The following is a 57,671-nucleotide window of genomic DNA, read 5'->3' as shown; positions in this document are numbered from 1 at the left end:
ACAGAATATTGATGCCGATTTATTAGCACTGCATAGCTTTATTGAAGCATTAATTCTTACTTTAATTTTCTTTTGGATTATCGCAATTTTGATTGCTTATTATTTATCTAAGTCTAGTATGAAACCTGTGATGAAAGCTTGGCATAAACAAAAAGAATTTAGTGCGAATGCTGCGCACGAATTAAGAACACCATTAACGGTGATTCAGAATCAAATGGAATTTTTATTAACGAAGCCCAATGCTAAAATCATTGATCAAATTCACCCTATTTCAACCACTTTAGAGGAATCTAAACATCTTAAAACGTTGACGCAAAGATTGTTAACATTAGCACGTTCGGATTCCAACATCATTCAATCTAATAAACAAAATGTGGAGCTAAAACCATTTTTTGAACAGATAGTGCAACCATTTTTTGAAATTACTAATAGTCAACAAAAAGTGTTATTAAGTGATATTAATGTTAGTGGGCATGGTAATTTAGATGGTGATTTAATTAAACAATTAATGGTAATTTTAATGGATAATGCGATTAAATATACTCCCACTGGTGGTAGCGTAAATGTAAAAATTTCTAATAATCATAACAACTTAAAACTTTTAATTTCAGATACAGGAAATGGTATTTCAGATGCAGATAAAGAGCATATTTTTGAAAGATTTTATCGGACTGATAAATCAAGAAACTCCAAAACTGGTGGTAATGGACTAGGATTATCCATCGCCCAATGGATTGTTAACCAACATCATGGAAAAATTTCGGTACGTGATAATCATCCGACTGGTACAGTATTTGTTGTAAATATTAGTATCTAATCTAACTGTTATATTTGTAAAGAAAACTTAAACTCTATTTAACCTATTTTCATACTGCTCTTTGTTACAATTAAAATATTATCAATAGAAGGAAGGTGTAAAAGATATAGGGTATTATGTTGAATAATATTCACTATCAGTGTATGAAAATAAAAAATGTCTTATTAACCATTGTAGCAATGGCATTATTATTGGTTAGTTTCGGTTCAATTAAGAGTAATGTTCATGCTGCAACTGCTAGCGATGCTAATGCTAGCAATACTGTTTATGATTTATCTGAATGGCAACATAATTTTACTGATGCACAAGTGCAACAATTAAAAAATGAAGTGCCATTTGTTATTTTGCGAGTTCAATATGGTAGTCAATATTATGATAAGACCTTTAACCATAATCGTGATTTGTTAGAAAAGTATGGCGTTCCATATGGTGTATATTCATTTAGTCAATATGAAAGTCCATCGGATGCTGCGGATGAAGCTAAAACTTTATATCGCCGTGCGCCTAATGCAAAATTCTATGTAAATGATTATGAATCACAAACAGTTAGATCTGGTGGAACTAATAATGCTACTAAAGCTTGGGTTGATGCATTGCGTCCACTAGTTGGGCAACGTAAGATTCTATTTTATTCTTATGTTAGCTTTATGCAGGCCCATGCTGCTTCAGCTGTTAGCAATTATGATGGTTATTGGTTGGCTGCTTATCAAAACCAAGAACCAAGTAGAGAACATGTTTTATGGCAATTCTCTAGTAATTTTTATTCAAATTCTTTAGGTCAAAGAATTGATGCTAATTTATTAACTTCGAAAGATGCTAATTGGTTTATTGGTAATAGTTCCGATAATAGTTCGCAACTTCAACCAGCTGATGACAATCAAAATAATGATGATCAATCACAAGCTAATGATAATTCATCAAACCAAGATCAAAACAACAATTCAGATCAACCACAACAACAAACAAGAAATACACAATATGTTCAACAAAATAAAACTATGACTGTTAAGGATGGTTATAATTATAAATTTTATAATCATGTTCCTGGTGATAATAAATTTATCGGTAAAACTTATGCGCTTTCCAGTGTAAGTGAGAATACTCGTAAACGTATGTATATCAATTCCATCGCAACTATTAATGGAAGAACGTACTACCGTATGTATTCTAATGGTCATGCTATGGGTTGGGTGAATACGAACGCATTAGTTCCTAACGTTAAGTATTCTAAATATTCAACTACTAAAGTAATGAAAAAGAATCCCAAAGTAGCTTTCCATAATCATGTTAACAATAGTGGTTTTGCTAGCACTATCACTACTGCTAATGGTTCTGATTATGCTAATAAGAAAATGACTATTACTCGTCGTGCTAACAAAGATGGCTGGCATAGTTATTATTATCAAGCTTATTATCAAGGCAAGCTAGTTGGTTGGATTTATCAAAGTGCATTTAAATAATATTTATTAAAGTAGTAATTTAATTACTACTTTTTTTACTATCATAAATGCTTTTATATCAACGTTTATACATGTTTTTTTAGCACTCTAATGAAAAGAGTGCTACTTTTCTCTTGACTATCTGACCATTACTGACTAATATAGAAACTGTTGATAAGGAAATAACAAATCAACAAATAATAAAGACTTTTGAAAGGGGTTTTTGATTATGGCTAACGAATTAAGAAATAGTGATTTAGGTGTATTCGAACCAACTGATGATTTCTTTGGTGACTTTGGTAAGAATTTCTTCAATTCAATTGCTAGTAATCAAATGAAAACTGACGTTACTGAAAATAAAGATAATTACGTAGTAACCTCTGAATTACCTGGATTTAAAAAAGATAATATTCATATTGATTACGAAAATGATAATTTAAATATTCGTGCAACCCATGATTTGAAGAAAGAAAATAATGACAAAACAGGACGTGTCATTAGAAAAGAACGTACAGCTCGTAATACTTCACGTTCATTCTACCTACCTGATGTTGAAAATGATCAAATTTCAGCATCATATGATGGCGGAATCTTGAAGATTACATTGCCAAAAGAAGCAAAAGATAATAATAAACACAAGATTAATATCGACTAATTTTAAATTAAATAATATAAAAATATAGGGGGATTGTATTATGGCTAATGAATTAAGAAATGGTGCTTTTGATATGTTAGATCCAATGGAAAGTTTCTTTGGTGACTTTGGTAAGAATTTTACTAATACTTCTAAGATGAAGACTGATGTTATTGAAAATGACAACAATTTTGAAGTAAATGCTGAATTACCTGGTTTCAAGAAGAATGACATTGACTTAGATTATCGTAATGATACTTTAAGTATTCATGCTGTTCATGATTTGAATAAAGAACAAAAGGATAAGGATGGACAATTAATTAGAAGTGAACGTTCATCTAGTAATGTTAGTCGTGCATTTTACCTACCTAATGTTGAAAGTGATAAAATTTCAGCATCATATGATGGTGGCATCTTAAAGATTACATTACCAAAAGAAGCAAAAGATAAAGCAAAACATGAAATTAACATTGATTAATTGCTAAATAAGAAAAGACCCGGGACTTTGTGCTCGGGTCTTTTTTTGTACTATAATTATTATGTATCATTATTTTTATAGGAGGGATATTAGATGAAAATAAATCAATTAATTTTTGCATCAAAATTGATGTTTCTTGTTATTTTTTGTTTATGTTTAGTCTATTTTCTTCCTTTAAATGCTAATGCTGATGGTAGTGATGCGGGTAATTATTATAATTTTAATGATGGCAAATTTACTAGTAAACTTCCTTATTTTTTTGGACCTTCACAATATTTAACTAATAAGTATAATTATTTTAATCCAAATAAATATAATGTTGGTCCTGAAATCAATAGCAATAGATTTTCTTACTATCCTTATACCATCTTATATAAGTATGATGGTTTTTATGCATTTAATCCTAATAGTATTTATCTAAAAAATGTTTCCAATAATTTAAATAACATGTCGTATGATGTTGATATGCCTTCAATTCATAGTAAGTATGCTTATATAGACACAAGAATAATGGCTACTGGATCGATCAATAATTATTTAAATAGTAATATTGATTATGGTATAAGTAAAAATCATCCAGAATTATTAATACCTCAATCATATAATTTTTCATATTCTTTAGGAAATAAAATAAATGAACGAAATTATTTTGAAAACAAAGAATTCTATATATCTAATTTTTATTTGGATAATAATCCATCTGGTAATTTTAATATAAAAATGAATTTAAATAATGATTATAGTAATGGTTTTATTAGTAAAGATTCAAAAATTTATACGTATTTAATTTTTAATACATTAGATGTAAAATTATCTGGGAATGTTCCTGTTTTTGAAGCTCTTAGAATACTAAGCTACCATGATCTTCATGGAGATCAGCATAATGCAGCTGTCTTAGAAAATAGAGAACAAAAAGTAAGCAAAGATTTAAATGAAGAATTATCTAATTTACAAAATCAAATCAATAATGATCCACAGTATGATTCTAATACGCAAAATTATTTAGATAATCAAGTAAGAAATATATATAATAAAAACGATGATTATATTGATCATTATGTACAACAAATTGTGCATCATAGTAGGGAATATAATAATGAAGTTTTATCAAATTTAGATTATCAAAAATATAATACGATTAAAGAAATGAAAGATGTTTTGAATAAGAAAGTATTATTAATAGATAGCGTTCCTAATCTTAATTTTGGGACACAAAGTTTGTCTTATACGAGTGATACGGTCGCTAACATACAAGGTAATCCTAAATTTAAACTTAGGAGCTTTAATAATAACAATTGGTATATGCATTTATCATTATCTGATATGACTAACGGAAAAGATTCAATAAGTGCTAAATATTTTCAAGGCAATAATTCTTCCTATAATAATAAAAATAAAATCTTTAATTTCTCTGGTAACGATGGAGTTAAAGATATTTCTTTAAATAAATTATCCATTAAGATTCCTAAAAATATAAGATTACATTCTGGAAATTACAAGGGGACTGCTACTTGGAATTTAGTTAATGGACCTAAGTAACTAATATGTACTTGTTATAACTTTATAATTGTTATAAACTGTATATATAAAGTTATAAGAAGGCGATTTAAATGTGTAATTCTAAAATTATCTCATTATTTTTTGTAATCTTTTATGTAGTTTTATTATATTTTGCATTTAATAATGATATGGGAGCACAAATGATGGCGATGAAAATGATGGCAGTGGGGATGTTGTTAGAAGCTATTATAAATTTAATCGTTAATTTCATGCATAAAAGACATTAAAAAAGTACCATTCAGATTTTATATCTTGAATGGTACTTTTTATATTATTAATTTTGTGTAGATTTTTGTCTGAATAATTGAAAAGATGAGATGATTAAGATAATCCACCCTATAATACCTACAAATATAGAAACGATACTACCGATAAGTCCCATAATTGAACCAGATGTAGAAATTCCAGCACTTTTACTTTTGATTAATGAAATAATATCTAAAATAATTAAAATAATTGCTGAGATGATTGTAATCATTGAGATTTCAGAAATTGAAATTGAATGTTTAACGTTCATAACACCTATGATAACTTGGGAAATGATAAATACAATGTTTAAGAAACCAGTCCATCTGTTAATTGATAATTTATTTTTCATTTTAAAACACCTCCTATATACTTAATAATACTAACACATATTTTTAATCTTTTATTAATCATTTGTTTGACATAATATGATTTGCTTTATTATGTGTTTTTAAATTAAATAAAGATTTTGGAAGGTATTTATTATGAATAAAGTTTTTATAATAGAAGATGATAAAGATATTTTAAATTTATTAAATATTAACTTATATAAATGGAAATATGAAATAAATATTGTAAAACATTGGGACAATTTATTAGAAGATATAATGGATTTTCATGCAGATATCATTTTGTGTGACATTAATTTACCTGTTAAAAATGGTTTTTATTGGATTAAAGAATTAAGAAAATATACTAAAATTCCAATTATTGTTATTTCTGTTGATAGCATTAATAATAATGTTATGCATGCTGTAGAATTAGGTGCTGATGACTACATAATGAAACCTTTTTCAATAAACGTTTTGGTTGCTAAGATTAAAGCTCTTTTAAAACGTGATAATGCTCTAAAAATGGAAAATAAATTTTCTTTTGGTAATAATGAGTATAATAAACTAACTAATGAGATATCTAATAATAATGGAATAGTTGTTCTTACACCTACAGAAAGTTCAATGATTCAAATATTATTGCAAAATATTAATCAAATTGTGCCTAAAAATGAATTATTAAATTTATTATGGCAAGGTGGCAATTACTTAAATGATAATACTTTAAATGTTAATTTAAGTAGACTTAGAAATAAACTATCACAGATAAATATAAAACATTTATTGAAAAATGAAAGAGGAATTGGTTATAAGTTGGTGGAATATGAATAAAAATTTTTTAATTTTTTATATTAAATCTCAAATACCATTAATAGTATTTTATGTATTAATGTTTTTATTATTAGTAATTATGAACTATGCATATAATTTACCATCATATTTTATTAATGATGTTTTTAGATATTCATCAGGTGGAATATTAACTTGGTTATTTATTAAAATGATAATAGATTTAAAGAAAGTGCATCAACTTAAATTTGATAATCACTTAGAAAAATATCAAATTGATACACCTGTTGAAAATCAAATGTCCTTAATAATTAAAAAAGATAGAAATAAATTAATAAATAAGTTGAAAAACAAAGACTTAAAACAAAAAAATAGAATTGATCAGATGGATTTATCATCTCACGAAATTAAGAATGATTTGACAACTTTAAAGATTAATTTGGAAAGTCAAAATTTAAATAAAAATTCAATGCTTGAAGCTGTAAATAATGCTGATTATCAGTTGGATATGCTATTAAACTATGAGAAATTGTTTTCAGACTCAAATGATTTTAAATTTGAATGGATATATTTGGATGATTTAGTTGAAGGTATTTTAAAAAATATGTCGATGCAATTTATTAATAAGCAATTGATTCCCAATCTGAATAATTTAAAAATTTATGTTTTAAGTGATAAAAAGTGGCTTTATTTTTGCATTGAGCAATTATTATCCAATGCAATTAAGTATTCGTATGATAGTACTAAAATTACAATTACATTTGAAAATAATCAATTAAAAGTATCTAACACAGGTAATACAATTGATTCATCTGATATACCTAGAATCTTTGAAAAAGGATTTACTGGTCATAATGGACACAATAATCGCTTATCTACAGGTCTAGGGTTATATTTAGTTAAAAATATATGTGGTAAGTTGAATATTAGAATAGTGGCTAAGTCTTATAACAATAACACTCAGTTTTCATTAATATTTAAAAAATCAATGTTAAACAATAACCTTACAATATTGTAAGTATAAATATCTCCATTTACTTTTTATAATTTAGTTAATAAGTATTCAAGGAGGTAGTTTTTTGAAACTATTAAGTTTAAATAAGTTAGCAAAAGTTTATGATGCTAATACTAAAAATGCAGTATCAGCATTAAAAAATATAACTTTTGATGTTAATCGTGGTGATTATGTATCAATAATGGGAGAATCAGGTGCTGGAAAAAGTACATTATTGGATATAATTGCAACTTTAGATAAACCAACTTCTGGTCAAGCTATTTTAAGCAATCAAGATTTAGGTAAATTAAATAAGAATGATGCTGCTAAGTATCGTAGAAAAAATTTAGGCTTTGTATTTCAAAACTTTAATTTGCTAGATAGCTTAAGCAATCGTGATAACATTTGTTTACCACTGGTATTAAATAAGACTTCTGTTTCCGAAATGGAACGTAGAATAAACCCCTTAATTAAAAGTTTAAATATTGAAAAAATAATTGATAGATATCCCAATGATATTTCAGGTGGTCAACAACAAAGAATAGCTATTGCTAGAGCTTTGATTACTCAACCTGATTTATTATTGGCTGATGAACCAACTGGATCACTAGATTCTAATACTAGTAAGCAAATTTTAAACTTATTTAATGATGAGAATGAAAAAGGTCAAACCATTATTATGGTGACTCATAGTTCAGCAACAGCTAGTCATTCTAAAAGAACGTTATTTATTAAAGATGGTAAAATTTATCATGATATTTATCGTGGAGATTTATCATTAAAAGATTATCAAGAAAAAATTAATAATACGATGATCACACTAACAAGAGGTGATTATTAATTATGATATTTAATAAATTAATTTTTTCTAGTTTTAAAAGACATGCAAAAGTTTATATTCCTTATTTAATTGCCAATATTGTCTTAGTAGCAATGGATTACATATTATTGGCTCTTGAAAATAGTGATGGAATTAAAAACTTATCTAGTGGTACGACATTATTATCACTATTAGGTTTAGGTTCAACTTTTGTTATGATGATTAGTTTTGTTTTTATGATGTATATTAATAATTTCATAAGAATTCAAAAGACTCGCGAAATGGGATTATATAGTATGCTTGGGATGACTGGTTCTAATTTAAGAAAACTAATTTTGTTAGAAAAAACTTTTCTATTTATATTTAGTATCATTTTAGGTTTGATTTTTGGTATTGTTTTTGAAAAGTTAGCACTAATGGTCACATTTAGACTAATTAGTGTATCTATATCTTATAATGCACTAATTGAACCTAAAGCAATTATTATTGATACGTGTTTATTTATTGTAATTTATCTATTTATAATAATTTTTGATTTCTTTAAACTTCATAAATTAAATCCAAATGAACTCTGGAAAGAACAAAGTAAAGGTGAAAAATCAAATAAAAGACATTATAAAATTGGCGGTGTAATAGGCTTAATTTTATTGATGATAGCTTATTATTTAACACTTACAACTAAACCAAGCATGACTTCTTATTCTAGATTTATGCTTGCAGTAATTTTAGTGATCATTGGAACTTACTTAACATTTATTTCTGGCAGTATCTTAATCTTAAATTTGCTAAAAGCTAGAAAAAAATTTTACTATAAATCGAATCATTTTATTGCTGTCTCAGGGATGCTTCAAAGAATGAAACAAAATGGGGCTGGTTTAGCCACTATTTGTCTGTTATGTAGTTCTGTTTTAGTAATTTTATTTGCCTCAATTTCTGTTTATTCTGGCATTAATAGAATTGTTAATGTATGGTCACCTACACAAATTTCAATTGTAAGTGATAATGGTTTATCTCATAAACAACAACATCAAATTAATCATATTATTAATGATAATGATGCCAAAATAAATGATAAAGTTAATTTAACAACAACAGCTCCTCAATATGGATATATCAAGAACAATAAGTATATTTCACAAGGTGGAATAAATAACATATCTAGTGATACTACAAGTGCAATTATGTTCGTTTCGGAAAAAGATTATAATCAAATTTATCATAAAAATATTCATTTAAATAATAATGATGCGTTTATGTATTCGCCATCTAAATTAACTCAAAATAATATGAATATTTTAAATAAAAATTATCATGTTAAACAGATGGGTGCCTTTAAATATTCATTTAATCCAAGTCATTCTATTTACAGTTCAGTATTTGTAGTTGTAAAACAATTACCTAAATCATTGTCAAAATTACATTTTAATGGTTTCAATTATCATGTTAGCAAAATTAATAATAATAAGTTTGAACAAAAAATTCAAAATTCAATTAATGCTACTAATCAGCAATTCACAGGTAAATCTATTCTTTATCAAATGTTAACACAACTATTTGGTGGACTTGTTATGGTAGGTATTTTGGTAAGCATAACGTTATTATTAACAACTGTTATGGTTATTTACTTTAAACAAATATCAGAAGGTTATTCTGATCGTAAAAGATTTATTACCATGCAACAAGTAGGATTGAGTCTTAACGAGACTACTAAAAGTATCCATAGTCAGGTCTTAATGGTATTTATGATCCCAATTATTGGTGCAGTCATTAATCTTTTGTTTGCTGCACCGGCAATAAAACAAATGTTAGTAGGATTTAGTCTATATGATGGCAGACTACTATTAATTGTTGGCGGTTCAGTATCTCTTTTAACAATAATCTTATATTTATGTGTTTATGGATTAACCACAAGAATGTATCATCATATTGTTGATTAAACATAAAATGAATTTAAACTAAAATAAATCCTAAATTATTCATTAAACTGATAATTTAGGATTTATTTTGTTTTGTAAGTTATTTAATGTAATAATTACTTTATTACTTTTTATTTAGGAGCAATCATTATGAATGAGGATTATAGTAGAGTAAAACATGTTAAAGAATCTAATGGAATTGGTATTGCTGGATTTGTATTATCTATTGTTTCAGTTGTTGTATCATTTACGTCTCTTTTTAGTGTCATTTTTTGGATACTAGGAATTATTTTTTCAATAATGGGTTTATTTCAAAAACCAAAAGGACTTGCTATCGCAGGAACAATTATTTCAGCTATAAGTGGTTTATTGTTTATATTAATGATTTTATTTGCCTTTTGGTTTGTGAATGCGATTAAATGATTTACATGCTGGAAGCAATAACCATTAAAAATAAACCGATAATTAATGAAAGTGTAGTTATTATTTTTGTGTTTTTATGAAACCGATTAGGAAATTTGTATATTCCCCAAAAATACATACCCAGTAATATTAGAGCAGATAAAATGCGCAGTACCATGCTCATATTGTTAATATTTATTATGTAAAGAAATAATAATATTGATTGAAAGCTTATATAAGCATTGTATGATTTTTCATCTTGAGTTTGCATATAATCACCATCCTTAAATCACATATTAACATATTATAATTTTTCATATATGATACAATAAATATTATACATATATGAATTAATGATTAACCAAACAAAACATCTCAACCATTATTTTGGTTAAGGTGTTTTTATTTTTGAAAGGAACAATATGACTAATTATAAAACTCAAGGTGAATTAGACTTTGAAAAACAAGTCGTTAAACAACTTTCCACTGATAGTAATCAATGGACAGAGAGAAAAGATTTGTATGAAGCTACTCCTGAACAATTATGGGCTAATTTTCGTAATAAATTAAATCATAATAATATGGCCGCTTTAAAACAAAAGCCATTAACTGATGAAGAATTTAAAAGAGTACAAAACAAAATCAGTAATGTTAAAAGTCCATATGAAGCTGCACAATTATTAGATTCTGAAAATGGAATTGGTAAGATTGAAATTGAACGTGATGATGTAAGCTTGGGCAAGCAAGTTACACTTAGTATTTTCTGGAAAGCTGATGTTGCGGGCGGTAATTCCAGCTATGAAATTGTTCGCCAAGCAATTCGACCAGGTAATTCATCCATGGGTGATACAAAAGATCGTCGCTTTGATGTTACTTTATTAATTAACGGACTGCCATTAATTCAATTAGAATTAAAGAAATCAACTGTCGAAATTAATCAGGCTTTTAACCAAATTAAAAAATATTCCAAAGAAAATAAATATAGTGACATTTATTCATTACTACAAATGTTTGTCATTATGAGTCCTGACAGTACCGCTTATTTTGCTAACTGTAAGCCTGATGAGTTTAATAAGTCATTTATTTTTAAGTGGCGTGATGCTAACAATAAATTAATTGAAAATGGGATGGACTTCACTAAACAAGCCTTGAACATTCCAATGGCACATAAAATTGTTAGTGAATATACAGTTTTAGATGAAGAACGTAAAAAATTATTATTACTAAGACCATATCAGATTTATGCGATTGAAGCTGTTATGAAAAGGATTAAAGAACATGAAAATGGTTATGTATGGCATACAACTGGGTCTGGTAAAACTTTAACTTCATATAAAACTGCTAAGTTAGCAGCTCAATTACCAGCAGTTGATCGAGTAGTATTCTTAGTTGATCGTAAAGCTTTAGATGACCAAACTACTAATAACTTTAATGCATATGCATATAATGATGATATGCAAATTAAAGATGCTAAGAATACTGGTAGCTTAAAACGTGAACTTTTGAAAAATGACAGTAAAATCTTAGTAACTTCAATTCACAAAATGGCCAACTTAGTTAGTGATGAGCAACAGGCACAAGCAGATGGACATAATACCAAAATCAGTAAAATTTTTAAGAAACGAGTATGTTTCTTTGTTGATGAAGCCCACCGTTCACAATTTGGTAAAATGCGGCAAAGTATTAAACAAGCTTTTACTAATAGTAATTGGTATGGATATACCGGAACGCCGATCTTCCCTGAAAATAAAAAGAAATTTAAGGGTGATATTGGTGTTACCACCGAAGAGTTATTCGGTAAACGTTGTCATACTTATAATTTACGGGATGCTTTAGAAGATCATGCCGTTTTACCATTTAATGTTGAACATGTTGATACGATTGCTAACTTAGATGACATTGTTATTCAGAAAAAAGAAGATAAGGAAGCTAAGAAAAAATCAAATTATGGCAAAATTGTAACTGAAGATGACAAAGCAAAAATCATATCTGATGTTCATTCAATGAAGCAAATTGAAAAAGAAACTTACCTAACTAGTAAGATGTATGAAAAAGACGATCATTTAGATCAAGTCGTTGATTATATCTTAAAACAAGGGCCACGTAAGACTAGTTTAGGTCATGGTAATTACAATGCTATTCTAGCGACGAGTTCTATTGAAATGGCAATGCGATATTATCAAAAGTTTAAAGAAAAGAAACAAGCAATTGTGAATAAAAAAGATAATGGCTGGCCTCGTGTTGCTATTACTTATTCATTAACTGAGAATAATGATGATAGTAAAAATAATCAAGATGAAATGACAACGATTCTTAAAGATTATAACGAACAATATGGGATAAAATTTCATAACAATAATGAAGGAATTAGTTCATATAATAAAGATGTAGCTAAGCGTGTCGCACGTCGTGAATCTAATTATGTAAATTTAGATAAGGATAAAGAAATTAATATTGTAATCGTGGTTCGTCGTTTATTGACCGGTTTTGATGCGCCTAAATTAAATACGTTATTTGTGGATCGAAATTTTGAATATGCAGATTTAATTCAAGCTTATTCCAGAACTAATCGTTTAGAGAATAATGACTATAAACGAGAAGGCCAAATTGTTACCTTTAGAAAACCAGCTACTACAGAAAAAAATGAAATTAATGCTTATCAATTATACGGTGAAGGCGGTTCATACAAAGAATTGATTCGTCCTAATTATCAAGATGCCGTTAAAGAATTTAGTGGTTTAGTGGCTGACTTAAAAGCAGTTGCTCCCAATGCTGATGCAGCTGATGACTTAAAAGGGACTAAGGATAAAGTTAGTTTTGTAAAAACGTTTAGAAAAGTAATTAATAAATTGAATTCACTATCAATGTATAATGATTTTTCTTGGGATAATAGTGAACAAGCATTTGGTTTAGCTGAAGATGAAGTTCAACATTATGTTGGTAAATATGAGAATATCAAACAAGAAGTTGAAGACCATAAAAGTAAAAATACTGATGAAGATGATGAATTAGATAATCTAGATTTCTCATTATCAGTTGGTTCAACAACATTAGTGGACTACGACTATATTACTAATTTAATTAAGGAATTAGTTGATTTAACCCCTCAATATAAAACGGATGAAGAATATCAAGAAAACATGCCTGAATATCTGCAAAAAGAAGCAGAAGTTCAAGCCAAAATTAATGAGTACGATCAATCTGGTCATGCTAAGCAAGCTACATTGTTACGCGAAATGTTAGAATATTTAAAACATAATTATGTTGCTCCAGATAAATTTGATGCTTTTGTTGCCCATTATGAAGAAAATAAAAAGCATCAATCTTATGAAAAGTTTGCCACAAAATGGGGATTACCAACCAATGAACTAAAACAGATAACTGAAGATTATGATGCCGCTAATGATGACTTTCCACATATCCAAGACTTAATGGATGCTGGAGACTATCAAGCAGCGGCCAAACAACAACCAGATAGTAGATTTAGTAAATTAGTAAATGTACTAATTCAGAACAAATTAAGCTATAATCAAGCTTTACAACCAGAACTAGAACGATTTATTCGTGAAATGAATGATTATTAATAAGGAGAATTGAAATGGCTAATCAACAATCAAGCAACTTAGAAAGTTCATTATGGAATGCAGCCGATGTTTTAAGAGGGAAAATGGATGCTTCTGAATACAAAAACTATTTATTAGGCTTAATTTTTTACCGCTTTCTATCAATTAAATCACTCCAAGCATTTGCTGAAAGTACTGGTATTCAAAATCAAGATATTCAAATGATTAAGGATGCTTATGAAAAATATTTATCAACCGATGATGATACTAGTGAATTTATATATAATTCATTGTTAAGTAAAGTTGGTTACTACATTAAGCCTAAATATCTATATAGTAATTTGATTGCTGAAATCAATTCCGGTAATTTTGAGTTAGAAGATTTAGAAAATGCCTTACATGAACTAGAAGTATCTACAAATGGACAAACTTCCCAACAAGATTTTGAAGGCTTATTTGATGATGTTGATTTACACAGTAATAAATTAGGTGGTAATTTACGTCAACGTAATCAAGTTATTAGTGATACCATGTTGGCCTTAAATGATATTGATCTATTAGGCCATAATGGAGATGTGCTAGGGGATGCTTATGAATATTTAATTGCCCAATTTGCTAGTGATTCCGGTAAAAAAGCTGGGGAATTTTACACTCCACGCCAAGTTTCTGACATTATCTCACAAATTGTAACTTATAAGCGTAATGCTGGAGATAATCAAATCAGAACTATCTATGATCCAGCCGTTGGTTCTGGTTCCTTACTATTGAATGTGGGACAACACGTACAAGATCCTAGTTTAATTCAATATCATGGACAAGAACTAAATACGACAACTTATAACTTAGCGCGAATGAACTTGATGTTGCATAATGTTTCATATGAAGATATGGATTTACGTAATGGTGATACCTTAGATAAAGACTGGCCAGTTGAAGAACCATATCAATTTGATGCCGTGGTGATGAATCCACCATATTCAGCACATTGGGATAATAGTAATGAACGTTTATCGGATCCTCGTTTCAGAGATTATGGAGTGTTACCTCCTAAGTCGAAAGCTGATTATGCATTCTTATTACATGGTTTATACCATCTAAAAGAAAATGGAACGATGGGGATTGTTTTACCTCATGGTGTCTTATTTAGAGGTGCCAAAGAAGGTAAAATCAGACAAAAATTATTCGAAGATAATCGTATTGATGCCATAATTGGGTTACCCGCTAATATTTTCCATTCTACAAGTATTCCAACCTTAATTATGGTATTGAAGAAAGATAAAGATAATTCAGACATTATGTTCATTGACGCTTCACGTGAATTTGAAAAAGGGAAGAATCAAAATAATATTACGCCTGATAATATTGCCAAAATCGTTAAAACATATAAAGAACATCAAGATGTCGATAAGTATGCGCATGTTGCATCATATGATGAAATTAAAGAAAATGACTTTAATTTAAATATTCCACGCTATGTTGATACTTTTGAACCCGAACCAGATATTGATATCGACGAAGTTAAAAATAATATTAAAGACTTAGATGCTCAAATTGCCCAAGTGCAAAAAGAATTCGATGCCATGGCAGCAGATTTAGTGGAAACGGATGTGAAATCTGATGACAAAAAATAGTACAAAAAAAATCCCTCGTTTAAGATTTAAGGGATTTGAAGGTGAATGGGAAGAAAAAAAGTTGGGTGATGTATCTTTAGTATTTGATGGTGTTCACCAAACACCAAAATATAAAAATAATGGTATTCCATTTATGAGCGTGGAAAATTTAAAAACATTATCAACTCAAAAATATATATCTAAAGATGCATTTGAAAATGATTTTAAGAACAACAAGCCCCAAAAAGGTGATATATTAATGTCTAGAATAGGTAGTATAGGTGAAGATAATATAATAAAAGATGATTCACCTGTTGCTTTTTATGTTAGCTTAGCAAGTATTCGTCCTCAAAAGAGAACTGTATCATCTTTTTATCTGCTATATTTAATTAGATCTCCTAAATTTCAAAATGAACTTTGGAGAAGAACATTGCATGTTGCTTTTCCAAAAAAAATTAATAAAAATGAAATTTCTAAAATAAAAGCTACATTTCCTAATCTAAATGAACAACAAAAAATAGGATCATTCTTTGCTAAGTTAGATCAATTAATTAATCTTCAATCTAAAAAAGTTGAACAACTTAAAAAGTTAAAACGTGGATATTTGCAAAAGATGTTTCCACAAAAAGGAGAAAGTATTCCTAGATTGAGATTTGACGGATTTAGTGGTGAATGGGAGAGACATATTTTGAAAGATGTCATTTCTAAAATAATTGATAATAGAGGAAAAACACCTAGTCATTCGTCTAGTGGAAAATACCCAATAATAGAAGTTAATTGTCTTGGAAATTTTCAAATAAATTATGAAAATATTTCTAAATATGTTAATGATTTTACTTATCATAATTTTTTTAGAAGTTATTTAACAAAAAATGATATTCTTTTTTCTACCGTTGGAAAAACTGGAATAGTAAGCATTATGGGGGATGACAAAAATGCGGTTATAGCACAAAATATAATTGGTATGAGATTTAAAAGTAATTTCTATGATCCTTTTGTTTATTATATGTTTAACCAATTAGATAACTTTCATAAAGCTAAACGTATAGAAATGGGAGCAGTTCAACCTAGTATAAAAGTATCTCAATTAGTTAAACTATCGTATTTATTCCCTAACCTTTTAGAACAAAAAAGAATATTTTTTATATTAAATAATATAGATAGATTAATTAATTACGAAAATTTGAAAATAAAAGAGTTAATTAAATTAAAAAAATCATATTTACAAAAAATGTTTTGTTAGTATTTTTATTAAAAGGAGAATAAATGAACAAAAAAGAAACCAGATTTACCTATTTTTATAATATGTCATCTAATATTTTTTCAACTAATTTGTTAAAAGATAGAATTAAATGTATTTATGATAAGGTGAAATTTGATATTCCAGATGTTTTAGAATTGTATCAAATCAACGAGTATATAAAAAAATTTAAAATTGAATTTGAAGATGAAAAATATGGCATTTCTAAAAATCATAAATTAATAAATATTAATCTTTATAGTATAAAAGATATAATAATTTTTTTAGAAAAGCATTCTTTGAATCCTTATTATAACTATTATCTTTGGAATATTGTTTCTGATTATTACATGAAAAAAGATTTAGGCAGTATTAAGGATTTAATAAAATTTTATAATGATAAAATAACTATTCGTTATCCCTTACAAAATAAACAAATAGTTAATAAATATTCTTCTTATATTAATAAAATAATATGTGATCATTCTGTAAATGCAGAAATGTTTTTAAATGACAATAACCAAATTATTATGCCTGAAGGTTTTATTAAAGATGGGTATAAAGGAAAGCTATTTAATTTATATTTAGATAGTGATACGTCAAATATTAATTGTATAGATAATATTATATATGATAAGAAAATATATAATGACACTTATAAACAATCTCTCATTATTTTAAAGGCAAAAGATAAGAAAAAAAGCATTAATGAAAAATTGTTCGAAAGTAATAATGGTAAAGGTCTTAGAACCAACATTGCTGTTAAAATTAGTAATGATATTCTTGAAAGTAATAAAATTACTTCAGGATTTCCTAATTTTCAAAAGTCATTAAATTATGATTTACTATCAAACAATTTAGATAATAAAAGCAATATTTTAAATAATTTTATATATGTATTGAATTTAGTTAGCATGGAGTTTCTTGTAAATTCAATAAACAATAATAATGATAAATATTTCTTTCTTTCTTTATTTTCTAACAAAAATGAAAATATTTATGATTATGATCGTTCAAGAGACCAAGATACTATTAGTCTTATGTCTTTTTATGCTTATTATGATATGTTAAAAGAAAAAGGTATTAATTTAGAAGAAGTTTTTTCTTACTTCTTTAATTATTATTTAGATAAATGTTTTTCTATTAGGTGTTTTAAAAATATAGATATAAATAGTTCATCTAAGAAAGTAAGTGAAAAATGTGAACATATTGTAGCTCAAATTCATAGAATAGTTAGGACTTATAATTTATATACATTAGATAATAACTTTGACGAAAGATTAATTGATATTGAATCTAAGACTCCAAGATTTTGCCAACTTAATTCATTGAATAATAAATATGTATATTTTAAAGATAATAAATTATTACAATATTGTTCTGATTTATTCTCAAATTTTGTCAACAATAAATATGGTAATAATACAACTAATTTTACTGTTTCAAAATACAATTCACTTTATGATTACGATAAGGCAAAAGTAGATAATATGATTAAAGACAATATTTTGTTTATTGATAATGACAATAACGTTAAAGTTAAAGACTCAGACATAGTATGCTTATTTATGTATTATTCCAAATATGGAGTAATTCCATATTATTGGATTCCTACTAATTTGAGGAATAAAGTCAATGATCTTATTTCTTCAAATAAAATGTATTTTTATAATAAATTACTTTCTAAGGCTGAGTCTGATTATTTTGAATATTTTTTATCTAATTATTTTAATAATGGTATAGGATTAAGAAATATTTATGCTCATGGTGCTGGGGGACATTTAACAACAAAAGAGCATAATGGTAATTATTTACGCTTAATGTTTCTTCTATGTATTTTAATTATTAAAATAAACGAAGAATTTGACTATAGAGATGGATATAATAAATATTCAAAGGATTTCATTAATAGAATGTTTTTTTAATGATATTAGGGAGATTTTATGCGATCAAAAGACATTTACACATTCTTATCAAATGAAGATGATTATTTTAGTTTTAAATATTGTGGATATAATAATGGTGGCAGTATTATTGCCTATTATGTTCCTAGAGATGAAGTGAATGATGTATTAAATAAACATGATGAATTAAAGCATTCGGGTGTTTATTTATTAATGAATGTTGATTCAAATCATTCAATTACTAATGAAACTAAAATTTATGTAGGACAAGCTAAAAACATTACTAAAAGAACTTACGAGCATAATGTTGATAAAGAAAATTGGTGGAATTTAGCAATCTTATTTATTAAGAATAATGACACATCATTTACTCAAGATGAAATCTTATATCTTGAACGTTATATGTATCAATTAATTGATAAAAAAGAAAGCATTTCACTATTTTCTGAACATCAGCCTAGTGGCACTTCAATGATTAGTTTACGTGATCAAGAAAATTTTAAAAATGATTTTGCTGACCTTGATACACTGTTAAGAATATTGGGGTTACCCATTTTTCATATGCAGAAAGCTAAACTTGTAAAAGTAGCGACTGATAATATAAACAATGAATCATTGGATATATCTAATACCATCTTTTATATGAATGGTCGAGATAGTGATGCCAAGGCCGTTATTAAAAATGACTTCAAGGTCTTAAAGGGTTCCAAATTGTCACCAAAAGATTTTAGTAGTAGTTTTAGTGCTGCTAACTTAAGTAGTTATCAAGCATTAGTAGATGGTGGAGTTATTAAAGATAATGTATTTCAAAAAGATTATGTTTTTGATAGTCCATCAACTGCCGCCAGAATGATTTATAAATCTTCAGCTAATGGTAATACACTGTGGAAAGATAAGAGTGGAAAAACATTAAAAGAATATTTAGACAAATAAAACACATCCAGTTTTGGATGTGTTTTTAATTTTAAATATATTGAGCTAAATAATATTTTTTACATCTTAATTAAATTATACTTTAGTACACTGTTAATTAAAATTGGATTAAAGGTGGATTGATTTATGAGAAGAAAAAATGAACTCTATAATTACAAAATTCATTATAAAATGTATAAATCAGGAAAATCATGGGCATTCTTAGCTATGTTTGTTGGCAGCCTAATGTGTGCCGGGTTTTATGATAATAATGCGTATGCTAAAGAAAACAATGGATCACCTAATGGACAATTTAATCAGTTTGATAGTTTACATTCAACTGGTAGAACAGAGCAAGTTGATAAAAGTGAAAGTCCACACCCAGTTACTGGAACTGTTAAAACAGAGCAAGTAGATAAAAGTGGTAGTACTTCTCCAGATGCTGGAGCTGGTAGAACAGAGCAAGTAGATAAAAGTGGTAGTACTCCTCTAGTTGATGGATCTGTTAAAACAACCAAGGATGTTAAAGATAGTCACGATAGTTTTCCAAAGCAATCTAATAATCTAGAAGTGAAAACTGATAAGACACCTGTTTTAGCAAGTGGAAAAGCATCATCAGAAAGCCTGCAGACCAATCAGGTTGAAAATAATGTAACTAATAAAACCACAACCGAACCTAATAATACAGTTGCACAAAGTAATGTTACTGATTCTACTAGTTTATCAACGCCGTCGTCATCTGCTAATCCCTTAAGTTCTAACAACGTAAAACAAAATTACAATTTAACGCTTTCTAATAATAACCAGACAAATCTGAAAAATTTTAATGTGAATGTTAATGTTTCTCAACCTAGTCAAGTCAACAATGTGTTATATGATAAGAATATCTTTAATGAAACAACAGATGGTCAAGGGAACTATAAGTTTGTAGCTAGTCAATATCCACCAGTTCAGTCTAATATTGTTTTTCAGTTAGCAACTAATTCATCTGAAAACAATGGCAAAATTCAACCAATCAATATTACTGGAAACTATAATTACAATAATGGTAATAATATCAATTTAAATCCACAAACCTATTATGTTATGAATAATGCTATCGGTTCTGGGAAAGCTGGCAGTGGTGGTGATCCAACATATTTAACTCAGGGCTATCAATTCCCACAGGCATTTGAACATTCAAAATATGCTAAGGCAGATAATGCTAATATTGGATCTGATTATAATGCGGTTCATCAATTCTTCGATGTTAATAAATCTCAAACTGATGATGGACAATATTATCAGACATTTATGGCAGTTGCCAATAATAATCCTACAACTTTAGGTTTATCTTCAAATAATTATAAGATAGATACTTCTGCTACTAGGGCAATTGTTGCTACTGATAATTATTATTATGTAATGGATCATAATGGTGATACCAGTATTTATATTCGTAATTATGGTAAGCCTAGTGATGGTAATCCAGTAAGCAATGCCGATTTATTAAATAATCCTGATATTCAAAAGAATGAACCTAAAATTAATTGGGATGTTTTTAATGATAATCAAGTTGATATTAGTCGTGCTAATCAATTTGGTAAATATTATTACTTAATTAATCATGTTTTAATTAATGTTCAAAATAAGCAAGAAGCTTTGGCCACTAGTGTACCAGTTCAATCAACTTCTACTTACAATGATGGAAAAGGTTTAACTGATCCTTTAAACCATGTTGGAAAATTCATAGATTTACCAGAGGGATATACTAGTGGTAATCCATTTATATCTGGGGTATCTGATAAAACAATTAATTTAACTGATGCTAATCCAACATATCAATGGTCACCATACGATGATATTAATAACGGTCTAGTTACAGCAAGCGCATATGATAGTTCAGCACCTGCTGCAACTAAATATAATAGTTTAATGATTAAAGCTACATCTTCTGATCTTCCAGCTAATAATATTTTTACAACTCCAGATACTTATCAAGTTACTTATAATATAGTGCCTGATGGTGAAGGACATGCTAAGGATATGTATGGTAATTCTGTTCCTATTAATCCTAATTTTACATTTCAACCGATTACTCAAACAATTACAGTGAGAAAAACGGTTAGCTCCTATATAAATTACTATGATGATACTTCTAAACAGATTCTTAAAACAGATACTGTTAGTGGTAATGCGGATAGCACAATTAATTATTCACCAGATGAGTCGATATTAACTAATCCTAATTTTAAAGTCATTAGCAATCCATTTAACGGGACTCCTAGTATTAAGATGGATAACAATAATGATATATATACTTATCATCTTGTTCATAATATTAGTAATACCACAGAGCAAAAAATTGTTACTTCAATCGTTAAATATCAAGATCAAAATGGCAAAACATTAGCTCCAGAAAATGATCAACAGATAGTATTTAGCAGGAATAAAATCTATGATCCAGTCTTGAATAATACCACTTATAGTACTTGGAGCGCTACTTCTAATACGTTTAAACCAGTCTCTTCACCTATCATTAGTGGCTATTTGCCTGATAAAGATGTTATAGGTGCTATTGATAATGTTGGAGTCAATAGTAGCGATATTATGAATTACGTAACTTATAAACCAGTTACTAACAATAATAGTCATGGTGAAAGTAATACTACTAGCAATTCTGTTGTCATTAATAATTCTAGCAACAATTTTAATAACAGTGGAGAGATTGAAAATAACAATAATTTAAATAATGGTTCATCTAGTAACCATGAATCTTACAATAATAATCATTTATCAAATAGTCATAAATATGTTTTAAACAAAAAGGTTAAGAAACATATCAAGAAGTCATTATTTGGCAAACGTATTTATGCGATAAAAGGTTTAAATATGTATCGAAAAAATTATTTTACTTATCGTTATAAAATTCGTGGCTTTAAGAAACATATTCGAATTAATAGACCAATGTTTAAGGTGATTGACTATGCCAAATCATCCAAAGGTCATTTAAGATACAAGGTAATTATGATTAATCCGTATACCAATCAAATTGAAAAAAAACATCACAATCATGTTGGATATATAACAGCTAATACTCACTATGTATTACCACTATATTATGAAAAAAATATAAAACGTGTTCGTGTAATCGCAAAAGGGTTGAATGAATACCGTCATATTAATTTAACTGGGAAAGTTAGAGGATATAAACATAATTCTATCTTTAAAGTTAAATCAGTAAATAAAATGGGGACATTCTATCGCCTTCGCCTATTTAATGGTAATTATATAACGGCAAATAAGCGGTATGTGAAGTTCATTAAACATTAATTTATAAAAAAAGTTTCCCTTTAATTTATAAAGAGAAACTTTTTTATTTTACATTATTATTTAATTAATTTGAACTTGAACTACTTGTATTACTGTTCTGATTTTCTTGTTGATTTGATGATTCATTTTGGCTTTGTTGATTATTTTGATCATCATTAGGTTTACTTTGTTCATTACTTTGGTTATCGGTTTTCTTGTTATCTTCTTGTTTTTGTTGATCATTATTATCTTGCTTATTATTGTCATCATTTGATTGATTATCAGACTTATCTTGATCATCATGATTATCTGCATTTTCTTTATTATTATCTTCAGATGAAGAGCTTTGTTCACTAGCTGAATTTTGATCTTCTTGATCTTGATCATCATTATTTTTGTCTTTATCTTCATCATTATCATCGTCATCATGTTTATCATGATCTTCATCCGATGAAGAAGAGGAGCTTTCTTCACTAGAACTAGCTTCACTAGATGGCTCAGAAGAAGAACTACTACTTTGTGATGAAGAACTACTATCAATACTACTGGAATCGTCATTATCAGAAGTATTAGTAACATCAATTTTATTATTAGAACTATTAGCAGCATTTGAAATCAATTCATTAATTCCAAATAATGCCAATGCGGTAATAATAATAATTAACCAATTTAAAATGTTACTTTCCCATTTCATCCCCGCTGGTTTCGTAGAAGGAGCGTGTCGATTTTCATCAGACTTAGGGGTAATCAATAAAACAAAAACAATTACTACTCCAAAAATAGGAATCAATAATAGCCATAAAAAGTGAGCTGAAAAGTTAGCATCATGCAGACGACGAATAGCTGCAGTAAAAGTCATGATTAAGCCAAAAGCACTGACAATTGAATATAAAATGACTGACCATAAACTACTATTGGTCCCTAAAACAAGGGTAAAAAATAGTAGATCGATAATAGCTACAGTGACATATCCTAACCAAAAATCAACACGTTGAGTTTTTCCTTCAATATAGAACATGTTTGACCACATTTTTTTGAATGCAGTAATTAAATTGTGATTTTCCATTTCTTCATTATTCATAATTTACAGAACTCCATATTTAAAAATTTATTTAGATTATAGTTTTTATTACTTAACTTTAGATTAAAAACTTAGTAAGTCTATTGTAAAGATACTGACTGAAAAATGCCAATTATAATGAACGATAACCCTTTTAATTCAAAATAATTACCTTTTTTCACAAATAGTCTTATAATCGATTTAATTCATAGACGTTAGTTTTTGAAACTGAGGTGATTTAATAATGAAATTATTAAAATCAAATGTTGCGACTAAGGTATTGCCAAAAGCGGTGAACAAGATTTCCAGCTTTTCAATCAATGGCAAGCATATCCAAGAATATGATTCTAACTATTCTTATAGTTCAGTTCAGGAGTATTTAAAACGAATTATTAGTAATCCTGAAAAATTGAATTTCTTAGATGCCGTTATTCGCTATAACTACTGGTACAAGCCGGTGTTATTATCAGTTAATCATGACAATATGAATAAATCATACAATAATGAAACTTTAATTAAGTTATTTAAAGATGCTTTGAAGATTTCACCTAATAATGAAAAATATCTATTAGGTTTAGCTTCCATGTATCGATTAAGCAAACATTTAAATTTAGCTACCGGTATTTGGCAAAAAATTTTGCGGATTAATCCTAACAACTATCAAGCTCTATTAAGTTTGGCTGTTTATACGCAATTTAATAAGAATCATAAGGCATTTAAACACTCGTTGTCACGATTAAATCAAATTGATAGTCAACAGACGAAACAAGTTGCAGGGTGGCTAAAATATTTGGAAGAACTCAAAACAATTCGTCTCACGACTAATTTGAATCGTGTTTATGATGATAATAATAGTAAACATTTCATTGTGATCTTAGGCGCTTCTTTAACCGCTGAAGGTCAGATGAAATTAAAGTTAAAAAAACGTCTACGTGCCGGTTTAAAATTAGCTAAAAGAATGCCTAACACAAGAATACTAGTTAGTGGAGGGAAATTGCCTCGCGAACCAGATTTTGAAGCGAAGGTAATGAAACAATGGCTAATTAATCATGGCATTAAAGCTAAACGCATTTTTGAAGAAACTTATTCGAGGGATACTGTCCAAAATACTGTTAATTCAACTGATATATTGAATGAAAATGGTGCTAAAACAGTTACTATTATTTCTAATGCCTCACATATGAAACGTTCGTACACTTTATTTAAAACTGCTCGGCTAATTACTGGCGGTAAATATTTGTTAGATCAGTATGTGGTCTTTGAATCCAAGGATGAATTTAAGGCATTAGAAAATAATTCACGTGATATTCCTAAAATTATTAATGATGTATTGAGAGTCGCTGGTTTTTGGTTATTACCAGGTATTCAGAGATAAAAAGAAGCATAGTGGAGGATATCCATTATGCTTTTTTTTTGAATTTCTTAAAATAAAGCGCTGTAAAAAAGGCCAAGTATATTAATAATACGATAGTAGTAATAATAGGTTTGATAAATAAAAATTTCACAGCATTTACTATGAAAATTAATATAGATATGATTAATAAAATCCAGATCAATGCTTTAGCAAATTTATGGTTAGTGTATTTTGCTATAAACGAAAAAATGGGATCTTCTATATTTATACTTTTAGCGATATTATGTATTTTAATAGGATCTATAAATATATTAGATATTCCAATTGGTAAAAGTAAGTCTACAACGTCTAAGTTACCAAATGATGTTATTAATAGATAAAGAATGATAAGTAATGTAATAAAAATATCATATGTTAGCATTTGCGATTTGAGTTTCTTTTCTGGTACTAAGGAATTTAATGGAACTTGATAGTATTGACTAAACTGATATAAATCTTGAATTTGGGGGATGTTATAACCAGATTCAAATTGTTTAATGGCTTTTTCTGTAAGGCCAGTATTTTGAGCAGTACTTTCAATACTAATATCTTTTGACAATCTAATGACTCTTAATCTTTGACCAATTAGTCTCATAATGTCACATCTCCTAACTGTTATTGCAAATTTTAAGATAATTTTTGGGTGAATACAAGACCACTTGGTTCCAACAAATTTAAATTATCCATACAAATTACCTAATATGTATAGTAAAATTGTAGTTATAATAATACGAATATATCTGGGGAGATGTCTAAATGTTTAACGATAAAATTGTTTTTAATTACATGTACAATTTATGGGTTGCAGTTATTTCTGATTTAAAAGATGCAGAAGTAGAAGAGATTGGTCAAGCACTTCAAGCAAAGTATGCTAAAGAATACAATGATCAAAATGATACTAATTTATCAGATGATGATTTCATCGAATTGGTATCTAATTACACTGAATCAATTCGTGAACAAGCAGTTAGCGATGCTGAAGAAGACATCAAAAAGCATAAAGCACCTAAATTTGTTAAAAATGGTTCTACTTGGAACGTATAAAAAATAAGCATCATTATTGATGCTTATTTTTTATTATCTTGAATGATTACTATTCTTATTAGAATCCCATATCATAGCTGAAGCTAGAATACAAAAGAATCCAAATAATGCTAATAAGATTCCAAAACCAAAGCTAGTCTTATAATTAATTATTGCCATAATGATTCCTAATGTAAACATTGCAAAAGAGATTATGTATGAACGTCTACGATTTAGATATCGTTTAATAATTGAAACTAGTGGATTTTCGAATTGTAATTGTTCCATAATTCTCGTCATTTTACCAAAATGGGTACTATAAAAGCCGATTACATACATGATAAAAATCATAAATATACTTATGTAGATATTTTCATTCATAAATTCAAATGAAAATACTGCTGGTATAATCATCAAATTAGCAATCCATGATCGAATCTTTAATTCTTTTTCTACTTCTTCTTTATTTACAATATCTGATAATGATAAATTATAAAATTGAGCTAATTTATCCAATTGGAAAATATTAGGTTTTTCATTATTAATTTCAAAATTATAAAGTTTATCTGCTGAAATCTTAGTATTAGCAGCCAATTCTTGAATTGATATGTCTTTATCATCTCGAATATCTTTTAATCTTTCGCCTAGAGCCATATTAAACGCCACCTTATGTATTTATAACTAGTATAGAAAAGTTAGATTATATTTACAACCAATGATGCATAATATTTGACCTATAGTTCACTATAGGTAGTACATTAATATTGATAAATAATTTAGCAAACAAATTATTTGTATTTAAAATTTTGATATAAGAGAATGTATTTATATAATAATTTAACTAAGGAGCGCATAAAATGAAAAATACTTTATTTGTTGAACCAGGCAAAGTTAAGATTGAAAATGTTGACAAACCTCAAATTCAAGCTGACGATGATGTAATTCTTCGTGTTGTTCGTACTTGTGTTTGTGGTTCTGATTTATGGGCATATCGTGGATTATCTGATAAGGAAAAGAATTCACAAAATGGTGGTCATGAAGCTATCGGAGTTGTTGAATCAGTTGGTAAAGATATTACTACTGTAAAACCTGGTGACTTTGTGATTGCTCCATTTACCCATGGTTGTGGTAAATGTGCTGCATGTCGTGCTGGATATGATGGTAACTGTTTGAACCACAAAGATAATACTACTTCTGGTGCTCAAGCTGAATTCCTACGTTATCAACACGCTGAATGGTCATTAGTTAAGGTTCCCGGTAATCCTGATGATTACAGTGATGCAATGTTAGATTCATTACTAGCATTATCTGATGTTATGGCTACTGGTTATCACGCTGCTCATGCTGCTGAAGTAAGCAAGGGTGATACAGTTGTCGTTGTTGGTGATGGTGCCGTTGGTCTATGTGGAGTTATTTCTGCACAAATGATGGGTGCTAAAAAGATTATCATCATGAGTCGTCATGAAGATCGTCAAAAATTAGCCTTTGAATTTGGTGCAACTGACGCTGTTGCTGAACGTGGTGACGAAGCTGTGGAAAAGGTTATGCAATTAACTAATAATCAAGGTGCTGATGCTGTACTTGAATGTGTTGGTACTGAACTATCAACTGAAACTGCACTTAAGGTTGCTCGTCCAGGTGCAAGTGTTGGTCGTGTTGGTCTTCCACACGTTAAGAACCCAGATGTTGTTACCCCATTCATTAAGAATGTTGCATTATCCGGTGGAATTGCTTCAGTAACAACTTATGATAAAGATGTTCTATTAAAAGCTGTCTTAGATGGAGAAATTCATCCAGGAAAAGTCTTTACTAAGAGCTTTGACCTAGATAATATTGACGATGCATACCAAGCTATGACTAACCGTGAAGTTATCAAGGCTGCAATTACAATTGACTAATTAAAAATAGATTAAAAAAGCGACTACTTTTTAGTAGCCGCTTTATTTTTTTAAGATGTTCGATGAATCATTGCTATATCAACATTTTAATTTTGTGATATGATTTGTATTAAAGATAAATCAAGGAGAAAATTATGCAAACTGATCAATTATTAAATTTATTTATTAAGCATAAAGATGAATGGTTATCAGGAAATGAATTAGCCGATAAATTATCAATTAGTCGAACGATGATTTGGAAGATGATTCGTAATTTAAAACAATTAGGCCATCAAATCGAAAGTAAGAAAAATGCTGGGTATAAATATGTTGGATCTAATAATTTTGATCGATTATTGATTCAACAAAATTTATATGCACCATTTGAAATTCAAACTTTTAATGAAATGGATTCCACTAATACTTATGCTACAAAATTATTAAGTCAAAGTAAGATAACTGATCCAATGGTTATTGTAGCTGATAAACAAACTGCTGGTCATGGGCGTCGTGGGCGTGAATTTTATTCACCTAAAGATACAGGAATTTATATGAGCATGATTTTACCAATTAATGATAATGCAGTTTTTGATGGTGGCTTGATAACTACTATGACAGCAGTTGCGACAGTCCATGGTTTAAAAAAATCATATCCGAACGTTAATTTCCAATTAAAGTGGGTTAATGACATTTATGTAAATAATAAAAAGGTTTCGGGAATTTTAACTGAATCGGTCATGGACGTTGAACTAATGCATCCATCTGCATTAGTTATTGGCATTGGGATTAATCTTAACCCTAATAATTTTCCTAAAGATATGGGGCGACCAATCGGTGCCATTAGTAATAATCAGGTTGATAAGAATAAAGTAGTTGCTGATATTTTGAATGAATTTTATAAATTATATCCTAATTATCAAAAGGGTGAATTTATGGATGAATATCGTCGGTTATCAATGTTGATTAATCATCAAGTTCAAATTGAAACGCATAGAGGCTTAATTGCTGGTAAAGTTCTTGATTTTGATCACCATGGCAGATTAATTTTAAATAATGGTAATGAAACTAAGGTTATTATGACTGGTGAAGTAGTTAAAGTTCATTTTTAAGGCACATATTCTTATGTGCTTTTTTGTTAACTTTAATTGACTTATCGGTTAACTAAATATATTATAGTTAATTGTTAACTTGTTTTATATTTTAGGTTAACTAATACATATGTGAGGTAACTTATGAAAACTAAAGATTTAACCCAGATTGCTTTAATGACGGCTTTAATTATTGTTTTAGGGATGTTTCCTGGAATCCCTGTTTTATTAATCCCAGTGCCAATTGTGCTACAAAATTTTGGGATTATGCTGGCAGGAATTTTATTAGGTGGAAAAAAGGGAACTTTTTCAGTATTAATTTTTACGTTGTTAGTAATGGTGGGACTACCATTTTTATCCGGTTTTCAAGGTGGTTTAGCCGTTTTTGTTGGCCCAACAGCGGGTTATTTATTTGCGTGGATTTTTACACCAATGCTGATTGCATTGATTAATAATTTAATTAGCAAATATACTCCTTGGAAAAATAATTTTGGCTCATTATTGATTGCAACCATATTTACATCCATTATATTTACTTATGTGTTAGCCATTTTATGGTTAAGTTGGCAAAGTCACATTTCAATTCTTAATGCATTTTATGCTAACTTTTTATTTATTCCGGGGGACATTTTAAAAGCAGTAATTGCTGTCTTTTTAGCGCAAAGATTAAATAAAATTATAAAATAAAAAGCAGACTCATTTGAGTCTGCTTTTGGTTTTAATGACTTAAATTACTAATTAACATTTTAGCAACAGCTTTAGCAGAAAAAGGATTTTGTCCGGTAATAATATGACCATCTTGGACAACAAATTCTCTATAAGCACGACGTTTTTGAAAAATAGCGCCACGTTTTTCAGTAATTTCTTGATTTAAGAATGGAATAAATCGCATTTTACCAGCCAACATTTCTTCTGATTTAGTAAAACCAGTAATGTTACGGCCGTCAATTATATATTTACCATCAGCATCCTTGATATTTATTAAACCAGCAATACCATGGCAAACCGAAGTAATAAAACCATTGTTATTATAAATTTCTTTTGCAATTATTTGTAATTCTACATTATTTGGAAAGTCCCACATAACTCCATGTCCGCCGGTATAATAAATAGCGACATAATCATCGGGGTTAATTTCGTTAGGTTTTAAAGATTTACACAGCGCCCGTTGTTGAAAATCACCGATTTCATAACTTTCCATAATATTTTTATTTACGTATTTCATACTACGTGGATCAATTGGTACAAACCCACCTTTAGGACTAACATAATCAACTGAATATCCAGCTTCATGAATGATGTCGACAAATTCTGTGGCTTCACCTAGCCAAAGTCCAGTTGGCTCATTTGTATGCTTATATCTAGTTGTATTTGTTAGCACTACTAGGATTTTTTTCATGATTCTATCTCCTATATAAACTAATTGATTTTATTATATAGCACATTTGGTCTAAAATGAAGTATATAGTAAGGAGATAATATATTATGAAAACAATGATTTTTGCACATCGTGGTATTCCGGTTAAATTCCCTGAAAATTCTTTAGAAGGCTTCAAATATTGTATCGACAATAATGCCGATGCAGTTGAATTTGATGTTCATTTAACCAAGGATGGAACACCAGTGATTATGCATGATGAAAAGATTGATCGCACTACTGATGGCGAAGGATTAATTAATTCTTATAATTTTAAAGATTTACGTAAATTTAAATTAGCTAATGGGGAACCTATTCCAAGTTTAGCTGAATTCTTAGATTTATTTGCCGGTAAAGATATCAGATTAAATCTTGAATTTAAAACTAATAAAATTCATTATCAAGATATCGAAGAAAAAGTTATGAACATGGTTAACGATACTGACTTAATGTATCCAGTGATTTATTCTTCATTTAATATTGATAGCATTAAAGTGGCACAAAGAATTGATCCTGATCAAGACTATAACTTTTTATTTGATAAAAGAATGAATGTAGATCCTAAAATGTTTATGGAAAGTGAACATCTTAATAGTTTACATCCTGGTACATACATTCCTGGTATTGAAGATCATGAAAGAATTTGGACCGTTGATGATGACATGGAAATCCATCAATTATGTAAAATTGGCATCCAAGGTATTTTTACTAATGATTTTGAAAAAGCTCAAAAAATTAGGGACGAAATCTAACTAAAAGTCGTATTCTTTGAATTCAAATTATGTGAGTGTTACAACATAGTTAAAGGAGATGATATTATGGATTTTGATGATATCAAGAATAAGGCTAGTGAAACTGCTAGTGACTTAAAGGGCAAAGCTTCAGAAGCAGCTGGCAAAGCCAAAGGTAAGGCTTCTGAAATGACTGGTAAAGCTAAAGGTAAAATGTCTGAAATGACTAACAAAGCCGACTCAGATAAATAATATCAATAACAAATTATTAAAATGTACATGCTATACTTAGCATGTACATTTTTTTATGAAAAGAGTTGAATATATAAATGATAACCATCGAGTATTTTAATAATCACTATTTTTATAAAAAGGACTTGCAAAATCTTTGTAGAAAATATGGATTGCCTGCAAATGGGACTAAAGCTGAATTAAATGATTTTATTTTAAAAATGCTACATGGTGTGTTACCAAAAGATATTAAGCCATTAAGAAAATTGAATAGGCAAGGATCTTTGCAGTTTTCAGAGATTAAGTTAGATACTAAACTTTTGAATTCAGGATTTAAATTAAATAATGAAGCTCGAAAATATTTTGCTAATTATTTTAATCTTAGTAACTTTCATTTTAAAAAGTCTATGGCCATTAAAATGCGCGATGTGCAAAAAAATAATGATGGTAGGGCAACGGTTAAAGATTTGATTGCAATAATAAATAATCCTAGTAAGGTTATAAATAATTCTGAAGAACATACATATCAATGGAATCATTTTTTACGAGACTTTTATAAAGATGATGCATACAAAGATTTTAATACCCCAATAAAGGTTGCTGCAATTTTGTGGAAAGCTGTACGTGATGATAGATCACCAAAATATCATCATGCGTTAATAACAAAATATTATCCATTAATTAAACAATACAAAAAGAATGCTAAATAATTATTATTTAGCATTCTTTTTGTTAAAACTATTTTCTAGTTCTTCATAGTGATTTAATTTATATTCTAAAACTTGTTGAGCATTTTTATATTTTAGAATTTGATGTTTAATTTCGTCCAATTGATCAGCAATTAATTGCTTCCTTTGTCCAAAAGTTTGTTCACCGGAACTATATAAAACCATATACTTTTTTAATTTGTTAACAGTCATTCCAGCATTACGCATACAAGAAACGAATTCAATTTGTTTTAAATTTTCTTCATCGTAATTACGATAGCCATTACTATCTTTAGCAATTGTATATAGTAAACCGATTCTTTCCCAATAATATAAAGTTTGTCTAGAAATATTATATTTATGGGTAACTTCTGCAATTTTCATTAAATACTTTGTCCAGTAGGGCGAACTAAGATTTCATTCATATTAACATTATCAGGTTGTTCCATCATGAAGATAGCTGAGTTAGCAACATCTTCAGCTGATAATGCCATATTTGAATCTTGTGACATTTTTGCAATAGCATCTTTGATTTGTTTATTACCAATAGTTGAAACTAAGTTAGTATTAACAGCACCTGGAGATACAATACCAGTCTTAATACCATTACCGTGTTCTTCTTGGCGTAATCCTTCCATAATTGCACGAACAGCAAATTTAGTACTGTTATATACAGCAGAACCGGGGTAAACAACATGACCAGCAACTGAATCAGTAGCCATGATTAAACCTTTACCTTGTTTTTGCATAGTTGGTAAAGTAGCTTTAATTCCGTTTAGAACACCAATAACGTTAGTATTAAACATTGCTTTCCAAGATTCTGGATCACTATCTACTAACTTATCTTGTGGCATAATACCAGCATTATTATAAATAATGTCTACTTTTTCGAACTTATCAACCGCAGTTTTTACTAAAGCTTTAACGTCTTCTAAATTAGTAACATCAGTTTTTTGGTAAACAACATTGGCTGGATTTTCAGTGCTATCAGCAATTGCTTTTAGTTTTTCTTCATTTCTAGCTCCAATTACAACTTTGGCACCTTTAGCAACTGCCTTTTTGGTAGTTGCAGCTCCCATACCAGAACTAGCACCTGTGATAACAATTACCTTGTTTTGTAAAGTCATTATAAAACACTCCTTTATTTGATTAAGTTCAATTATAATAAACCCTATACCTAACTATAATGCAAATGATTAGTCTTCTTTATTTTTATTGATTAAACTATCACTATTACCAAGTTGAAATAGAATTGTTGATATTATTGCAGCAATATACATTTGATGACCTGCAAAATTGATACATAAACTATATAATGCAGTTATTAAAATTATTGCTGTGACAATTATTGCTAATATATTATTCACTTTTATGAATAACAAAATTGCTTGGAATATTAATGAAAAAATTAATATCAGTAGTGATATGTAAAGTGATTTAGTAGTTAAACTACCATTTATATATGCTGGTCCACCAATCCCACCATCAGAGAAAGCGTAATTTAAGCCTAAAAACATAATCGAAAATAAGCCTGTAAAAAAGCTAAATAGTTTGCAAAGTAATTTTATACATTAATTCTTTCTTTTGCGACTAATGATAACAAAAGTGTAAACACCAAAAAAGTCCAACTTACATTGCAGTAAATTGGGCTTTTTTAAGTAATTTTATTCTTGATTTAATTTTTTAACACCATGTGAATAGAATAACCATGCCACAATGATGAAGAAGACTGGTCCAAACAAAGTCCAGAATGCAGTTTGAATATCATGATCCATCAAAGGTTGAATGGTGGTGAAAATGATAGCAAATGCTAATGTAAAAATTGTAATTACAGTAGTTACATTCGTAAATACCTTATTTTGATAGAAAATAAAGCCATCTTTATTTTGTGTAATCTTCTTCTTAAATAGTGGAAAGGCGATAACTAAGAATAAGTATGGAACCGCAGTAGTCATATTATTCATATCAGTTAAAATTGTGTAAAAGGCTTGAGCTGATGATCCGCCAAATGAAACTCCGGCAATAATTAAGCAAATGACCAAACATTGAACCCAAAGTGCATGGGCAGGAACATCGAATTTATTAAGCTTAGTCATAGTCTTAGGCCATAACTTCTTTGGTGAACCTTCAATAAATGACTTAATTGGAGCATAGGTTAAGAAGATAAATTCACCTAAATAACTGATGAAACCAGTTAAACTAGTAAATCTAGCAACCCATTGTCCCATTAATAATGATTGACCGGTGTTTAAGTGTAGGAAGTTATGTCCAAATTCAACCCCTAAATTAGTTAGTAGGGCGAAACGAACATTTCCTAAATTAATATCACTATGGCCTAAATCACGAAGCCAATTAGCACTAATTCCACACATTAGAATGCCTAGAAGGTACCCAACAGTCATTACAACAGTAGCAATGATAACAGCACGAGGGAATGTCTTCTTAGGATTCTTAGTATTATCGGTAATACTACCTAGTGTTTCCATTCCGGCATATGCAAAGACTGCATAAACTAAGAAAGAAAACATTGAAACTGGTGATTGAAAGGCAGGATTAGGTGAAGCTACCATATTATGCATATTAATGGGTTCGGCGAACTGGCCATGATTAGCCATTAATACTAAGATTGATAATCCAACAAAGATAACTAAATCAACAATCCCAATAATTCCACTAACATAGGATAATCCGGCAATAGATTTCATACCACGGGAAGCTAGCCAAGTTACAAACATAATAACTAAAATTCCCAGCACTCCAATAGTAGCGGTTGAATCTAAACCAAATAAATGCCAACTACCAGTAGTATCTTTACCAGAGATAGTAACGGCTAAAGGAATCCACATGTTAGTAACTAATGAAACTAATGTGATGACCCAACCAGCTAGCCAGGTAAAACTACCTATAAATGCCCAACGCTTACCAATAGTTTGTTCTAACCATGAGTAGATACCACCATGAGCATCTTTAAAAGTTGAACCATATTCAGCAAACATTAAACTAGTGGGGATGAAGAATAAAATTGCCCCTAATATGTACCAAATAATACTTGAATAGCCCATTTGATAAAAGGCTGTTTGTGAATTGGAGATTCCAAAAATGGTGGAAAAGATAATTAATACTAATCCCATTGTAGAAATCTTCTTTTGACTCTTCATGTTTTCCATGAAACATTACTCCCTTCAATGAGGAAGATACTTTTAATTGATAAAACAAATTGAAATATTTATAATTCACAGGTATAAATTGCCAAGTTAATAAATAAAGGGAACTATTCAAATTGGAATAGTCCCCTTAAAGTATTATCAACGTTTTATTTTATCGTTAGTTTACCTTAAAAGCACCCCGTAAGTTGTTTACTTACGACAGTTCTTAGCTTATTGAGCTAAGTCCCAACAAATTAATTCTTTAAGCAAATTAATAGTTTCGGCAATTATTCCTTTCAACTTATATCAACATGTCTTAAACCATTACTTAAGTCTACTGATAATAATTGCGCCTCTTCCTTAGATATATTTAATTTACATTTATAATGTTATCATTAATTTTTAATAATGCAAATGGTAAATGATTAAATTAATGAGTAGGATATTGGTGTTCAATTTCATATACGATTTCTGGATCGTCACCAGTACGTTTTTGCTTATCCAATGCACTAATTTGTTTCATTTCTTCATCTGATAAGTTGAAATCATAGATATCAGCATTTTGTTTGATTCTTTCAGGATTACTGGATTTTGGAATAACTGCAATTCCACGTTGTAAATGCCATCTCAAAATAATTTGAGCAGTAGATTTACCATGATTTTCAGCAATGTCTTTTATCGTAGCATCGTTTAAGGTTGCTCCACGACCCATTGGACTCCATGCTTGAGTTAATATATTTCTTTGCTTATTAGCCTCAATCATTGGTTCTTGAGTAAGATATGGGTGATCTTCAATTTGATTAACTACTGGCATTTCATCAGCTGTAGTTGATAATAAATCAAGGTGTGTTTGATGATAATTACTTACTCCAATTGATTTAACTTTACCTTCTGCTTTTGCTTTTTCAAAGGCACGCCAAGTATCAAAAAATTGAGAGTGAATTGGCCAGTGTACCAATAGTAAATCAATATAGTCAGTTTGTAATTTTTCTAGTGATTCATCAATTGCATCTAAAGTTGATTGATAGCCTTGTTTTGGTTCAGGAATCTTAGTGGTAAGAAATATTTCTTTTCTGTTAATTTTTAGCTTTTTAATTGAATTACCTAGTAGTTCTTCATTATTATAGAACTGTGCAGTATCAAATAAACGATAACCACTTTCAAATGCAGTTTTAATTGCTGCATCCATAGTATCTTGATCTGCTAATTTGTAGGTTCCAAAGCCTTCCATTGGCATTTGGTTCCCATCAGCTAATTTAATTGTATCTTTAATTGAATTAGGCATAATGATCCTCCTTGGATTTAAAGTAATTTAATAGTAAGACAAAGTTATGAATAAAATCAATCAAAAAACATAAATGAGGTGAGATATTGGCAGAACAAGTAAACAGCCAGAAGGGTTTAACCCAGTCTGAAGTAAGTAAAATATATGCAAAAGGTCTTCACAATAATAAAAGTCATGATTTTACATTAAGCATTTCACAAATCTTAAAAAACAATACATTAACATTATTTAATTTAATTAACATTGTGTTAGCGTTAATGGTTTTATATACAGGTGATTATAAAAACTTATTGTTCTTAATAATTGCCGTGGCAAATACTATAATTGGTAGTATTCAAGAAATTCGTTCTAAAAGACAACTAGATAAGATGGCCATTTTGTCTGAAAGTAAGATTAAGGTTGTTCGTGATGGTAATGTGCAGGAGATAGATCCTGAACAAATTGTTTTGGGAGATGTAATTTTACTTAGTCACGGTGACCAAGTGCCAGTTGATGGTGAAATCTTAACGGCAACTGGGTTACAAGTAGATGAATCACAAATTACTGGTGAAACTAATTCAATTGCTAAAAAAGCTTCAGATCATATTACTTCTGGTAGTTTTGTTCTAAGCGGGAGTGCACGTATCTTAGCGGCTAAAGTTGGTAATGATACATTTGTTAATCGGATGGAATCAGAAGTTAACCAAACTGATAAAAAGTCTGATAGTAAGATGCTCCATACTATCAACCGTATTATTAAAATTCTTACCTTTATTATTGTTCCTTTAGGCAGTGCTTTATTAGCAATCAAATTATTATCAGGCGATGATATTAATAAAGCTCTGCTAGGAACAGTTGCTTCCATGATTGGGATGATTCCTGAAGGCCTGGTACTTTTATCCTCAGTTACATTAGCAGTATCAGCGATGAAATTAGCGAAGAAAAATGTACTGGTAAGAGATTTATCAGCGATTGAAACATTGGCACGAGTAGACACGATTTGTTTGGATAAAACTGGGACTATCACCACCGGTAATCTCAAATTTGAAGATGTTTTGCCTATTGGTCAAACCTCAAAAGAAAATATGAAATCAGCTTTGGGAGGCATTGTTTACTCTAGTGAGGATGACAATGAAACCTCCTTAGCAATCAAAAAATCCATTGATAATCCAAATTGGAATTTAGTGGAAAGTGTTCCATTTTCTTCTGATAAAAAGTGGAGTGGGGCTAAATTTAATAATGGTAATTATGTAATGGGTGCGCCACAGTTCGTTATAAAAAAGATGGATAACAAATTGCAACAAACAGTTGATAGTTATACTTTGAGTGGCTATCGAGTATTATGCTTAGCAAAAGTAAATGGTGAATTAAAGCAACCACTAGATAATGTTAATTTACTAGGATTAGTCTTAATCAGTGATGAGATTCGTTCCGATGCACGTTATACACTAGCTTATTTTAGAAATCAAGATACTGATTTAAATATTATTTCAGGTGATGATCCTAAAACTGTTAGCAATATTGGTTATCGTGTAGGACTTCCCAATAGTAGTGCTTTGGTTGATATGTCTACAGTATCAGATAACGCTGATTATCAAGCGTTAGTAAAGAAATATACTATTTTTGGTAGAGTGACCCCTAAGCAAAAGAAACGCTTAATTCAAGCTTATCAATCCAATGGTCATACCGTGGCGATGACTGGTGATGGAGTTAACGATATGCTAGCCATGAAACAAGCAAATTGTGGTGTTGCTATGGCCTCTGGTAGTGAAAGTACTAAAGGAATTGCTGATTTTGTTTTGATTAACTCTAATTTTTCAGCAATGGTTAATGTTTTGGGTGAAGGACGTCGAGTAATCAACAATATCAGTAGCGTAGCTTCATTATATTTAATTAAAACGATGTTCTCTTTAGCACTAACAGTGTTATTTATGTTCAGTGCATATAGTTATCCATTTCAACCCATTCAATTAACACCGATTAATACATTTATGGTAGGATTGCCTTCTTTCTTATTGGCACTTTCACCAAATTATCAACGAGTAACTAATCAATTTTATCGGAAGATATATGAAGTGGCACTACCAGCAGCAATTACTATTGTTGGGTATGTCTTATTGATTATGCTGATTGGAGAATGGGTTGATTTTACTTATCTACAACGAGCAACATTAAGTGTTCTTGTAACTGGATTTATTTATTGGTTAGCATTATTTATGGTTTCAAAGCCATTTAATCGAACTAAGTTATCCATCATTGTTCCAACAATTGTTATTTTTGCGATGATCTTTATCTTCTTTAATAAAGTATTCTCATTGGTATCGATATTAAATTATCCAATTAATTTACACGCTCTTCTGGTTGTAGGGACTTCAATTCCAGTATTCTTTGTTGTTACATTAATAGTTACGAAAATAGTTAAATTTTGTAGCCAATATCGGAAACGTAAATTAGGTTAAATAGTTCTAAAGACTAGATAATATGATATAATCATTGCAAAGAGGTGGTTATATGAATAAGCAATATAATAAATGGCAAACGCAAATGAAAAGTGTAAGTTTGCCTAAATGGGAAGACTTACCAAAGTTTGATTTGTACATGAATCAATTAATTGCCGTTGTGAATGAAGCCATCGGACCACTAGGGATGGATACGGTTACTAGATCGATGATAAACAATTATGTAAAACAAAAAGCTACTTTTTCACCAGTAAAGAAAAAGTATCAAACTGTACATGTTGCCGATATTATTATTATTAGTTTATTAAAACCAGTTTTCTCAATTAAGGATATTCGACAAGGAATTGACGAGATTACTAAGAATCAATTTCCAAAACAAGCATATGATGAGTTTATTAAGATGTTAGTCAAAAAACTACACCATATTGCTGATGAGGGTGAAAAACCAGTTAGTGATAATGATACAGATCATTTATTAAACGCAATTGCTGATACAATTATCAATCGTTTAATTGCGAATGAAATTTATTCAGATATGATGCATGAAGAGTGATGTGATGATTTCATATCACTCTTTTTTATTTATATAAAAGGGATGTTATTTATGAATGAGATAAAAGAAATCGCTGATTTCGTAAAAAGACAATTAGCAGATGATCAAACAGGGCATGATTTTTCACATATTAAGCGTGTCGTTAGACTATCAGAAAAATTATCAGATATGATTCCTAGCTCTAATCAAATGATTGTTTTAGCTGCTGCTTATTTACATGATGTGATTGATGATAAGTTGGTTAAAGACACTAATAAACACAAAAATTTGGTGATTGATAAATTATCTGAATTAGATTTTTCTTCTGAATATATTAATCAAATTATGAATATTATTGAACAAATGTCTTATAGCAAAAATCTAAATAATCATTATCAATTAGATATTAATGGCCAAATTGTTCAAGATGCTGATCGCCTAGATGCAATCGGAGTCATTGGAATTGCACGAGCATTTTATTTTGGCGGCCATTTTGGTGATAATATGTATGATCCTAATCAATTACCGCGCACTAATATGGATAAAAAAGAATATCGTAAGCATACGACTGTGATTAATCATTTTTATGAAAAATTATTTAAATTACCAGATTTAATGAATACAAAAGCCGCAAGAAAACTTGCGGCTCCAAGAAAAAAATATATGGAAAATTTTGTAAATGAATTTAAAAATGAATGGCAATAAACTATTTTTGACGAATATCAGCAAAATTTCCTTTAACTAAATTAATCATTTGTTCAGCATTAACTTCAACTGAACGACCAACTTGACCAGAAGAAACTAGAATATTTTCTTGTTTCTTAGCTTCTTGATCAATATAAACTGGATAATGAAATTTTTCATAAATTCCAATTGGGGTGTTAGCACCATGCACATATCCGGTAGTCTTTAGTAAATTTTTAAGTGGCACCATATTTACTTTTTTATTCCCGGATTCTTTAGCCAACTTTTTTTCATCTAAACGTTCATCCATTGGGACAACGCCAACAACCGGTCCAGTATTTTTACCATTTAGGACTAAAGTTTTATAAACGCGATGTTGGTCAACACCTTCTTCAATATCCATTTGTCTAACGTCACCTTCTTCGTGAGTAGCAAAAGTATATTGTTTATATGGAATTTTATTTTTATCTAGAATTTGTTCAACTAAAGTTTTATGAATGCTGTTCTTTTTTTTCTTTTTTGACATTCAAATCACCTCAATAGATATTTTAGCATATTATTTGTTTAAAATTTAATGTACAAATCTGTTATACTTATTTTAATAAATTTGTTCGAGTTAGGAGTAAACAATGGCTGATTTAGTTTATCGTAAAGTTATGCACGATTTGAAACAAAAAATTGTGAACAATAAATTTCCTAATAAACGTCTTCCTGATGAACGTAGCCTAAGTGAAGAATATAATGTAAGTCGTAGTTCCATAAAACGAGCTCTTAAATTATTAGCTGATGATGGAATTATTTTTAAAAAACGAGGGTCTGGAACTTTTATTAATCCACTATATATGAAGAATCAAACTATTTTTCACTATGAAGGCTCTAATCTAGGAATTACTGATAGTTTAAAAAGTCAGGGAAAAACACCGAAAATTAAATTATTAGATTTTAAAGTTATTCCAGCAAGTAAAGAAATTCAGCAAGATCTTTTCTTATCTGAGGGTGATTTTGTTTATGAGATTCAACGGCTTCGCTTGTTTGATGATAAGCCATTTATGATTGAAACAGGTTACATTCCAATTAAGATTGCACCAGAACTAAGTAAACAAATTGTTTCAGGTTCTATTTTTAATTATGTTGAAGACAAGATTAATAAACGTGTAACACAATCATTTTTATCAATATTAGCTAGTCCATCAAATGAACAAGACCAAAAATTGCTTCATTTGAAGCCTAATGAACCGGTTGGATTGATGGAAGGAATCTTTTTCTTAGACGATGGAACGCCATTTGAAGTTTCAAATATGCGTCTTCATTATCAATATTTAAGATATAATACTTTCGTCATGTTAAATGATGATTAATTGTTAAAATTTGTGAGAAATATTGGACTATTACTAATAAATCGTTCATAATAATGACGATATTAATAATGATTTATTACAATTATATTAATTGGACCGTATCAATTTATAAAAAGGTTGACTTTTTATAAAAACCAGTTATTATATTCATTGTATTAAAAATTATTAACCATTTTGTTGATGATTTTTTATGTAAACCATTATTAATTTCAATAGTTTTTTATTAAAAAGGAGTGTTAATTAATGGCACAAGATTTCGATTCCAAACAATATTTGGAAGAATTAGACAAATACTGGCGTACTGCTAACTACTTATCAGTAGGTCAATTATATCTAAGAGATAACCCATTATTAAAGAACAAGTTAACATCAGACGATGTTAAAGTTAAACCAATTGGACACTGGGGTACTATCGTATCTCAAAACTTTATTTATGCACATTTAAACCGTGCAATCAATAAATATGACCTAAACATGTTCTACATTGAAGGTTCAGGTCACGGTGGCCAAGTTATGGTATCTAACTCATACATTGATGGTAGTTACTCAGACATTTACCCAAACATTTCACAAGATGAAAAGGGTATGGCTAAATTATTCAAACAATTCTCATTCCCTGGTGGAGTTGCATCACATGCTGCCCCTGAAACTCCAGGTTCAATTCACGAAGGTGGAGAACTAGGTTACTCACTATCACATGGTGTTGGTGCTATCCTAGATAACCCTGACGTAATTGCTGCTGTTGAAATTGGTGATGGTGAAGCTGAAACTGGCCCACTAGCTGCTGGTTGGTTCTCAGACAAATTCATCAACCCTGTTAAAGATGGTGCTGTATTGCCTATCATTAACATGAATGGTTTCAAGATTTCAAACCCAACTATCATGTCACGTATGTCAGATGAAGAATTATCTGACTACTTCAAGGGTATGGGCTGGAAAGCTTACTTCGTTGAAAATGAAGAAGACTTTGATGATCACATGGCTTACCATGAAAAAATGGCTAAAGTTATGGATGAAGTTATTCCAGAAATCAAAGACATTCAAAAGAATGCTCGTGAAAACGAAACTGCTGACACAGCAACTGAACCTGTATGGCCTATGATTGTTGTTAGAACACCAAAGGGTTGGACTGGTCCTAAGAAGAATCTTGACGGAGAACCCGTTGAAAATTCATTCCGTGCTCACCAAGTTCCACTACCAATTACTTCAAACAACATGGAACATGCTGATCTACTTGTAGATTGGATGAAGTCATACAAGCCAGAAGAATTATTTAACGATGATGGTACTATCAAGGATGACATTAAGGCATTAGCACCTAAGGGTGACCGTCGTATGTCAGTAAACCCTATCACTAATGGTGGTATCGATCCTAAACCTCTAGTTTTACCAGACGTAAAGAAATTTGCTGTTGATGTTAAAACTCCAGGTGAAACAGTCGCTGAAGATATGAGTGTATGGTCAAACTGGTTAGGTGCTGTTATGGATGCAAACCCTAACAACTTCCGTGCCTTTGGTCCTGATGAATCAATGTCAAACCGTTTATACGGTGTGTTCAATGAAACTAACCGTCAATGGATGGAAGACATTATGGAACCAAATGACCAATACATCGCTCATGATGGTCGTTTAATTGATTCACAATTATCTGAACATCAAGACGAAGGTTGGTTAGAAGGTTACGTTCTAACTGGTCGTCATGGTTTCTTTGCTACTTATGAATCATTTGGTCGTGTAGTTGATTCAATGTTAACTCAACACTTCAAGTGGTTACGTAAAGCAGCTGACCAACCATGGAGAAAACGTTACCCATCATTGAACTTTGTTGATACTTCAACTGTATTCCAACAAGATCATAATGGTTACACTCACCAAGATCCAGGTATGTTAACTCACTTATCTGAAAAGAAACCTGAATTCATTCGTGAATACTTACCAGCTGACGCTAACTCATTATTAGCTGTTGGTAAAGTTGCATTCGCAAGTGAAGAAAAGATTAACTTAATTGTTACTTCAAAACACCCACGTCCACAATGGTTCTCAATTGAAGAAGCAACTAACCTTGTAAACAATGGTTTAGGTTACATTGACTGGGCTTCAACTGACCAAGGTCAAGAACCTGATGTTGTTATCGCTTCAGCTGGTACTGAACCAACTTGGGAAAGTCTTGCTGCAATTTCAATTTTGCACGATGAATTTCCTGAAATGAAGATCAGATACATTAACGTTGTTGACTTCTTGAAGTTACGTTCACCTAAGGTTGACCCTCGTGGTTTAACTGATGAAGAATTTGATCGTCTATTTACTACTGACAAGCCAGTTGTATTTGCATTCCACGGCTTCGAAGGTCTAGTTAAAGATGTATTCTTCGATCGTCACAACCATAACTTACATGTTCATGGTTACCGTGAAAATGGTGACATTACTACACCATTCGACATGCGTGTATTGAACCAATTAGATCGTTACGACTTAGCTAAAGAAGTTGTAAATGATATTCCAGAATACTCTGTTAAGGGTGCTTCATTCGTACAACGTATGAATGACATGGTTGACAAGCACAATGCTTACATCCGTGAAGTTGGTACTGACTTACCAGAAGTAAACGATTGGCAATGGAAACCATTAAAGTAATTAGATAATAATTAACTTTTAAAACCTAAAAAGAGCCGTATCCATTTGGATGCGGCTCTTTTGTTATATAATTTTAAATTCTTCTGGAATAGGCGATACCATAATTTTCGTTTGCATATAATATGGTGTGATCAACTTTAGTTTCCAAGAGTGTAATAACATGTTATCGACGTTGCTTTTTTCATTATATAATGGATCACCAATAATAGGATGGCCTATTGCTTGCATATGAACTCTAATTTGATGGGTGCGTCCGGTTTGGATGTTAATTTCGACTAGAGATTTGTTTTTGTATTCTTTTATAACTTGATATTCAGTTAATGCTTTTTTGGCATTTGGACCGTTTATTGCTCTTTTTCTTTTATCTGTTTGGTCATAACCAATCGGTAAATTAATTTTACCCATTTTTTGATGGAAGATTCCATTAACCCATGCTAAATATGTACGATGGATTGTCTTGTCCTTAATTAATCTTACTAAAATTGGAACAACAGCAGGATTCTTACCAACTATAATGGCTCCTGAGGTTTCCTGATCTAAGCGATGAATCATATAAGCGTGTTGATTGAACTTATTTAGGTATCCTTCACAAAAGTTCAAAAGAGTGCCAATTTCCTTAGGTTTGTTAGGATGGGTCTTGATACCACGTTTTTTATTTACTACTAATAAATCGTTATTTTCAAATAATATTTTGATACTTTGACTATTATCAGGCAATAAATTTTGGGTTGGCAAGTTGAAATCATTATCAATAAATGTAATTTTAATATGATCATCATTTTTGACGGTAAAATTCATGGGTAAATATTTTTTATTAACAGTTACTCTTTGATTTTTTCTTAATGAAAAAATTAAGTGTTTAGGAATTAATAAATATTGGCTTAAATATTCTCTAATGCTAATAGTCGATTTAAGATTTTGAACTATTATTTGATACGTCCACTTATGCATTTCAGGCCTGCTTTCTGAAAATTTTTTAGTAAAATATAATAAGTTGTGATAAGGTGTAAATGAGTAAAATGTACTGGAGGAGAATATGAATAAACATAAAATTGCGTTAGTCAGTGCATTATCATTAATAATATTTATTATATGCGATATTTTAATGAGTGGAAATAGTGCTGATTTACTTAAAACAATTATTATTGCAATTATTTTATATGTTGGTTTTAATGTTTTAGGCTACATTAGATGGAAGTTTGCATATCATTTTTTAGGGGTCATTATTGGTATCTATACACTTAGTTTATTTGTAATTATCAATACTATGTTTAGAAGCCCTGATGTGCCTGCTTTACATCGTTTTGGTGCCATTTTAATTGCTATCATTGGTGTAATTGTAAATCTCTTTTGGTATCGTCTTGCATGGCCACGTATAAAAAATGACTATGTAAGAATTGTAAAACGAAATATAAAGAAAAAATAGGTGTAAAAAATGAAAATGGGTGTACAAGAATTCATTGATAAGATTAATGATGAACAATTTGAGGTGCAAACTGTTGAAGTAACCTCTGCCGACTTAGCTAATAATCCAGTTAAGTCATTTCAACCACTTTTAAAATTTATGGAAGAACAAGTTAATTTGGGCCATTTAGCGTCTGCAATGCTACATGTAAAAGGTGAAGAAACCAGCTTTTTCTTGCAAAATTGTATTGTTAACTTACCATATCGTTATTCTAAAAATATTAGTAAAATGATGTCTGGCGACGGAGATTGCGACTTAAATATATACATGATTGTGGAATCACCAGATGTTAATCGTTCTAAATTACGTATTGATGAATTATCTTCTCAAGATGATTTTTCTGATAACGTTAAGCTAGAACAAAAAATAGCTGATTGGTCTAAAGATCAGTTAGCATCAATTGATGAAAATAAAGAAAAACGTCTTAAAGCTGAAAAAGAATTGGCTCAAGATTCTAAAGGTAAAAAGAAAACAACTAAAAATAAAAAAATCTAGCAAAAAATAATTCAAAATATGTTATAATTAATTTGCGATGAGTCGAGAAGGTCACGCAACTTGTTTGTTTTCATCAGATGATGATTAAGTGACGTTTTTGATGTGGGACACATAATGCTACCGTATTGTAGCGTGTTTGATAATACTGGTGATGTGAACACCACTTATCCATTTATTTGCTAAATGCCACAAAAATCCCCCAACTATTAAGTTGGGGGATTTTTTTATTTTAATTTACAAAATATAATTGATCTTTAATTAAGTCAAACGGGCGATGATGTTTATTTAATTCATTTGCGATGTCTGAATTAATAATTTTTGCATTATCCCAGAATGATTTGGAATCAGTAGCACCATACTTTTCACCAATTACTATTAGCTGAATATCTTTATTATATTCACGAATTTTTTGTAGTAATTGCCAATCGATATCCACACCATCAGGCGACCAACACATAATGACAACGTCAATTTCATGTTTATATTTATCAAAGGCGGCATTAGCATCTAATTTTTCAATATTAGTTACTAAATGATGGCCAGTTTCATTTTCTTTTTGCCAGCTCATACTATCAGTACAAATAACATCTGCTCTGGCATCACGCAAACCCTTCGAAATATAACCATTCCCAGCCATGACTTCAAGTGCTTTTTTACCATTTAGATATTTAGCAATACCATTTGTAAATGGAGCTGATATATATGCCCACATGCCATACTCAGCTTCTAAATAATCACGAAATGACCTTAAATCTTTATCTAAGATAGGTAATTGATCTACATATTTATTCCATACTTTGTCACCTTCACGATCATTCATTGAGTATTGATTATTAACAAACTGGAAAATTTCATCTTGAATATTATCGGGCAAAATTAATTCTGGCAAATCTTGTGGTAATTGATTTGATCTTAAAAGTCGATTAGCTTCCAATATATTATTAACTAAAAAAATGATGGCAGGAAAATCACTGAAGATTTTTCTATATTTTTTCATTCTTTCAATATATGAGGGCTTTTTGACTATTTTTTTATTTTTACGTAATTTTTTTATTAGCTGTTTTTTATTCATAATAACCACCTTTAACTATTTAATTGTATTTGAAAAAAACAAATGATGCAAAATACATTTTATGTAATAACTTATAACATTATCTTACGAAAAAATAACGAAATTTCAATATTTTTAACATTTATCCTTTTTTAATGTTATAATTCATTACATAAACATAAGGGAAGCGATAATAATGGATTTAGCTAGTACATCATTCGTATTTTTATCAAGTATTTTGGTATTATTTATGACTCCAGGTTTAGCATTTTTCTATGGAGGACTTGTTTCAAAGAAAAATGTAGTTAACACGATGTTATCAGTTTTTATTATTACTGGTTTAGCAATTTTATTATGGATTATTTTAGGTTACAGTTTATCTTTTTCTGGTAATATTGGAGGATTTATTGGGAACTTGTCTAATCCTTTTATGCACGGAATTGATTTAAAGACTTTGATGCCCACTAAGATTCCTACTAGTGTTTATGCAATTTTTGAAATGATGTTTGCGGTTATTACTCCAGCGTTATTTGTTGGATCTGTTGTTGGGCGCATTCATTTCAAATTTTTATTAGTTTTTATTATATTATGGTCAATTGTTTTATATTATCCAATGGTACATATGGTTTGGTCGCCAAATGGTATTTTAGCAAAATTAGGAACTTTAGATTTTGCTGGGGGGACCGTTGTTCATATTAATGCGGGAATTACTGCTTTAATTTTATCTATCTTTTTAGGCAAGCGAATGAAAGGCAATCGCCATGCCCATCATTATAATTTACCTTGGGTTTTATTAGGTACGACTATTTTATGGATTGGGTGGTATGGATTTAATGCTGGATCTGCATTAGCAGTTAACAATGTTGCAATGCAAGCAACTATGACAACAACGGTTGCAACAGCAACTTCAATGCTTGTTTGGATGCTACTAGATATGCATTTTGTCGGCAAACCACAATTAGATGGCGTATGTACAGGAACATTATGTGGTTTAGTGGGTATTACTCCAGCTGCTGGTTTTGTCACTATTACAGGTTCATTTGTGATTGGAATTGTAGCTACATTTGCTAGTTATTTATTTGTAAATTATTTGAAGCCTAAAATTGGGGTAGATGATGTTTTAGATGCTTTTGGTTGCCACGGAGTTAGCGGAATTGTTGGTAGCATTTTAACCGGATTTTTAGCTACTAAATCAGTTAACTCGGCCGTAACTACCAATGGTTTATTTTATGATGGTGGTTTCCATATGGTATTTATTCAACTAATTGCTACATTTGGCACTATTATTTTTGTTGTAATTGCCTGTTCAATTATTATTTCTTTATTAAGATTAGTTATGCCAATGCGTGTAACTAAGCAGGAAGAAATGCGTGGCCTAGATCAATCCGAACATGGTGAAAACGCAGATTATACAGTTTCAATTAATGATCGAGCATTTAATAAAAATAAAGATATTGAAGTTAATGCTAATGAATTTAAAGGGCAAGTTGGACATTTAAATAATCCCAATTTACCAAAAGATTAACAAAAAAGATGATTTCTTCTTGAAATCATCTTTTTATTTATCGTCATCTAAATCCAAATTTAAACTTTCTTGATATTCATTATTTTTATTTTCTGTATTATTGTTATCTTTGCCATGCAAATAGACATTAATTAATTGGAAAATTTCATAACGATCATGATGAGTCAGTGTTTGATCATTAAATGTAATTTTATTTTCACTCATTAAAACAGTCTCTAAATTGAAATGTTGAATTGATGTTCTACCAATTAAGTAGTCCATGCTAACATTAAAATATGAAGATAATTTTTTGATTTCTAAATATGATGGCGACCTAACACCACGTTCCCAATTACCAATTTGGGCAGGGGTATTATGATGTTTACTATCTTTTGAATATTTATTCAAGTTTTCTGCCAATTGTTTTAAACTAATTTTTTGGCCTTTTCTTAATGCTTTTAATCTTATTGGAAACAACTGAATCACCTCTAATAATAGTATAACTTAAAATAATAAATCCTGTTAGATAGTTGTATTTTAGTAATATGCAACATATAATCAAAATAATATTAAATTAAATGGAGTGGTTTGATTTGGGTAAAAAAATAAAAATTTTCTTAACTACTTTAGGCATATTCTTTTTCCTATTGTGTTTTGGCTTTTTGGGAGCGGGATTATATTTCTACCATGTAGCAGTGGTGCCAGGTAAGAAGAATTTCCTAAAAGACAAAAAAATATCTAAATCTTCACCACTTTATCCAGGTGATCAGTGGTATAAATCAGCTAAAAAATATCATTGGACGCAAATGTCGACAACTGACCATCTCAAACTAGTTGCTAACTATTTACCAGCTGATAAACCCACAAAGAAAACAGTAATTATTGCACATGGATATATGGGCAATAAAGAGCTAATGGCTCCATATGCTTATATCTTTCATCAAATGGGATATAATGTTTTAACTCCTGATAGTCGTGGTCATGGTCAAAGCCAAGGTAACTACGTAGGATATGGTTGGCCTGATCGCATGGATTATATCAAATGGATGCGTCGCATAATTGAAGAAAATGGTAAGGATTCTCAGTTGATTATGTTTGGAGTTAGTATGGGTGGTGCTACTACCATGATGGTATCTGGTGAAAAATCTGTACCATCTCAATTGAAGGCTTATATTGAAGACTGTGGGTACACTAGTGCTTCAGATGAAATTAATCATGAAGCAAAACAGTTATATCATTTATCAGATTTTCCTAGATGGCCATTAGTACCAATTTTAAGTGGTATTACTCATATTAGAGCTGGTTATAGCTTGTATACAGCTTCTGCCCTGAAACAAGTTAAAAAGAATCATAAACCAATGTTATTTATTCATGGATCTAAAGATAATTTTGTACCTACCAGAATGGTTTATCCAGTGTACAATGCAACCAAGGGACCTAAAAAACTATTATTAGTTAAAAATGCTCCACATGCTGCATCTTATCAAACTAATCCAGAATTATATGTTAAAACAATCAAATCTTTCTTAGATCGTTATTTTAACTAATATAGATAAGCTATAATTAATTTTATAGCTTATTTTTTATAAAATTATTGTTTATTATTATAAAAAAAGGGTTTTAAAATGTTATGATAATAAGAGTATATAGATACTTTAAATTAAATTTAATATAAAAAGTAATTAATAATTTTAGAAAGGGGGATGCCATTTTGGTTGGTTTATTATTTGCGTTATTTTTGTTATTAGGAATTATCGCTGGTGTATTGATTAATAAATTTAAAATGAATAATGAAATAAATAATGCACAAATAAAGGCAAAATACTATCTTGAATATGATAATCGCAAAGTTGAAGAATATTGTAATAATATCGCTAATAAAGAAAAGCATGATATTGATCAATATATTAAGACCTCTAATGATGAAATTGACACACAAAAATATGAAAATGAGACTCGTAATCAACGTCTTGATCAACATGAAGAATTTTTAGATCAAATGAAAGAACGTTTATTAGGTTTTTCCAACGACTTAAATAATCGTAAGTCACAACAAGATGCACTGGCTTCAGATGTTGATAAGACTTTAGATAATGCCCATGATATTTTAAATCAACGGCATGCTAAACTTGAACAAATTAGTGATTTTAATTTTGATCAAGCTCGTGATTATGTATTAGTAAATACTAAGCAAAAGTTAAAACGAGAAATGGATATTGAAGTTAAGTATCAATTGGCTGAAAGTAAGGTTTCTGCTAATAAACGAGCTAACTCATTATTAATTGAATCAATTCAACGTGGTGCTCGTGATGAACCCAAGACACACATTGAAAGAAATATAGTTTTACCAAATGGCGATCTAAAAGCTAAGTTAATTGGAAGAGACGAACAACATATTCGACTATTAGAATCGTTGACGGGAACTGAATTAATATTCGATGATGAAAATTCTCTATTATTGCATATTGTTACTCATGACGCCTTTCGTCGTGAAATTGTTCGTACGACCATCGAAAACTTAATTATTTCTCGCCAATTTACTAATAGTAATATTGAAAATCAAGTTAATGTTTCAACAAAAAATGTACATGCTGGTTTGCGTGAAACTGGTGAAAATGTTGTTCGTTCATTAAAAGTGGGATTAATGCATCCTGATTTAATGAAGATTATTGGTAAATTAAAATTCAGAACTAGTTATGGGCAAAATGTTTTATATCATTCAATTGAGGTTGCTCAAATCACTGGTGTGTTAGCTGCTGAATTGGGAATGAATGTTAAATTAGCCAAACGAGCAGGTTTGTTGCACGATATTGGAAAAGCTATTGATCATGAAGTTGATGGGACGCATGTGGAGTTAGGAGTTAAATTGACTAAAGCATTTGATGAAGATCCAGTTGTTGTTAATGCAATTGCTTCTCATCATGGGGATGTCGAGCCAACTAATGCCATTTCCATTTTAGTAGCAACTGCGGATTCAATGTCAGGAGCTAGACCTGGTGCTAGAAGTGAATCAATTGAAGAATATGTTACTCGTTTAAGAAATCTTGAAAATATTGCTAATCAACATAAAGGTGTTAAAGATAGTTATGCTATTCAAGCTGGTCGTGAGATTAGAATTATTGTTAATCCAGAAATTCTGAATGATGACAAGAGTAAAGCACTTACTCAACATGTTAGAGATCAGATTCAAGATGAATTAACTTATCCTGGTAAAATTAAAGTGACAGCTATTCGTTCATTAAAAGCAGTTCAATATGTTGGAAAACGCAAAAAACAGTATTCAAGTAGTAAATAAAAAATAACCTCTAGATTTTTCTAGAGGTTATTTTTTATGGTTCATAAATCACTTTAAAGTTATGATTGTTTTTGGCTTTAATATTTTTATGATTTCTTAAATAATCAGCGATTAATTGACTCATCATACGCCCATCTTTTTTGATAATTTTACTAGCATTAAACATTGTAAAATTACCACCACCAACAGCTCGATAAATATTTAAAGCAATTTTTAGTTTTTGATCACTAACAACTGGTTTGCCATGATACAGTAATTTTGTAACACGTTGACCAAATGGTTTGGCAACATTGATTACATAGTCAATTCCTTCATACATATCATAGTTATAATGCTTAGCTTTAGGGAAAATATAATCATGATTAATGGTTATATTTCCATTTTCAGCTGTAAAATATTTGGCACTAGTTTCAATAGCAGCTTTTAAATCAGCACCGGTTATTTCTAACACAGCTAGTGTATTTGGATAGACATAATTAGTTATAATATTACGCATCGTGATTGGGTTCTCAAATCCATGCGCTTCATTGTTAAAGAGAGCAGTAGCTGAAATATCAACACCCATAGTTTTCATTTGAATTTCTTGGATAAATTGAATAAAACTATTTTTATTTAAACGAACATTAAAAGAATCATTAAACTCCATATTACCTTGAATATTGGCCATCGGTTCATCTAACCAATTATTAATTTGATTTTGTATAGGTAATAATGTTTTGGCAATTTCTTTATCTATTTTATAGTCTTTTGTTTCGATTAATTCGGCATTGCTATTTTTTACAAAATATTTGCCGTCTTTTTGATCAATATCTAGTTCAATGTGTCCCACATATTCACCACGATGACCTACTTGGATGATTGGAACATTGAATAGGTGGCCAGCAATTTTGCGATGTTGGTGACCAGTAACGATGGCATCAATACCATCAATGTTAGACAAAATTTCGTAGGTTTCGTTTTCGCCATTTAGTTCTTCAGTGGGATTGCCAAATTCATTTTTTTCAATACCGCCATGATACACAATAACATTTAAGTCGGTTTGTTTACGCATTTCAGGAATGTATTTTTTAGCAGTATCAGCTGCTGATAAAAATGTTAAACCCTTTAGATTATCAGGATTTTCCCATTTGGTAGTACCTTGAGTGGTTAAGCCTAAAAAGCCAATTTTAATACCATTAATATTCTTAATTGCATATGGTTTACCAAGTGGATGATTATTGTGCTCGTCGATAATATTAGCACATAAAAATTGGCGGTCAGATTCTTTAATTGCTTTATGTAAATAATCCAATCCATAATTAAATTCATGGTTACCTAAAACTCCAAAATCATAATCCATCATATTGAAGGTATTACTAATTTGAGAGGGTGAAGGTTGCTTTTTAACTTTAGCTATAAAATACGCTAAAGGCGATCCTTCTATAAAGTCACCATTATCGATAGTTACAGTATTTTCCATTTTTTCTTTTTGGTCTTTAAAGCAAGATGCGCATCTTAAAAGCCCAAAAGGTTTATTATCTTTTAAATTTACATAGTTAGTAGGGAATAAGAATCCGTGAGTATCACTAGTTGCTAAAATGTTAATTTTCATTCTTTTTCACTCCCGTATATATTCCGTTCATTTATTGAAATTATAATCTTATTTTATGCTTGTGTAAATTTATAATATGTTTTTAAATGCTGTTGATTTCTAATTCTATTGTGTTAGCATAAAAGTAGTTATGAATATTTACTATTAGTAAGTATTTATAATTAGATATACTTGTTTTTTCGTTAATTAAGCGATTTTAGAGGTGATAGATATGTTGAATCTTTATGTTGCACCAAGTAGTGCTTCAAGTCGTAAAGCCAGAGCTTGGTTAAAAGCTCATAATATCTCATTTAAGGAAAGAAACATCAATTCTAATCCATTAAATGCAGACGAAGTAAAACAAATTCTTCGTTTAACTGAAAATGGTAGTGAAGATATTATTTCAACTCGTTCCAAAATATTTAAGAAATTAAACATCGATTTTGATAGTCTATCATTATCAAAATTAGTTGATTTAGTTGTTAAATATCCAGATTTAATTAAGCGCCCTATCGTGTTTGATAACAAGCGTCTAGAAGTTGGTTATAACGAAGAAGAAATTCGTCGTTTCTTACCACGTTCTATTCGCGAAACTGAATTGAAGGAACTCGAATCACAACTCGAAGCTTAAGCTTGATTTTTAGAGTATACGGCATTAATTCATATTTGAATTAATGCTTTTTTTGTATAGAATGGTATTAACAGGGGAGATGAATTTTATGATACAAATGATTGCGTTAGATTTAGATAATACCTTATTAAATTCACATAAAGAAATTAGCCCAAAAAATGAAGATATTTTGAAAAGACTACATAGCCAAGGAATTAAAATTGTTTTATGTACTGGGCGTCCAATTAATGCTGTGTGGCCATATATTGAACAATTAGGATTAACAGAAGGCCAAGACTACACCATTACCTTTAATGGAGCAATGGTTATTAGAAATCGTGATAAGCACTTACTATTCAAAAAAGGCTTAAAATTAAAAGATTTTGATTTGGTGCATAATTTTGCTAAAGAGAACGATTTACCATTAGACATTTTAGATTTTGAAAAAGTATACGAATTAACTGACTTAGTTAAGTCTACTTATAAAGAAGTTTTAAATTCTGATTTAGAATTTATTAACGCTAAATTTGATGACCTATCTGATAAGGAATATAGTAAAGCCATTATGTCAGAACAATCAGCTAAATTAGATTGGGCTCGTGACCATATGCCTGAAGAGGTGCAAAATAATTATCATATCGTACGTTCACAACCTAAGATTATGGAATTTATTCAAAATGGTATGAATAAATCAGTTGGATTAGAACAATTGTTGAAACATTTTGACTTAGATTTTGATAATCTAATGTCATTTGGTGATGCAGAAAACGATATTGAAATGCTAAAGGCGGCACAATTAGGGATAGTAATGGACAATGCTAATGATGATATTAAAGCAATTGGTGATGATGTAACATTAAATCATGACCAAGATGGTGTTGCTGCTTATTTAGAAAAATATTTTAAAGACTAAATAAAAAAGTTTCCTACTAATTATTTTATAGTAGGAAACTTTTTTGTTATTTATTATCAGCAAATAATTTAGTTAAATATTGCATAAATGTTTTTAGATAACGTTTGTCATCAACTTGAATTGCTGCTTTGTCTGAAGGGTTAGGATCATCTAATTTAGCAGTGTCACCAGTAGTACGACCATAATTTTCTTCACCATGATGTACAATCATATCAAGATCCAATGTTTGAACAAAGGTAGGATCACAAGCAACACCAACTGCTAGCGGATCATGAAGTGAACAACCGCCTAATTCAGGATACATTTCATCATAAATGCCAATGTAATAATCAACAATGTCAGCAAATTTTTCGCCAGCTGTTGTACCTAAATCACGCCATTGTTGAGTTTCTTTTTTAGTTAATAATGTTCTTAATGTAACATCTAAACCAACCATAGTAACGGGAACTTTGTTAGTGAAGACTTCATTTGCAGCTTCAGCATCTTGGTTGATGTTTGCTTCAGCAGCATCTGAAACATTACCGGGAACGGTTAAAGCACCACCCATTAAAGTAACATGACCAATTAAATCACTAATTTCAGGGTCTTTACGAAGTGCTGCTGCCAAATTAGTTAATGGACCAGTAGGAATAATAGTTAAATCTTTGCCATATTTATGTGCAGCGTCAATCATAAAATCAACACCAGATTCTTTTTCTACTGAACGGCTACTTTCTGGTAATTGAACTTCACCAATTCCATTTTTACCATGAATGTGAGCTGAAACTGGCATTACATCAAAATGATCACTTGTTTGTGAATGACTTTCACCTTCGAATACTGGCACATCATTTGCACCTAGTAAATCAAGAATTTGTAATGAATTTTTAGCTGCTTGTTCAACAACTACATTTCCATAAGAATTAACGATACCAACTAAGTCAGCATTAGGTGCAGCAACAGCATAAGCAATAGCCATTGCATCGTCTACACCAGTATCTAAATCAAGAATTAATTTCTTTTTTGCCATAATGAAAAACCCTCCCAAGTTTTTTTGCCCCTCATGAAATTATTTGTTTCATGAACATTTTTCATTTATAAACTTATTATATTGCTAAAAACTGAAAAAATAAACCGTTTTAATACAATTTATTTAATAAACGATTTTAAATCCGAACAATAAAAAAGACTGAAGATATATGCTTCAGTCTTTTTATTATAATTTAGGGTGCTTATTAAACAAGAATTCAGCAATCGTCTTATCAAGGCTAGGGTTTTCATGAAGCATTGAATGTTCTGCTGAAAGTGGATCAGCCCGATAGAGATAGAATTGATAACTCTTAACATATGGTCTTACCAATTTACCCATAGGTTTAACAATATTAACGGCTTCTTCACCATCAGTACCAACATTATAAATTTCACCAGCAATGTTTAATACATGTAAAGTACGAGGTAAATTCTTAACACGTTTATCATTTGGATCATAATCATTAGCGATACTTACAAATTTATTAGCCTCTGGAGCATTCTTTTGATGTGGATGTTTTACCATGTATTCATAGGCAATCGTTCCACCAGATGAATGTCCTAAGAAGTTTACTGATTTAATATTGTATTTATCATGTAGGTATGACATTACGTTAACCATTTGATCAGCTTGTTTTTCAGGATGGGTATTATCTTGGAAAATTAATTGCACTAATGGGTTATCTTTCTTAATCTTTTTAACATATTGTTTCATGGTAGAAACTTTACCATCATTAGATATATAAATACGTAATGAACGTTTAGCAATTCCATGATCATTAAATTGGTTTATGAAATCATCAGTAGAAACGGCATTTCCACCATAACCAGGAATGAAAATGGTTGCGGTTCTGCTTTTTTCGACTTTAACGTCATTTAAGACGCGTCCTCTAAAAACCCAAAGGGTAGATGTAATAAACGCAATTGCTTCTAGGAACAAAACAATTCCGATGATAATCTTTCTTTTTCTTCTGCTGTGCATAAGTGCTCTTCCTTTGCTAAAGTATAACTATATGGTACATAATATATTAAATAACACCAAAATAAAAGGAGTTAATTTAAAATGACAGATTCAACTTATGATATCACAATTATTGGCGGTGGTCCTGTTGGAATGTTTGCAGGTTTATATGCTGGCCTAAGGGATGCTAAGTTTCAAATTATTGAAAGCTTATCTGAATTAGGTGGCCAGGTAAATGCTCTTTATCC

Annotated in this window: 56 protein-coding genes and 1 riboswitch (2 of these 57 only partly in view); of the genes, 38 read left to right on the top strand and 18 right to left on the bottom strand. The window is 29.8% G+C overall.

Annotation, left to right across the window (positions count from 1 at the left end; genetic code table 11):
• The 6 genes from DY123_RS01765 to DY123_RS07580 form a co-directional block, all read left to right on the top strand.
• Nucleotides 1-817, top strand: partial view of a sensor histidine kinase gene (locus tag DY123_RS01765; RefSeq protein WP_140936169.1) — the 3' portion only. 485 nt of this gene lie to the left of the window's left edge; 817 of the gene's 1,302 nt are visible here — the last part of the coding sequence; the start codon falls outside the window, past its left edge; it ends in the stop codon at nucleotides 815-817.
• 143 nt (nucleotides 818-960) lie between these two features.
• The gene (locus tag DY123_RS01760) at nucleotides 961-2,277 is read left to right on the top strand and encodes a GH25 family lysozyme (protein WP_140936168.1); all 1,317 of its coding nucleotides are present in this window, start codon (nucleotides 961-963) and stop codon (nucleotides 2,275-2,277) included.
• 208 nt (nucleotides 2,278-2,485) lie between these two features.
• Complete coding sequence (locus DY123_RS01755) at nucleotides 2,486-2,911, top strand: Hsp20/alpha crystallin family protein (RefSeq protein ID WP_140934361.1); 426 nt, start codon at nucleotides 2,486-2,488, stop codon at nucleotides 2,909-2,911.
• Nucleotides 2,912-2,951: 40 nt separating this feature from the next.
• Nucleotides 2,952-3,368 (top strand): Hsp20/alpha crystallin family protein, encoded by a 417-nt coding sequence (locus DY123_RS01750; protein ID WP_140934360.1) that lies wholly within the window; start codon nucleotides 2,952-2,954, stop codon nucleotides 3,366-3,368.
• A 93-nt stretch (nucleotides 3,369-3,461) separates the two neighbouring features.
• Nucleotides 3,462-4,907 (top strand): hypothetical protein, encoded by a 1,446-nt coding sequence (locus tag DY123_RS01745; RefSeq protein WP_140934359.1) that lies wholly within the window; start codon nucleotides 3,462-3,464, stop codon nucleotides 4,905-4,907.
• A gap of 71 nt (nucleotides 4,908-4,978) precedes the next feature.
• The gene (locus DY123_RS07580) at nucleotides 4,979-5,155 is read left to right on the top strand and encodes a hypothetical protein (protein ID WP_165807760.1); all 177 of its coding nucleotides are present in this window, start codon (nucleotides 4,979-4,981) and stop codon (nucleotides 5,153-5,155) included.
• Nucleotides 5,156-5,202: 47 nt separating this feature from the next.
• On the opposite strand, the gene DY123_RS01740 is transcribed toward DY123_RS07580, so the two are convergent.
• Nucleotides 5,203-5,526, bottom strand: a complete 324-nt coding sequence (locus tag DY123_RS01740) for a hypothetical protein (protein WP_140934358.1) — start codon at nucleotides 5,524-5,526, stop codon at nucleotides 5,203-5,205.
• A gap of 133 nt (nucleotides 5,527-5,659) precedes the next feature.
• Here DY123_RS01740 and DY123_RS01735 point away from each other — a divergent pair, with 133 nt between their 5' ends.
• The 5 genes from DY123_RS01735 to DY123_RS01715 all read left to right on the top strand — a co-directional run bounded on the left by DY123_RS01735 (nucleotide 5,660) and on the right by DY123_RS01715 (nucleotide 10,448).
• On the top strand, nucleotides 5,660-6,337 hold the full coding sequence (locus tag DY123_RS01735; RefSeq protein WP_140934357.1) for a response regulator transcription factor: 678 nt from the start codon (nucleotides 5,660-5,662) through the stop codon (nucleotides 6,335-6,337).
• Nucleotides 6,330-7,313: an ATP-binding protein gene (locus DY123_RS01730; RefSeq protein WP_181398777.1), complete on the top strand. Its 984-nt coding sequence runs from the start codon at nucleotides 6,330-6,332 to the stop codon at nucleotides 7,311-7,313. The genes DY123_RS01735 and DY123_RS01730 overlap by 8 nt, the downstream gene beginning before the upstream one ends.
• A gap of 61 nt (nucleotides 7,314-7,374) precedes the next feature.
• Nucleotides 7,375-8,130, top strand: coding sequence for an ABC transporter ATP-binding protein (locus DY123_RS01725; RefSeq protein ID WP_140934354.1), 756 nt, complete (start codon nucleotides 7,375-7,377; stop codon nucleotides 8,128-8,130).
• A gap of 2 nt (nucleotides 8,131-8,132) precedes the next feature.
• On the top strand, nucleotides 8,133-10,046 hold the full coding sequence (locus DY123_RS01720; RefSeq protein WP_140934353.1) for an FtsX-like permease family protein: 1,914 nt from the start codon (nucleotides 8,133-8,135) through the stop codon (nucleotides 10,044-10,046).
• A 129-nt stretch (nucleotides 10,047-10,175) separates the two neighbouring features.
• A complete protein-coding gene (locus DY123_RS01715) occupies nucleotides 10,176-10,448 on the top strand; it encodes a hypothetical protein (RefSeq protein WP_140934352.1) in 273 nt (90 codons plus the stop codon).
• Nucleotide 10,449: 1 nt separating this feature from the next.
• Here DY123_RS01715 and DY123_RS01710 read toward each other — a convergent pair whose 3' ends face one another.
• Nucleotides 10,450-10,698 carry a hypothetical protein gene (locus tag DY123_RS01710; protein ID WP_140936165.1) on the bottom strand — a complete coding sequence of 83 codons (249 nt, stop codon included), beginning with the start codon at nucleotides 10,696-10,698 and terminating at the stop codon, nucleotides 10,450-10,452.
• A 151-nt stretch (nucleotides 10,699-10,849) separates the two neighbouring features.
• Here DY123_RS01710 and DY123_RS01705 point away from each other — a divergent pair, with 151 nt between their 5' ends.
• From DY123_RS01705 to DY123_RS01680, 6 genes are all read left to right on the top strand, one after another.
• A complete protein-coding gene (locus DY123_RS01705) occupies nucleotides 10,850-14,011 on the top strand; it encodes a type I restriction endonuclease subunit R (protein WP_140936383.1) in 3,162 nt (1,053 codons plus the stop codon).
• Between the two features lie 14 nt (nucleotides 14,012-14,025).
• Complete coding sequence (locus tag DY123_RS01700) at nucleotides 14,026-15,621, top strand: type I restriction-modification system subunit M (RefSeq protein WP_140923856.1); 1,596 nt, start codon at nucleotides 14,026-14,028, stop codon at nucleotides 15,619-15,621.
• Nucleotides 15,608-16,843, top strand: a complete 1,236-nt coding sequence (locus tag DY123_RS01695; protein ID WP_140923855.1) for a restriction endonuclease subunit S — start codon at nucleotides 15,608-15,610, stop codon at nucleotides 16,841-16,843. Before DY123_RS01700 ends, DY123_RS01695 begins: the two co-directional genes overlap by 14 nt.
• Before the next feature lie 23 nt (nucleotides 16,844-16,866).
• Nucleotides 16,867-18,765, top strand: coding sequence for a hypothetical protein (locus DY123_RS01690; RefSeq protein ID WP_140923853.1), 1,899 nt, complete (start codon nucleotides 16,867-16,869; stop codon nucleotides 18,763-18,765).
• Between the two features lie 18 nt (nucleotides 18,766-18,783).
• Nucleotides 18,784-19,677: a DUF4357 domain-containing protein gene (locus tag DY123_RS01685; RefSeq protein WP_140936162.1), complete on the top strand. Its 894-nt coding sequence runs from the start codon at nucleotides 18,784-18,786 to the stop codon at nucleotides 19,675-19,677.
• Nucleotides 19,678-19,803: 126 nt separating this feature from the next.
• Nucleotides 19,804-22,968, top strand: coding sequence for a mucin-binding protein (locus DY123_RS01680; RefSeq protein WP_140936161.1), 3,165 nt, complete (start codon nucleotides 19,804-19,806; stop codon nucleotides 22,966-22,968).
• A 64-nt stretch (nucleotides 22,969-23,032) separates the two neighbouring features.
• On the opposite strand, the gene DY123_RS01675 is transcribed toward DY123_RS01680, so the two are convergent.
• Nucleotides 23,033-24,028, bottom strand: a complete 996-nt coding sequence (locus DY123_RS01675; RefSeq protein WP_140936382.1) for a DUF805 domain-containing protein — start codon at nucleotides 24,026-24,028, stop codon at nucleotides 23,033-23,035.
• A gap of 223 nt (nucleotides 24,029-24,251) precedes the next feature.
• Here DY123_RS01675 and DY123_RS01670 point away from each other — a divergent pair, with 223 nt between their 5' ends.
• A complete protein-coding gene (locus DY123_RS01670; RefSeq protein WP_140936159.1) occupies nucleotides 24,252-25,382 on the top strand; it encodes a YdcF family protein in 1,131 nt (376 codons plus the stop codon).
• Between the two features lie 25 nt (nucleotides 25,383-25,407).
• Here DY123_RS01670 and DY123_RS01665 read toward each other — a convergent pair whose 3' ends face one another.
• Nucleotides 25,408-25,995, bottom strand: coding sequence for a helix-turn-helix domain-containing protein (locus DY123_RS01665; RefSeq protein ID WP_140936158.1), 588 nt, complete (start codon nucleotides 25,993-25,995; stop codon nucleotides 25,408-25,410).
• Between the two features lie 161 nt (nucleotides 25,996-26,156).
• Here DY123_RS01665 and DY123_RS01660 point away from each other — a divergent pair, with 161 nt between their 5' ends.
• A complete protein-coding gene (locus tag DY123_RS01660) occupies nucleotides 26,157-26,444 on the top strand; it encodes a hypothetical protein (RefSeq protein WP_108983204.1) in 288 nt (95 codons plus the stop codon).
• Between the two features lie 33 nt (nucleotides 26,445-26,477).
• Here DY123_RS01660 and DY123_RS01655 read toward each other — a convergent pair whose 3' ends face one another.
• Entirely contained in the window at nucleotides 26,478-27,077 is a 600-nt protein-coding gene (locus tag DY123_RS01655; protein ID WP_140936157.1) for a helix-turn-helix domain-containing protein, read from the bottom strand.
• 203 nt (nucleotides 27,078-27,280) lie between these two features.
• Here DY123_RS01655 and DY123_RS01650 point away from each other — a divergent pair, with 203 nt between their 5' ends.
• The 3 genes from DY123_RS01650 to DY123_RS01640 all read left to right on the top strand — a co-directional run bounded on the left by DY123_RS01650 (nucleotide 27,281) and on the right by DY123_RS01640 (nucleotide 30,075).
• Nucleotides 27,281-28,321 (top strand): zinc-binding dehydrogenase, encoded by a 1,041-nt coding sequence (locus DY123_RS01650; RefSeq protein WP_140923844.1) that lies wholly within the window; start codon nucleotides 27,281-27,283, stop codon nucleotides 28,319-28,321.
• Between the two features lie 134 nt (nucleotides 28,322-28,455).
• Entirely contained in the window at nucleotides 28,456-29,409 is a 954-nt protein-coding gene (locus DY123_RS01645) for a biotin--[acetyl-CoA-carboxylase] ligase (protein ID WP_140936156.1), read from the top strand.
• A 123-nt stretch (nucleotides 29,410-29,532) separates the two neighbouring features.
• Complete coding sequence (locus DY123_RS01640) at nucleotides 29,533-30,075, top strand: biotin transporter BioY (RefSeq protein WP_140936155.1); 543 nt, start codon at nucleotides 29,533-29,535, stop codon at nucleotides 30,073-30,075.
• Between the two features lie 31 nt (nucleotides 30,076-30,106).
• On the opposite strand, the gene DY123_RS01635 is transcribed toward DY123_RS01640, so the two are convergent.
• On the bottom strand, nucleotides 30,107-30,787 hold the full coding sequence (locus tag DY123_RS01635) for a type 1 glutamine amidotransferase domain-containing protein (RefSeq protein ID WP_140934335.1): 681 nt from the start codon (nucleotides 30,785-30,787) through the stop codon (nucleotides 30,107-30,109).
• A gap of 86 nt (nucleotides 30,788-30,873) precedes the next feature.
• On the opposite strand from DY123_RS01635, the gene DY123_RS01630 reads away from it, so the two are divergent.
• From DY123_RS01630 to DY123_RS01620, 3 genes are all read left to right on the top strand, one after another.
• Nucleotides 30,874-31,557, top strand: coding sequence for a glycerophosphodiester phosphodiesterase (locus DY123_RS01630; RefSeq protein ID WP_108982851.1), 684 nt, complete (start codon nucleotides 30,874-30,876; stop codon nucleotides 31,555-31,557).
• Nucleotides 31,558-31,623: 66 nt separating this feature from the next.
• On the top strand, nucleotides 31,624-31,788 hold the full coding sequence (locus DY123_RS01625; RefSeq protein ID WP_105963983.1) for an LEA domain-containing protein: 165 nt from the start codon (nucleotides 31,624-31,626) through the stop codon (nucleotides 31,786-31,788).
• A gap of 77 nt (nucleotides 31,789-31,865) precedes the next feature.
• Nucleotides 31,866-32,477 (top strand): SAP domain-containing protein, encoded by a 612-nt coding sequence (locus DY123_RS01620; RefSeq protein ID WP_140936381.1) that lies wholly within the window; start codon nucleotides 31,866-31,868, stop codon nucleotides 32,475-32,477.
• Between the two features lie 3 nt (nucleotides 32,478-32,480).
• On the opposite strand, the gene DY123_RS01615 is transcribed toward DY123_RS01620, so the two are convergent.
• From DY123_RS01615 to DY123_RS01595, 5 genes are all read right to left on the bottom strand, one after another.
• A complete protein-coding gene (locus DY123_RS01615; protein ID WP_140923837.1) occupies nucleotides 32,481-32,858 on the bottom strand; it encodes a MerR family transcriptional regulator in 378 nt (125 codons plus the stop codon).
• Nucleotides 32,858-33,601, bottom strand: a complete 744-nt coding sequence (locus DY123_RS01610; protein ID WP_140934333.1) for an SDR family oxidoreductase — start codon at nucleotides 33,599-33,601, stop codon at nucleotides 32,858-32,860. Before DY123_RS01610 ends, DY123_RS01615 begins: the two co-directional genes overlap by 1 nt.
• A 69-nt stretch (nucleotides 33,602-33,670) precedes the next feature.
• Nucleotides 33,671-33,991: a hypothetical protein gene (locus DY123_RS01605; RefSeq protein ID WP_140934332.1), complete on the bottom strand. Its 321-nt coding sequence runs from the start codon at nucleotides 33,989-33,991 to the stop codon at nucleotides 33,671-33,673.
• Between the two features lie 147 nt (nucleotides 33,992-34,138).
• Nucleotides 34,139-35,641: a glutamate/gamma-aminobutyrate family transporter YjeM gene (gene yjeM / locus DY123_RS01600; RefSeq protein WP_306418661.1), complete on the bottom strand. Its 1,503-nt coding sequence runs from the start codon at nucleotides 35,639-35,641 to the stop codon at nucleotides 34,139-34,141.
• Between the two features lie 163 nt (nucleotides 35,642-35,804).
• Nucleotides 35,805-35,986: riboswitch (Lysine riboswitch) on the bottom strand.
• Nucleotides 35,987-36,050: 64 nt separating this feature from the next.
• Entirely contained in the window at nucleotides 36,051-36,905 is an 855-nt protein-coding gene (locus tag DY123_RS01595; RefSeq protein WP_140923832.1) for an aldo/keto reductase, read from the bottom strand.
• 86 nt (nucleotides 36,906-36,991) lie between these two features.
• Here DY123_RS01595 and DY123_RS01590 point away from each other — a divergent pair, with 86 nt between their 5' ends.
• The 3 genes from DY123_RS01590 to DY123_RS01580 are packed head-to-tail and all read left to right on the top strand — an operon-like array spanning nucleotide 36,992 to nucleotide 40,580.
• The gene (locus DY123_RS01590; RefSeq protein WP_140923830.1) at nucleotides 36,992-39,343 is read left to right on the top strand and encodes an HAD-IC family P-type ATPase; all 2,352 of its coding nucleotides are present in this window, start codon (nucleotides 36,992-36,994) and stop codon (nucleotides 39,341-39,343) included.
• Between the two features lie 52 nt (nucleotides 39,344-39,395).
• A complete protein-coding gene (locus tag DY123_RS01585; protein ID WP_140923828.1) occupies nucleotides 39,396-39,896 on the top strand; it encodes a DUF1836 domain-containing protein in 501 nt (166 codons plus the stop codon).
• Between the two features lie 51 nt (nucleotides 39,897-39,947).
• Entirely contained in the window at nucleotides 39,948-40,580 is a 633-nt protein-coding gene (locus DY123_RS01580) for an HD domain-containing protein (RefSeq protein ID WP_140923826.1), read from the top strand.
• 1 nt (nucleotide 40,581) lies between these two features.
• Here DY123_RS01580 and ybaK read toward each other — a convergent pair whose 3' ends face one another.
• Nucleotides 40,582-41,085, bottom strand: coding sequence for a Cys-tRNA(Pro) deacylase (gene ybaK, locus DY123_RS01575; RefSeq protein ID WP_108982859.1), 504 nt, complete (start codon nucleotides 41,083-41,085; stop codon nucleotides 40,582-40,584).
• Between the two features lie 103 nt (nucleotides 41,086-41,188).
• On the opposite strand from ybaK, the gene DY123_RS01570 reads away from it, so the two are divergent.
• Together DY123_RS01570 and DY123_RS01565 are read left to right on the top strand one after the other, a co-directional pair.
• Nucleotides 41,189-41,917 carry a GntR family transcriptional regulator gene (locus tag DY123_RS01570; RefSeq protein WP_140936380.1) on the top strand — a complete coding sequence of 243 codons (729 nt, stop codon included), beginning with the start codon at nucleotides 41,189-41,191 and terminating at the stop codon, nucleotides 41,915-41,917.
• 243 nt (nucleotides 41,918-42,160) lie between these two features.
• A complete protein-coding gene (locus tag DY123_RS01565) occupies nucleotides 42,161-44,551 on the top strand; it encodes a phosphoketolase family protein (RefSeq protein WP_140923824.1) in 2,391 nt (796 codons plus the stop codon).
• 63 nt (nucleotides 44,552-44,614) lie between these two features.
• Here the strand turns inward: DY123_RS01565 and DY123_RS01560 are convergent, their stop codons facing one another.
• Nucleotides 44,615-45,502: an RluA family pseudouridine synthase gene (locus tag DY123_RS01560; RefSeq protein ID WP_140936379.1), complete on the bottom strand. Its 888-nt coding sequence runs from the start codon at nucleotides 45,500-45,502 to the stop codon at nucleotides 44,615-44,617.
• Between the two features lie 85 nt (nucleotides 45,503-45,587).
• Here DY123_RS01560 and DY123_RS01555 point away from each other — a divergent pair, with 85 nt between their 5' ends.
• Both DY123_RS01555 and DY123_RS01550 read left to right on the top strand, forming a co-directional pair.
• Nucleotides 45,588-45,977, top strand: a complete 390-nt coding sequence (locus tag DY123_RS01555; RefSeq protein WP_105987448.1) for a hypothetical protein — start codon at nucleotides 45,588-45,590, stop codon at nucleotides 45,975-45,977.
• 9 nt (nucleotides 45,978-45,986) lie between these two features.
• Nucleotides 45,987-46,511, top strand: coding sequence for a hypothetical protein (locus DY123_RS01550; RefSeq protein ID WP_140923820.1), 525 nt, complete (start codon nucleotides 45,987-45,989; stop codon nucleotides 46,509-46,511).
• Nucleotides 46,512-46,740: 229 nt separating this feature from the next.
• Here the strand turns inward: DY123_RS01550 and DY123_RS01545 are convergent, their stop codons facing one another.
• A complete protein-coding gene (locus DY123_RS01545) occupies nucleotides 46,741-47,583 on the bottom strand; it encodes an SAM-dependent methyltransferase (protein WP_140923818.1) in 843 nt (280 codons plus the stop codon).
• A 175-nt stretch (nucleotides 47,584-47,758) separates the two neighbouring features.
• On the opposite strand from DY123_RS01545, the gene DY123_RS01540 reads away from it, so the two are divergent.
• Nucleotides 47,759-49,087, top strand: a complete 1,329-nt coding sequence (locus DY123_RS01540) for an ammonium transporter (protein ID WP_140923817.1) — start codon at nucleotides 47,759-47,761, stop codon at nucleotides 49,085-49,087.
• A gap of 33 nt (nucleotides 49,088-49,120) precedes the next feature.
• Here DY123_RS01540 and DY123_RS01535 read toward each other — a convergent pair whose 3' ends face one another.
• Nucleotides 49,121-49,543, bottom strand: a complete 423-nt coding sequence (locus tag DY123_RS01535; RefSeq protein ID WP_140934331.1) for a helix-turn-helix domain-containing protein — start codon at nucleotides 49,541-49,543, stop codon at nucleotides 49,121-49,123.
• A gap of 101 nt (nucleotides 49,544-49,644) precedes the next feature.
• On the opposite strand from DY123_RS01535, the gene DY123_RS01530 reads away from it, so the two are divergent.
• Both DY123_RS01530 and rny read left to right on the top strand, forming a co-directional pair.
• The gene (locus DY123_RS01530; protein ID WP_140923813.1) at nucleotides 49,645-50,613 is read left to right on the top strand and encodes an alpha/beta hydrolase; all 969 of its coding nucleotides are present in this window, start codon (nucleotides 49,645-49,647) and stop codon (nucleotides 50,611-50,613) included.
• A gap of 164 nt (nucleotides 50,614-50,777) precedes the next feature.
• The gene (gene rny / locus DY123_RS01525) at nucleotides 50,778-52,361 is read left to right on the top strand and encodes a ribonuclease Y (protein WP_225426729.1); all 1,584 of its coding nucleotides are present in this window, start codon (nucleotides 50,778-50,780) and stop codon (nucleotides 52,359-52,361) included.
• A 34-nt stretch (nucleotides 52,362-52,395) separates the two neighbouring features.
• Here the strand turns inward: rny and DY123_RS01520 are convergent, their stop codons facing one another.
• Nucleotides 52,396-53,952, bottom strand: a complete 1,557-nt coding sequence (locus tag DY123_RS01520) for a bifunctional metallophosphatase/5'-nucleotidase (RefSeq protein WP_140923809.1) — start codon at nucleotides 53,950-53,952, stop codon at nucleotides 52,396-52,398.
• A gap of 211 nt (nucleotides 53,953-54,163) precedes the next feature.
• Between DY123_RS01520 and spx the strand changes: the two genes are divergently transcribed.
• Both spx and DY123_RS01510 read left to right on the top strand, forming a co-directional pair.
• A complete protein-coding gene (gene spx / locus DY123_RS01515) occupies nucleotides 54,164-54,562 on the top strand; it encodes a transcriptional regulator Spx (RefSeq protein WP_105963966.1) in 399 nt (132 codons plus the stop codon).
• An 88-nt stretch (nucleotides 54,563-54,650) separates the two neighbouring features.
• The gene (locus DY123_RS01510) at nucleotides 54,651-55,454 is read left to right on the top strand and encodes a Cof-type HAD-IIB family hydrolase (RefSeq protein WP_105963965.1); all 804 of its coding nucleotides are present in this window, start codon (nucleotides 54,651-54,653) and stop codon (nucleotides 55,452-55,454) included.
• A 46-nt stretch (nucleotides 55,455-55,500) separates the two neighbouring features.
• On the opposite strand, the gene DY123_RS01505 is transcribed toward DY123_RS01510, so the two are convergent.
• Together DY123_RS01505 and DY123_RS01500 are read right to left on the bottom strand one after the other, a co-directional pair.
• The gene (locus DY123_RS01505; RefSeq protein WP_140923807.1) at nucleotides 55,501-56,463 is read right to left on the bottom strand and encodes a nucleoside hydrolase; all 963 of its coding nucleotides are present in this window, start codon (nucleotides 56,461-56,463) and stop codon (nucleotides 55,501-55,503) included.
• 186 nt (nucleotides 56,464-56,649) lie between these two features.
• The gene (locus tag DY123_RS01500) at nucleotides 56,650-57,444 is read right to left on the bottom strand and encodes an alpha/beta hydrolase (protein WP_108983208.1); all 795 of its coding nucleotides are present in this window, start codon (nucleotides 57,442-57,444) and stop codon (nucleotides 56,650-56,652) included.
• An 81-nt stretch (nucleotides 57,445-57,525) separates the two neighbouring features.
• Between DY123_RS01500 and DY123_RS01495 the strand changes: the two genes are divergently transcribed.
• Nucleotides 57,526-57,671, top strand: partial view of an NAD(P)/FAD-dependent oxidoreductase gene (locus DY123_RS01495; RefSeq protein ID WP_140934330.1) — the 5' portion only. 850 nt of this gene lie beyond the right edge of the window; 146 of the gene's 996 nt are visible here — the first part of the coding sequence; its start codon is at nucleotides 57,526-57,528; the stop codon falls past the right edge of the window.

It is taken from the genome of Apilactobacillus micheneri (assembly GCF_006493595.1).
Lineage (GTDB): Bacteria > Bacillota > Bacilli > Lactobacillales > Lactobacillaceae > Apilactobacillus > Apilactobacillus micheneri.
The sequence above is the reverse complement of the archived record's forward strand: the minus strand, read 5'-3'. Positions and strand labels throughout refer to the sequence as shown.

What these genes read in the sequence shown, in the direction of transcription:
- DY123_RS07580 (WP_165807760.1), top strand. Translation starts at nt 4,979, where the DNA reads ATGTGTAATTCTAAAATTATCTCATTATTTTTTGTAATCTTTTATGTA.
- DY123_RS01705 (WP_140936383.1), top strand. Translation starts at nt 10,850, where the DNA reads ATGACTAATTATAAAACTCAAGGTGAATTAGACTTTGAAAAACAAGTC.
- DY123_RS01605 (WP_140934332.1), bottom strand. Translation starts at nt 33,991, where the DNA reads ATGTTTTTAGGCTTAAATTACGCTTTCTCTGATGGTGGGATTGGTGGA.
- DY123_RS01620 (WP_140936381.1), top strand. Translation starts at nt 31,866, where the DNA reads ATGATAACCATCGAGTATTTTAATAATCACTATTTTTATAAAAAGGAC.
- DY123_RS01610 (WP_140934333.1), bottom strand. Translation starts at nt 33,601, where the DNA reads ATGACTTTACAAAACAAGGTAATTGTTATCACAGGTGCTAGTTCTGGT.
- DY123_RS01570 (WP_140936380.1), top strand. Translation starts at nt 41,189, where the DNA reads ATGGCTGATTTAGTTTATCGTAAAGTTATGCACGATTTGAAACAAAAA.
- DY123_RS01540 (WP_140923817.1), top strand. Translation starts at nt 47,759, where the DNA reads ATGGATTTAGCTAGTACATCATTCGTATTTTTATCAAGTATTTTGGTA.
- DY123_RS01550 (WP_140923820.1), top strand. Translation starts at nt 45,987, where the DNA reads ATGAAAATGGGTGTACAAGAATTCATTGATAAGATTAATGATGAACAA.
- DY123_RS01685 (WP_140936162.1), top strand. Translation starts at nt 18,784, where the DNA reads ATGCGATCAAAAGACATTTACACATTCTTATCAAATGAAGATGATTAT.
- DY123_RS01665 (WP_140936158.1), bottom strand. Translation starts at nt 25,995, where the DNA reads ATGAGACTAATTGGTCAAAGATTAAGAGTCATTAGATTGTCAAAAGAT.
- DY123_RS01635 (WP_140934335.1), bottom strand. Translation starts at nt 30,787, where the DNA reads ATGAAAAAAATCCTAGTAGTGCTAACAAATACAACTAGATATAAGCAT.
- DY123_RS01645 (WP_140936156.1), top strand. Translation starts at nt 28,456, where the DNA reads ATGCAAACTGATCAATTATTAAATTTATTTATTAAGCATAAAGATGAA.
- DY123_RS01680 (WP_140936161.1), top strand. Translation starts at nt 19,804, where the DNA reads ATGAGAAGAAAAAATGAACTCTATAATTACAAAATTCATTATAAAATG.
- DY123_RS01690 (WP_140923853.1), top strand. Translation starts at nt 16,867, where the DNA reads ATGAACAAAAAAGAAACCAGATTTACCTATTTTTATAATATGTCATCT.
- DY123_RS01660 (WP_108983204.1), top strand. Translation starts at nt 26,157, where the DNA reads ATGTTTAACGATAAAATTGTTTTTAATTACATGTACAATTTATGGGTT.
- DY123_RS01520 (WP_140923809.1), bottom strand. Translation starts at nt 53,952, where the DNA reads ATGAAAATTAACATTTTAGCAACTAGTGATACTCACGGATTCTTATTC.
- DY123_RS01740 (WP_140934358.1), bottom strand. Translation starts at nt 5,526, where the DNA reads ATGAAAAATAAATTATCAATTAACAGATGGACTGGTTTCTTAAACATT.
- DY123_RS01545 (WP_140923818.1), bottom strand. Translation starts at nt 47,583, where the DNA reads ATGAATAAAAAACAGCTAATAAAAAAATTACGTAAAAATAAAAAAATA.
- DY123_RS01565 (WP_140923824.1), top strand. Translation starts at nt 42,161, where the DNA reads ATGGCACAAGATTTCGATTCCAAACAATATTTGGAAGAATTAGACAAA.
- DY123_RS01675 (WP_140936382.1), bottom strand. Translation starts at nt 24,028, where the DNA reads ATGAATAATGAAGAAATGGAAAATCACAATTTAATTACTGCATTCAAA.
- DY123_RS01630 (WP_108982851.1), top strand. Translation starts at nt 30,874, where the DNA reads ATGAAAACAATGATTTTTGCACATCGTGGTATTCCGGTTAAATTCCCT.
- DY123_RS01595 (WP_140923832.1), bottom strand. Translation starts at nt 36,905, where the DNA reads ATGCCTAATTCAATTAAAGATACAATTAAATTAGCTGATGGGAACCAA.
- DY123_RS01715 (WP_140934352.1), top strand. Translation starts at nt 10,176, where the DNA reads ATGAATGAGGATTATAGTAGAGTAAAACATGTTAAAGAATCTAATGGA.
- DY123_RS01730 (WP_181398777.1), top strand. Translation starts at nt 6,330, where the DNA reads ATGAATAAAAATTTTTTAATTTTTTATATTAAATCTCAAATACCATTA.
- DY123_RS01655 (WP_140936157.1), bottom strand. Translation starts at nt 27,077, where the DNA reads ATGGCTCTAGGCGAAAGATTAAAAGATATTCGAGATGATAAAGACATA.
- yjeM (WP_306418661.1), bottom strand. Translation starts at nt 35,641, where the DNA reads ATGGAAAACATGAAGAGTCAAAAGAAGATTTCTACAATGGGATTAGTA.
- DY123_RS01720 (WP_140934353.1), top strand. Translation starts at nt 8,133, where the DNA reads ATGATATTTAATAAATTAATTTTTTCTAGTTTTAAAAGACATGCAAAA.
- DY123_RS01700 (WP_140923856.1), top strand. Translation starts at nt 14,026, where the DNA reads ATGGCTAATCAACAATCAAGCAACTTAGAAAGTTCATTATGGAATGCA.
- DY123_RS01650 (WP_140923844.1), top strand. Translation starts at nt 27,281, where the DNA reads ATGAAAAATACTTTATTTGTTGAACCAGGCAAAGTTAAGATTGAAAAT.
- DY123_RS01760 (WP_140936168.1), top strand. Translation starts at nt 961, where the DNA reads ATGAAAATAAAAAATGTCTTATTAACCATTGTAGCAATGGCATTATTA.
- spx (WP_105963966.1), top strand. Translation starts at nt 54,164, where the DNA reads ATGTTGAATCTTTATGTTGCACCAAGTAGTGCTTCAAGTCGTAAAGCC.
- DY123_RS01735 (WP_140934357.1), top strand. Translation starts at nt 5,660, where the DNA reads ATGAATAAAGTTTTTATAATAGAAGATGATAAAGATATTTTAAATTTA.
- DY123_RS01500 (WP_108983208.1), bottom strand. Translation starts at nt 57,444, where the DNA reads ATGCACAGCAGAAGAAAAAGAAAGATTATCATCGGAATTGTTTTGTTC.
- DY123_RS01580 (WP_140923826.1), top strand. Translation starts at nt 39,948, where the DNA reads ATGAATGAGATAAAAGAAATCGCTGATTTCGTAAAAAGACAATTAGCA.
- DY123_RS01750 (WP_140934360.1), top strand. Translation starts at nt 2,952, where the DNA reads ATGGCTAATGAATTAAGAAATGGTGCTTTTGATATGTTAGATCCAATG.
- DY123_RS01695 (WP_140923855.1), top strand. Translation starts at nt 15,608, where the DNA reads ATGACAAAAAATAGTACAAAAAAAATCCCTCGTTTAAGATTTAAGGGA.
- DY123_RS01555 (WP_105987448.1), top strand. Translation starts at nt 45,588, where the DNA reads ATGAATAAACATAAAATTGCGTTAGTCAGTGCATTATCATTAATAATA.
- DY123_RS01625 (WP_105963983.1), top strand. Translation starts at nt 31,624, where the DNA reads ATGGATTTTGATGATATCAAGAATAAGGCTAGTGAAACTGCTAGTGAC.
- DY123_RS01755 (WP_140934361.1), top strand. Translation starts at nt 2,486, where the DNA reads ATGGCTAACGAATTAAGAAATAGTGATTTAGGTGTATTCGAACCAACT.
- DY123_RS01745 (WP_140934359.1), top strand. Translation starts at nt 3,462, where the DNA reads ATGAAAATAAATCAATTAATTTTTGCATCAAAATTGATGTTTCTTGTT.
- DY123_RS01510 (WP_105963965.1), top strand. Translation starts at nt 54,651, where the DNA reads ATGATACAAATGATTGCGTTAGATTTAGATAATACCTTATTAAATTCA.
- DY123_RS01710 (WP_140936165.1), bottom strand. Translation starts at nt 10,698, where the DNA reads ATGCAAACTCAAGATGAAAAATCATACAATGCTTATATAAGCTTTCAA.
- DY123_RS01615 (WP_140923837.1), bottom strand. Translation starts at nt 32,858, where the DNA reads ATGAAAATTGCAGAAGTTACCCATAAATATAATATTTCTAGACAAACT.
- ybaK (WP_108982859.1), bottom strand. Translation starts at nt 41,085, where the DNA reads ATGTCAAAAAAGAAAAAAAAGAACAGCATTCATAAAACTTTAGTTGAA.
- DY123_RS01530 (WP_140923813.1), top strand. Translation starts at nt 49,645, where the DNA reads ATGGAGTGGTTTGATTTGGGTAAAAAAATAAAAATTTTCTTAACTACT.
- DY123_RS01640 (WP_140936155.1), top strand. Translation starts at nt 29,533, where the DNA reads ATGAAAACTAAAGATTTAACCCAGATTGCTTTAATGACGGCTTTAATT.
- DY123_RS01670 (WP_140936159.1), top strand. Translation starts at nt 24,252, where the DNA reads ATGAAATTATTAAAATCAAATGTTGCGACTAAGGTATTGCCAAAAGCG.
- DY123_RS01560 (WP_140936379.1), bottom strand. Translation starts at nt 45,502, where the DNA reads ATGCATAAGTGGACGTATCAAATAATAGTTCAAAATCTTAAATCGACT.
- DY123_RS01505 (WP_140923807.1), bottom strand. Translation starts at nt 56,463, where the DNA reads ATGGCAAAAAAGAAATTAATTCTTGATTTAGATACTGGTGTAGACGAT.
- DY123_RS01585 (WP_140923828.1), top strand. Translation starts at nt 39,396, where the DNA reads ATGAATAAGCAATATAATAAATGGCAAACGCAAATGAAAAGTGTAAGT.